Source organism: Macrococcus epidermidis, assembly GCF_003259695.1.
Classification (GTDB): domain Bacteria; phylum Bacillota; class Bacilli; order Staphylococcales; family Staphylococcaceae; genus Macrococcoides; species Macrococcoides epidermidis.
In genome coordinates this window covers 169253-214089 of sequence record NZ_PZJH01000002.1, presented here as the reverse complement: position 1 = coordinate 214089, position 44837 = coordinate 169253, and the positions used below count along the sequence as shown (strand labels likewise).

Annotated in this window: 50 protein-coding genes and 1 pseudogene (1 of these 51 cut by a window edge); 16 read left to right on the top strand and 35 right to left on the bottom strand. The window is 34.8% G+C overall.

The genetic code is table 11. From position 1 onward, the window contains the following. The first annotated feature begins 549 nt into the window (after positions 1 to 549). Positions 550 to 984, top strand: coding sequence for a YgzB family protein (locus tag BHU61_RS07745; RefSeq protein WP_111715901.1), 435 nt, complete (start codon positions 550 to 552; stop codon positions 982 to 984). A gap of 27 nt (positions 985 to 1011) precedes the next feature. On the opposite strand, the gene perR is transcribed toward BHU61_RS07745, so the two are convergent. The 3 genes from perR to BHU61_RS07730 all read right to left on the bottom strand — a co-directional run bounded on the left by perR (position 1012) and on the right by BHU61_RS07730 (position 3019). Continuing rightward, positions 1012 to 1470 carry a peroxide-responsive transcriptional repressor PerR gene (gene perR / locus BHU61_RS07740; protein WP_096075961.1) on the bottom strand — a complete coding sequence of 153 codons (459 nt, stop codon included), beginning with the start codon at positions 1468 to 1470 and terminating at the stop codon, positions 1012 to 1014. 130 nt (positions 1471 to 1600) lie between these two features. Beyond that, positions 1601 to 2551, bottom strand: a complete 951-nt coding sequence (locus tag BHU61_RS07735) for a phosphoglycerate dehydrogenase (RefSeq protein WP_111715900.1) — start codon at positions 2549 to 2551, stop codon at positions 1601 to 1603. 12 nt (positions 2552 to 2563) lie between these two features. Further along, positions 2564 to 3019, bottom strand: a complete 456-nt coding sequence (locus BHU61_RS07730; RefSeq protein ID WP_099581126.1) for a peroxiredoxin — start codon at positions 3017 to 3019, stop codon at positions 2564 to 2566. 80 nt (positions 3020 to 3099) lie between these two features. On the opposite strand from BHU61_RS07730, the gene BHU61_RS07725 reads away from it, so the two are divergent. Further along, positions 3100 to 4398 carry a glutamate-1-semialdehyde 2,1-aminomutase gene (locus BHU61_RS07725; RefSeq protein ID WP_111715898.1) on the top strand — a complete coding sequence of 433 codons (1299 nt, stop codon included), beginning with the start codon at positions 3100 to 3102 and terminating at the stop codon, positions 4396 to 4398. 54 nt (positions 4399 to 4452) lie between these two features. Continuing rightward, positions 4453 to 5538 (top strand): FUSC family protein, encoded by a 1086-nt coding sequence (locus tag BHU61_RS07720; protein WP_111715896.1) that lies wholly within the window; start codon positions 4453 to 4455, stop codon positions 5536 to 5538. A 38-nt stretch (positions 5539 to 5576) separates the two neighbouring features. Here BHU61_RS07720 and BHU61_RS07715 read toward each other — a convergent pair whose 3' ends face one another. From BHU61_RS07715 to mutY, 5 genes and pseudogenes are all read right to left on the bottom strand, one after another. Next, positions 5577 to 6182, bottom strand: a complete 606-nt coding sequence (locus BHU61_RS07715) for a DNA-3-methyladenine glycosylase (RefSeq protein ID WP_111715894.1) — start codon at positions 6180 to 6182, stop codon at positions 5577 to 5579. A gap of 131 nt (positions 6183 to 6313) precedes the next feature. Beyond that, a pseudogene (locus BHU61_RS07710) lies at positions 6314 to 6586 on the bottom strand (glutamate synthase-related protein); the annotation flags it as partial. Positions 6587 to 6709: 123 nt separating this feature from the next. Next, the gene (locus tag BHU61_RS07705) at positions 6710 to 8455 is read right to left on the bottom strand and encodes an ABC transporter ATP-binding protein (RefSeq protein ID WP_111715891.1); all 1746 of its coding nucleotides are present in this window, start codon (positions 8453 to 8455) and stop codon (positions 6710 to 6712) included. Between the two features lie 47 nt (positions 8456 to 8502). Further along, positions 8503 to 9051: a nucleoside tri-diphosphate phosphatase gene (gene ntdP, locus BHU61_RS07700; RefSeq protein ID WP_096075953.1), complete on the bottom strand. Its 549-nt coding sequence runs from the start codon at positions 9049 to 9051 to the stop codon at positions 8503 to 8505. A 72-nt stretch (positions 9052 to 9123) separates the two neighbouring features. Continuing rightward, on the bottom strand, positions 9124 to 10167 hold the full coding sequence (gene mutY / locus BHU61_RS07695; RefSeq protein ID WP_111715889.1) for an A/G-specific adenine glycosylase: 1044 nt from the start codon (positions 10165 to 10167) through the stop codon (positions 9124 to 9126). A 96-nt stretch (positions 10168 to 10263) separates the two neighbouring features. Here mutY and BHU61_RS07690 point away from each other — a divergent pair, with 96 nt between their 5' ends. Next, positions 10264 to 11256, top strand: coding sequence for a metal-dependent hydrolase (locus BHU61_RS07690; RefSeq protein ID WP_111715888.1), 993 nt, complete (start codon positions 10264 to 10266; stop codon positions 11254 to 11256). A gap of 25 nt (positions 11257 to 11281) precedes the next feature. Here the strand turns inward: BHU61_RS07690 and BHU61_RS07685 are convergent, their stop codons facing one another. The 8 genes from BHU61_RS07685 to BHU61_RS13415 form a co-directional block, all read right to left on the bottom strand. Then, entirely contained in the window at positions 11282 to 12145 is an 864-nt protein-coding gene (locus tag BHU61_RS07685; protein WP_111715886.1) for a hypothetical protein, read from the bottom strand. Between the two features lie 9 nt (positions 12146 to 12154). Further along, positions 12155 to 13687 carry an ATP-binding cassette domain-containing protein gene (locus BHU61_RS07680; RefSeq protein WP_111715884.1) on the bottom strand — a complete coding sequence of 511 codons (1533 nt, stop codon included), beginning with the start codon at positions 13685 to 13687 and terminating at the stop codon, positions 12155 to 12157. Positions 13688 to 13698: 11 nt separating this feature from the next. After that, positions 13699 to 14019: a YfhH family protein gene (locus BHU61_RS07675; RefSeq protein WP_165983397.1), complete on the bottom strand. Its 321-nt coding sequence runs from the start codon at positions 14017 to 14019 to the stop codon at positions 13699 to 13701. Beyond that, positions 14016 to 14810: a recombination regulator RecX gene (recX, locus tag BHU61_RS07670; protein WP_111715883.1), complete on the bottom strand. Its 795-nt coding sequence runs from the start codon at positions 14808 to 14810 to the stop codon at positions 14016 to 14018. The genes BHU61_RS07675 and recX overlap by 4 nt, the downstream gene beginning before the upstream one ends. Positions 14811 to 14867: 57 nt before the next feature. Then, a complete protein-coding gene (locus BHU61_RS07665; RefSeq protein ID WP_111715881.1) occupies positions 14868 to 15581 on the bottom strand; it encodes a glycosyltransferase in 714 nt (237 codons plus the stop codon). Positions 15582 to 16077: 496 nt separating this feature from the next. Then, positions 16078 to 16596, bottom strand: coding sequence for a type 1 glutamine amidotransferase domain-containing protein (locus BHU61_RS07660; RefSeq protein WP_111715879.1), 519 nt, complete (start codon positions 16594 to 16596; stop codon positions 16078 to 16080). A gap of 90 nt (positions 16597 to 16686) precedes the next feature. Continuing rightward, complete coding sequence (gene rlmD / locus BHU61_RS07655) at positions 16687 to 18066, bottom strand: 23S rRNA (uracil(1939)-C(5))-methyltransferase RlmD (protein WP_111715878.1); 1380 nt, start codon at positions 18064 to 18066, stop codon at positions 16687 to 16689. A gap of 11 nt (positions 18067 to 18077) precedes the next feature. Then, entirely contained in the window at positions 18078 to 18236 is a 159-nt protein-coding gene (locus BHU61_RS13415; RefSeq protein WP_096075943.1) for an SE1561 family protein, read from the bottom strand. Between the two features lie 134 nt (positions 18237 to 18370). Between BHU61_RS13415 and yfkAB the strand changes: the two genes are divergently transcribed. Both yfkAB and BHU61_RS07645 read left to right on the top strand, forming a co-directional pair. Further along, the gene (yfkAB, locus tag BHU61_RS07650) at positions 18371 to 19495 is read left to right on the top strand and encodes a radical SAM/CxCxxxxC motif protein YfkAB (protein WP_111715876.1); all 1125 of its coding nucleotides are present in this window, start codon (positions 18371 to 18373) and stop codon (positions 19493 to 19495) included. A gap of 129 nt (positions 19496 to 19624) precedes the next feature. Further along, positions 19625 to 20143: a helix-turn-helix domain-containing protein gene (locus BHU61_RS07645; protein WP_158554295.1), complete on the top strand. Its 519-nt coding sequence runs from the start codon at positions 19625 to 19627 to the stop codon at positions 20141 to 20143. A 33-nt stretch (positions 20144 to 20176) separates the two neighbouring features. Here the strand turns inward: BHU61_RS07645 and BHU61_RS07640 are convergent, their stop codons facing one another. The 4 genes from BHU61_RS07640 to BHU61_RS07630 all read right to left on the bottom strand — a co-directional run bounded on the left by BHU61_RS07640 (position 20177) and on the right by BHU61_RS07630 (position 22533). Beyond that, a complete protein-coding gene (locus BHU61_RS07640; protein ID WP_111715874.1) occupies positions 20177 to 20695 on the bottom strand; it encodes an acyl-CoA thioesterase in 519 nt (172 codons plus the stop codon). 149 nt (positions 20696 to 20844) lie between these two features. Next, positions 20845 to 21018, bottom strand: a complete 174-nt coding sequence (locus tag BHU61_RS13410; protein WP_165983398.1) for a hypothetical protein — start codon at positions 21016 to 21018, stop codon at positions 20845 to 20847. 55 nt (positions 21019 to 21073) lie between these two features. Continuing rightward, complete coding sequence (locus tag BHU61_RS07635) at positions 21074 to 22309, bottom strand: aminopeptidase (RefSeq protein WP_111715873.1); 1236 nt, start codon at positions 22307 to 22309, stop codon at positions 21074 to 21076. A 26-nt stretch (positions 22310 to 22335) separates the two neighbouring features. Continuing rightward, positions 22336 to 22533, bottom strand: coding sequence for a DUF1128 domain-containing protein (locus BHU61_RS07630; RefSeq protein WP_133447018.1), 198 nt, complete (start codon positions 22531 to 22533; stop codon positions 22336 to 22338). 181 nt (positions 22534 to 22714) lie between these two features. On the opposite strand from BHU61_RS07630, the gene BHU61_RS07625 reads away from it, so the two are divergent. The 3 genes from BHU61_RS07625 to BHU61_RS07615 are packed head-to-tail and all read left to right on the top strand — an operon-like array spanning position 22715 to position 24674. Beyond that, positions 22715 to 23020 carry a YtxH domain-containing protein gene (locus BHU61_RS07625; RefSeq protein ID WP_111715869.1) on the top strand — a complete coding sequence of 102 codons (306 nt, stop codon included), beginning with the start codon at positions 22715 to 22717 and terminating at the stop codon, positions 23018 to 23020. 33 nt (positions 23021 to 23053) lie between these two features. Beyond that, positions 23054 to 24082 (top strand): YihY/virulence factor BrkB family protein, encoded by a 1029-nt coding sequence (locus BHU61_RS07620; protein WP_111715867.1) that lies wholly within the window; start codon positions 23054 to 23056, stop codon positions 24080 to 24082. Positions 24083 to 24101: 19 nt separating this feature from the next. Then, on the top strand, positions 24102 to 24674 hold the full coding sequence (locus BHU61_RS07615; RefSeq protein WP_111715866.1) for a beta-class carbonic anhydrase: 573 nt from the start codon (positions 24102 to 24104) through the stop codon (positions 24672 to 24674). Between the two features lie 47 nt (positions 24675 to 24721). Here the strand turns inward: BHU61_RS07615 and BHU61_RS07610 are convergent, their stop codons facing one another. The 5 genes from BHU61_RS07610 to map all read right to left on the bottom strand — a co-directional run bounded on the left by BHU61_RS07610 (position 24722) and on the right by map (position 28285). Continuing rightward, the gene (locus tag BHU61_RS07610) at positions 24722 to 25345 is read right to left on the bottom strand and encodes a response regulator transcription factor (RefSeq protein ID WP_111715864.1); all 624 of its coding nucleotides are present in this window, start codon (positions 25343 to 25345) and stop codon (positions 24722 to 24724) included. Between the two features lies 1 nt (position 25346). Then, entirely contained in the window at positions 25347 to 26369 is a 1023-nt protein-coding gene (locus BHU61_RS07605) for a sensor histidine kinase (RefSeq protein ID WP_111715862.1), read from the bottom strand. Then, complete coding sequence (gene liaF, locus BHU61_RS07600) at positions 26366 to 27061, bottom strand: cell wall-active antibiotics response protein LiaF (RefSeq protein WP_111715861.1); 696 nt, start codon at positions 27059 to 27061, stop codon at positions 26366 to 26368. The genes BHU61_RS07605 and liaF overlap by 4 nt, the downstream gene beginning before the upstream one ends. A 15-nt stretch (positions 27062 to 27076) precedes the next feature. Then, positions 27077 to 27427, bottom strand: coding sequence for a hypothetical protein (locus tag BHU61_RS07595; RefSeq protein ID WP_111715859.1), 351 nt, complete (start codon positions 27425 to 27427; stop codon positions 27077 to 27079). 102 nt (positions 27428 to 27529) lie between these two features. Next, on the bottom strand, positions 27530 to 28285 hold the full coding sequence (map, locus tag BHU61_RS07590; RefSeq protein ID WP_111715858.1) for a type I methionyl aminopeptidase: 756 nt from the start codon (positions 28283 to 28285) through the stop codon (positions 27530 to 27532). Positions 28286 to 28452: 167 nt separating this feature from the next. Here map and BHU61_RS07585 point away from each other — a divergent pair, with 167 nt between their 5' ends. Continuing rightward, positions 28453 to 29448 carry an FUSC family protein gene (locus tag BHU61_RS07585; protein ID WP_111715856.1) on the top strand — a complete coding sequence of 332 codons (996 nt, stop codon included), beginning with the start codon at positions 28453 to 28455 and terminating at the stop codon, positions 29446 to 29448. A 29-nt stretch (positions 29449 to 29477) separates the two neighbouring features. On the opposite strand, the gene scdA is transcribed toward BHU61_RS07585, so the two are convergent. The 4 genes from scdA to murT form a co-directional block, all read right to left on the bottom strand. After that, positions 29478 to 30155: an iron-sulfur cluster repair di-iron protein ScdA gene (gene scdA, locus BHU61_RS07580; protein WP_111715854.1), complete on the bottom strand. Its 678-nt coding sequence runs from the start codon at positions 30153 to 30155 to the stop codon at positions 29478 to 29480. Positions 30156 to 30222: 67 nt separating this feature from the next. Continuing rightward, positions 30223 to 31362, bottom strand: a complete 1140-nt coding sequence (locus tag BHU61_RS07575) for a TIGR04053 family radical SAM/SPASM domain-containing protein (RefSeq protein WP_111715853.1) — start codon at positions 31360 to 31362, stop codon at positions 30223 to 30225. 173 nt (positions 31363 to 31535) lie between these two features. Next, positions 31536 to 32264: a lipid II isoglutaminyl synthase subunit GatD gene (gene gatD / locus BHU61_RS07570; protein WP_111715851.1), complete on the bottom strand. Its 729-nt coding sequence runs from the start codon at positions 32262 to 32264 to the stop codon at positions 31536 to 31538. Further along, positions 32257 to 33576 (bottom strand): lipid II isoglutaminyl synthase subunit MurT, encoded by a 1320-nt coding sequence (gene murT, locus BHU61_RS07565; RefSeq protein WP_111715849.1) that lies wholly within the window; start codon positions 33574 to 33576, stop codon positions 32257 to 32259. Before murT ends, gatD begins: the two co-directional genes overlap by 8 nt. 174 nt (positions 33577 to 33750) lie before the next feature. Here murT and BHU61_RS07560 point away from each other — a divergent pair, with 174 nt between their 5' ends. The 5 genes from BHU61_RS07560 to BHU61_RS13680 all read left to right on the top strand — a co-directional run bounded on the left by BHU61_RS07560 (position 33751) and on the right by BHU61_RS13680 (position 37786). Beyond that, a complete protein-coding gene (locus BHU61_RS07560) occupies positions 33751 to 34254 on the top strand; it encodes a ferritin (RefSeq protein WP_111715848.1) in 504 nt (167 codons plus the stop codon). A gap of 64 nt (positions 34255 to 34318) precedes the next feature. Then, the gene (locus tag BHU61_RS07555) at positions 34319 to 34630 is read left to right on the top strand and encodes a FeoA family protein (RefSeq protein ID WP_338066927.1); all 312 of its coding nucleotides are present in this window, start codon (positions 34319 to 34321) and stop codon (positions 34628 to 34630) included. After that, positions 34623 to 36617 (top strand): ferrous iron transport protein B, encoded by a 1995-nt coding sequence (gene feoB, locus BHU61_RS07550; protein ID WP_111715846.1) that lies wholly within the window; start codon positions 34623 to 34625, stop codon positions 36615 to 36617. The genes BHU61_RS07555 and feoB overlap by 8 nt, the downstream gene beginning before the upstream one ends. Positions 36618 to 36628: 11 nt before the next feature. Then, on the top strand, positions 36629 to 36802 hold the full coding sequence (locus tag BHU61_RS07545; protein ID WP_111715845.1) for a FeoB-associated Cys-rich membrane protein: 174 nt from the start codon (positions 36629 to 36631) through the stop codon (positions 36800 to 36802). An 84-nt stretch (positions 36803 to 36886) separates the two neighbouring features. Then, positions 36887 to 37786 (top strand): exonuclease domain-containing protein, encoded by a 900-nt coding sequence (locus tag BHU61_RS13680; RefSeq protein WP_111715843.1) that lies wholly within the window; start codon positions 36887 to 36889, stop codon positions 37784 to 37786. An 8-nt stretch (positions 37787 to 37794) separates the two neighbouring features. Here BHU61_RS13680 and BHU61_RS07535 read toward each other — a convergent pair whose 3' ends face one another. From BHU61_RS07535 to BHU61_RS07510, 6 genes are all read right to left on the bottom strand, one after another. Beyond that, a complete protein-coding gene (locus tag BHU61_RS07535; protein ID WP_099581060.1) occupies positions 37795 to 38010 on the bottom strand; it encodes a hypothetical protein in 216 nt (71 codons plus the stop codon). A 15-nt stretch (positions 38011 to 38025) separates the two neighbouring features. Then, a complete protein-coding gene (dinB, locus tag BHU61_RS07530) occupies positions 38026 to 39093 on the bottom strand; it encodes a DNA polymerase IV (RefSeq protein ID WP_111715841.1) in 1068 nt (355 codons plus the stop codon). Between the two features lie 173 nt (positions 39094 to 39266). Beyond that, on the bottom strand, positions 39267 to 40598 hold the full coding sequence (locus BHU61_RS07525; protein ID WP_111715840.1) for an NtaA/DmoA family FMN-dependent monooxygenase: 1332 nt from the start codon (positions 40596 to 40598) through the stop codon (positions 39267 to 39269). A gap of 184 nt (positions 40599 to 40782) precedes the next feature. Next, positions 40783 to 41280, bottom strand: a complete 498-nt coding sequence (locus BHU61_RS07520) for a hypothetical protein (protein ID WP_111715838.1) — start codon at positions 41278 to 41280, stop codon at positions 40783 to 40785. 133 nt (positions 41281 to 41413) lie between these two features. Further along, positions 41414 to 42778, bottom strand: a complete 1365-nt coding sequence (gene rlmD / locus BHU61_RS07515) for a 23S rRNA (uracil(1939)-C(5))-methyltransferase RlmD (RefSeq protein ID WP_111715837.1) — start codon at positions 42776 to 42778, stop codon at positions 41414 to 41416. Positions 42779 to 42857: 79 nt separating this feature from the next. Next, on the bottom strand, positions 42858 to 44669 hold the full coding sequence (locus BHU61_RS07510) for a 5'-nucleotidase C-terminal domain-containing protein (RefSeq protein WP_111715835.1): 1812 nt from the start codon (positions 44667 to 44669) through the stop codon (positions 42858 to 42860). 113 nt (positions 44670 to 44782) lie between these two features. On the opposite strand from BHU61_RS07510, the gene BHU61_RS07505 reads away from it, so the two are divergent. Next, positions 44783 to 44837, top strand: the 5' portion of a protein-coding gene (locus BHU61_RS07505) for a glucose 1-dehydrogenase (RefSeq protein ID WP_111715833.1). It continues 764 nt past the right edge of the window; 55 of the gene's 819 nt are visible here — the first part of the coding sequence; it begins with the start codon at positions 44783 to 44785; the stop codon falls past the right edge of the window.

Here is a 44837-nt window from a genome sequence, read left to right as displayed (position 1 = left end):
CTTTGATTGCTTATGGCAATCACTCTTGGGAGTGAACTTAGTTCACTCAAATTATTGGAATTAACGTTGACATATTGTCATTCAGTTTTCAATGTTCATTTTTTCGCGTTACAAGAATTAATGTTACCATAACTCTCAACTCTTTGCAACACTTATTTTTGAGAAGTTTTACACTTGATTGTTTATTTCGTTTCAAGCAGTAATCTTTCTTGCTTTATTATATTACATCGTTATGAACATAGTTTCAAGTGCAAGTTTTACACTTTTTCACTTTGTTATTTTCGATGTCTTAAAGCTGTGCATCGCTTGTTTTCAGCGACTTTTATATCTTATCAAGATGGATTACTTTCGTCAATACCTTTTATTAATTTTTTTATCTTTATTTAGTCTTTTAAAGTAAACTATAGTAATTTCTTTGAAGATACTATCTTATCTTAGTACTTATTCCATCAGTTTCTTTCGTTCTTTTATAAAGAAGATATAGTTAAATGAGATAATCATGTATTAATATGATATAATGCTTTTCAGTATTATATAGGAGATGATGGTTTGAAATTATTCAATAAAAAACCTACAAGCAAGATTAATCGCATCCGTTCATGGGCACTCGGCTTAATCTTCCTGGCAATGATCGTTATGTATATCGGTTCTGCAATCTTTTACTTTTACCATAGTCAACTGATCTTTTCTCTGTTCTTATTATTAGGAACGATTCTTTTCTTAATTAGTTTCGTTGTTTATTTCTGGATTGGAATGCTTTCAACAAAGACCATTCAGGTGCGATGTCCAAACTGTGAGCACTATACTAAAATGTTAGGTCGTGCTGATATTTGTGCAAACTGCAACCAGCCACTTACGTTAGATCCTACATTAGAAGGAAAAGAATTTAACGAAGATTATAACAACGCAAGAAAGAGTAAAGTATTAGAAGAAAAAGAAAAAGAAAAAGAAAAACAAGAAACTAATAACGATAGTAACTTGTAGAACATTTAATATCAAAAAAGGAAATCGCTATTTGCGATTTCCTTTTTTGTTCATACATTCTGGACATACACCATAAATCTCCATACGATGATGTGTCACTGCAAAGCTTGTAATATGTTGAGCGATATTCTCTACTTCATCAAGTCTAGGATAGTGGAAATCAGTAATCTTACCACATTCACTACATATAACATGATAGTGGTTATCTGTTTCAAAATCAAAACGACTTGCTGCATCTCCATATGTGAGCTCTTTAACTAAACCGCTGTCTTTAAAAACTTTTAAATTGTTATAGACAGTTGCTACACTCATGTTCGAAAACTGTGGCGATAACGCTTTATATATTTCATCGGCAGTAGGATGACTATTAGATTCGATTAAAAATCTAAGTACTGCCTGTCTTTGCGGTGTTATTCTCACGCCAGTTTTTCGTAAACTTTGAATCGCATCGTCAAGCATATGTTCCATATTCAATTCAGCTGACATCATAACACCCCTTTCCTACTTTATATTAATTCTATTTTACATTCTTTTTTTCAAAAATGTCAAATAGACAATTTCGGGATGTAATGATAGTCCTATGCATCTCGCTTATTTATTGCTGTTATCGATGACCTTAATATCCCTTTGAAACATCGACTTTATTTACAAAATCCGCTTTGTTTTCTATACCAACAGACAAATTCTTCTTAAAGATTTCTGTTGCTCGTCGATTATAATGAACACTGTTCCCAGTGATATGCGGTGTCATAATAACATTGTCTAATGCATAAAGAGGATTTGTCGGTTCAAGTGGTTCATTGTAATACACATCTAAACATGCTTTTCTTATTACTTTATCCTGCAAAGCTTTTATAAGCACTTCTTCTTTTGTTATCGTCCCTCTTCCGACATTTATAAATAAAGCATCCTCACCCATCGCCTGAAAATCTTCTATTGCTAGTAAATCTATTGTTTTCTCTGTCTCAGGCAATACATTGACGATAATATCTGACTGAGCAAACGCTTTTTCTCTGTCATTTATTGCATATACTTCATTAAATCCTGCGATACCTCTACCATCTGTATTAAGACCAATCACTTTCATACCGAAAGCTTTTGCGATATGTGCTGCATATTGCGGTATTTCACCCGTTCCGATAAAGGTAATCGTCTGTTCAAATAACTCTTTATGACGAATCTTTGTTTTATATCCTTTTTCTTGCTGTAGTTCATAGTAAGGAATTACATTTTTATAATCAGTCATAATATAGCTGAATATATACTCAGAAATTTGGATTTTATGCACCCCACGCGCGTTAGTTAATGTGATTCCTTTGTCATTGATAAGGGGTAGTGGCAATTTATTAACACCTGCTGCATACCATGCAATCCATTTTAAGTTTTTCGCTTTATTAATGATTGTTTCATTCAACTTAGAATCATAAGTAATGATGACTTCCATCGTTTGAATATCCTCATCTGTTAAACGATCAAATCCTTCACGCTGGATAAATTGGTGTTCTGGATATTGTTCTCTTAATTCGTCTATCAATTCTTTTAGATCAATCGTAGAAATCACTTTCATTGCTTTCTCTCCTTATCGTAAAACTGACTGAATATCATCCATTTGTTGTTTCACCTTAACACCATCAAAATATGCAATAACTTTGTTATCTTCATCCAGAATAATCGTAGTTCTTACAATACCCATTGCTTCTTTGCCAAATGATTTTTTCAAACGATAAATACCAAGTGCCTCTGAATACTGATAGTTATCATCAACAAGTAAATCAAATTTCAAATTGTGCTTTTTAATAAAATTTGTATGTTTCGTTTTACTGTCCCCACTCACTCCGTAAATTTTTGCACCCAGTTCATTCAAATCTTCCAGATGATCATTAAAATCACAAGCCTGTGTTGTACATGTCGGTGTATTATCTCTCGGATAAAAATATAATACCGTCTTTTGTCCAAGTAACGATTCATTCGTTACAACTTCTCCATTTTGATTTTCCATTGCAAATGCAGGTAAATTATCTCCAATTTTCAACATTTTAATCCTCCTAATCAAATTTTTATTAACTCTATGATAGACTAGTAGACGAAAATACTAAACAAAAAGAGGTTGATAAAATGAATTTTACAAATTCTGAAAAAATACAGCAACGCGCAAATGAAGCAATCTTAGGTGGCGTCAACTCACCATCTCGTTCTTATAAAGCAGTTGGCGGCGGTGCGCCAGTAGTGATGGCACGTGGTGAAGGTGCATACTTCTACGATGTTGATGGTAATAAATATATTGATTATTTAGCAGCATATGGACCTATCATTACAGGACATGCACATCCCCATATTACTGAAGCGATTAAGCGTGCAGCTGAAAATGGTGTATTATATGGTACGCCGACTGAACACGAAGTTGTGTTTGCTGAAATGCTGAAAGAAGCGATTCCTTCTTTAGAAAAGGTCCGTTTCGTAAACTCTGGAACCGAAGCTGTAATGACAACAATCCGAGTAGCACGAGCTTTTACGAAGCGTGATAAGATTATTAAATTCGCCGGTTGTTATCATGGACATTCTGATTTGGTACTTGTTGCTGCAGGTAGTGGTCCATCACAACTCGGTACGCCTGATTCTGCAGGTGTACCAAAAAGTGTGGCACAAGAAGTGATCACTGTTCCATTTAATGATATTGAACAATTTAAAGAAGCCTTCCACCATTTCGGTGATCAGATTGCCGGAGTATTAGTTGAACCGATTGTCGGTAACTTTGGTATCGTTGAACCGAAAGAAGGATTTCTTCAAGCAGTAAATGATATCGCCCATGAACATGGTGCTTTAGTAATCTATGATGAAGTAATTACCGCTTTCCGCTTCATGTATGGTGGTGCTCAGGATCTTCTAGGCGTAAAACCCGACTTAACAGCTTTTGGTAAAGTCATCGGTGGCGGATTACCTATCGGTGCATATGGTGGTCGTCAAGACATTATGGAACATGTGGCACCACTCGGTCCAACATATCAGGCAGGTACGATGGCAGGTAATCCATTAAGTATGCAGGCAGGTATTGCGTTACTTGAAGTCATTAAACAAGATGGTGTCTATGAAGAGCTAGATCGTCTCGGTAAAATATTAGAGGACGGTATGTCAGCGCTTATCGAAAAATATAATATTCGTGCAACAATCAACCGTTTAATGGGAGCAATGACCATTTATTTTACAGATGAAAAAGTTATCAACTATGAACAAGCAGAAAACACTGACGGTGAAGCATTTGCGAAGTTCTTTAAATTGATGCTGAACCAAGGTATTAATTTAGCACCTTCGAAGTATGAAGCATGGTTTATCACAACTGAACATACAGAACAAGATATTCAGGACACATTAAAGGCTGTAGAAAATGCTTTTATGTCAATGACGGTTGAAAAATAATTGAAATTCATGTATAAGTGTACTATCAATCAAATAATGAGGTAGAACTAACAAATGAAATTAGGCGCACGTATTTTTAAAACCGGCATCGCTATCATCATTTCTTTATTTATCGCCCATGCAATTAATGCACCTGGTGCAATCGTAGCTGGTATCTCAGCATTATTTGCTATGCAGCCAAACGTCTATCGATCTTTTAAGACTATCATCGAACAGTTTCAAGGAAATCTAATCGGCGCAGTATTAGCTGTTATTATGGCACATTTATTCGGATTTCATATCGTTATTATCGGTATCACATCAATTATTCTAATTTCTGTATTACAAAAACTAAACTTATCCCATGTAACGGGTCTTGCCGTCGTAACACAGCTCATCATAATGGATCATCAGGATGGTGATTTCTTTGTATCTGCTATTTATCGATTCACTTTTGTTATGATTGGCGTAGTAAGTGCATTTGTCGTGAATACATTGTTCCTGCCACCTAAGTTTGAAACGAAGATGTATTATAACTGTTTGAATATCAGTAGCGATATTTTTAAATGGATTCGACTTGAAATTAACGGGTCGACAGAATTTCATGCAGTAAAACATGACATCGATGATATTCGAAGCAGAATCGAAAAAGTGGAAGAGCAATATAACTTATATAAAGAAGAACGTGCATATTCAAAAAAAGGAAGTATTCGTAACATCAGGAAAAAAATTATTTTTAAAGAAATTATTTTAGCGACACGACGTGCACATGATGTTTTACGAAAATTGCATCGCTATGAAAATGATATTATCCATTTACCAGAGGAATTAAAAGTCCAGATTAAATTTGAACTTGATGAATTAATGACGATACACGAGGAAATTTTAATGCGCGTAACTCAAAAAGTTCCAGCCACTAAAATTGATGATAACTACATGATTAACGAAGCATTTAAAGAAAATATTCTTGATGCATTCCTAAAAGAAATCGAACAACAGCAATCACCTGAATATAGTAAAGAACATGTTTTAATTGTTATCGGTACTATTTTCGATTATCGAGACCGATTAGAACATCTCGACCGCATTACACATAGTTTCTATAAATATCATAAAGAAGATAAAAAGATCACGATAGCAAACGAAAATATCGATTATTAAAAAGCAGTCAAAAGCAGTCTTTCGACTGCTTTTTTAATTTATGCTTTCCAGCCATTTTTCTCTTCAGGTTTAACGCTGTCTTTTGAAACGTAAGGATTGCCCTTTACAGTAAATCGATATAAATATTCTACTGCTTCTTCTTTATTATCGATACCGATGCGTTTGCTTTCTATTATTTGCGCTGGCACCTTACCTTCAGATAACTGAATAGGTCCTTCATTTAACCGTGTCCCATTATGTAAATCGCGCTTAACACCTAAACTTTGTGTTAATTTTCCTGGACCATCAGTAATATTTACTGCTCTTCCTCGACGCTCAATCATTGTATCAATCCCTTCATCAGGTTCAATCGCTCTTATCAATACCCCTTCTGGTCTTGTAGCATCACGTGTTATAAAATTCATGCAGTGATGTCCATGCATCGTATAGACATATACACCACCGTATTCTCGATACATCATTTCATTTTTCTTCGTACGACGTAACTGGTAAGCATGTGCTGCTTTATCCGCTTCTCCTAAATAGGCTTCTACTTCAGTTATATAGCCGCTTGTAAGCTTGCCGTCTATTTTTGTAGTAATTTTTTTACCGAGTAAATTTTTTGCAGCTAAAAGCGTGTCATCCTTAAGAAATGTTAAATCCATTAATATCACCTCATTCTTCATTTACCCTCACAATATCTTGATATGCAAATTTAATTTAGACTCAATTAAGAAATCATTCTAAAAAATAAAGTAAAAAGCGATAAACCCAAATTGAGTTTATCGCTTTATAATTAAACAGCTTCTTTTAAAGCTTTATACATTCTATTTTCGTACTGTTCACCAGTAATAATCTCACCATTTTCAGTACGATATAATAAGTGTTTCGCTGTAATTTGTGTCGGACTTTCTACAACTAAACCTTTCTCTTTATCCGGATCAGTTGTTGCTACTCCTACAGGACAGTCATTCGTATGACATTGTTTGGGCATAATACATCCGACACGCATCATCATCGCACGTGCAACTTGAACTAAGTCTGCGCCAAGACCAAGTGCAATAACAACAATCAGTATCAGTATCAAAAGAATTGTATCCACAATCTATTGAATCGTTTGTAACAAGTCCACAAAAAATACCCCCCATGTATGATAGATCTATCATACAATAGAGGGCTCAAACACTCCACACTATTCTGCTTCTAAATGCTGAATTGAATATAAATTATAATAGCGTGAGCGGTTGTTCATTAATTCCTGGTGCGTACCAATTTCAACTATCTCACCGTTCTGAATCACAACAATTTTATCTGCATGTGTAATCGTAGATAGTCTATGTGCAACAATCACGGTTGTTCTATCTTTCGATAATGTTTCCAGCGCTTCCTGTATAACCGCTTCACTTTCAAGATCAAGTGCACTTGTCGCTTCATCCAGGATTAATATCGGTGGATTCTTTAGGAATACACGCGAAATAGCAACACGTTGTTTTTGACCACCAGATAATTTAACACCACGTTCACCAACTTCTGTGTCGTAACCATCCGGTAAACTCATGATAAAGTCATGCGCATTCGCAAGTTTTGCTGCATAGATCATTTCTTCTTCTGTCGCATTTGGTTTACCGAGTAATATATTTTCTCTGATTGATTCAGAGAACAGTATATTATCCTGCATGACCATTCCAATCTGTGTTCTTAAGCTTTCTATTGAATAATCTTTTAATGGAGTATGATCAATTTCAATTTCACCGCTAGTCACATCATAGAATCTTGGTATTAAACTGATCATCGTCGACTTTCCGCCACCACTCATACCAACAAACGCTACAGTTTCACCGCTATTGATATCCAGATTGACATGATGCAACACTTCTTCATCATTTTCATTATATTTAAATCCTACATTTTTAAATGTAATGTCACCGTGCTGAACTTTGATATCACGTGCATGCGGTTCATCTTTTATATCATATGGTTCATCAAATAGCTGGAACATACGGTCCATTGAAGCTAAACTTTGTGTCAGCGTCGTTGATGAAGATACTAATCGACGTAGCGGTCCGTATAAACGGTCGAGATAGGCGATAAACGCTGCTAAACTACCTACTGTTAAGTTTCCTTCAATCACGAGATAAGCACCAAACCCTACAACAAGCAGTGGACCGATATCCGTAATCGTATTAATGACCGCGAAACTTTTCGCATTCCATTTCGTATGGTCAGTTGCTTTCTTCAGGAAATTTTTATTGCGTTTATTAAAGCGTTCATTCTCTTCCTCTTCAATTGCAAATGTCTTGATCACAGTCATCCCCTGCACACGTTCATGCAAGAAACCTTGTACTTCTGCTAGAGATTGACTTCGTGCACGCGTTAATTTGCGGAGATTACCAAAGAAGTAATAGATACTAAACATGTAGAATGGGAAGACAATCAATGAAATTAATGTTAATTTCACATCCATCGTAAACATGATTGCAAGTGCGATGATGATTGTAACCAGATCCAGCCAGACATTCATCAATCCCGTAACGATGAAGTCTTTCGTTGACTCTACATCATTAATTACACGTGAAATAACTTCTCCAACTTTATTGTTAGCATAAAATCTGACACTTAGTGCCTGTAAATGTTTATATAGTTTCTTTCTGATATCATACAATATTTTGTTACTTGTCCACTGTGCTAAATATTGTCTATAATATTCTACCGGTGGACGGATGACGACGAAGATAAATCCAAAGATTAATATTGCATTCATCAATGCTGACTTTTTCTCTTCAATTGTCAGGGCACCATTACTGATGACATCATCAATCACATATTTAATCAGTAATGGAATCAGTAAAGGTATACCAAACTTCAGAATTCCGATGGCAATGGTTAAAATAATCAACATCCAGTATGGTTTAACAAACTGCATATACCGTTTTATCATATAAAAACTCCCTTAACAAAATTAAATCAACCTAATGATAGGTTGATTTAATCTTTCATTCTTTTCTGGAAATGAAAACGCTCTTGCCAGACCTTTATGAAATCCGGCGCAAATGGTCCCTTTTTCCTCTCAATCCATTGCTGCAAAATATCAACGTTTCGCCTTAGGATTTCATCAATCTCTTTTGGATAGTTCATCTGTTTCATATGCTGTTCATATTCATCTTCATCCAATAAGTGATACTTACCATTAGGATAGACTTTAATATCTAAATCATAATCAATGTATTTAATGGCTTCTGTATCGTAAATAAATGGTGATGATAAGTTACAGTAATAATACACACCATCTTCTCTAAACATACAAATGACATTAAACCAATACTCTGAATGAAAATACACGATAGCTGGTTCTCTCGTAACCCATGTTCTACCGTCACTTTCAGTTACAAGTGTGCGATTATTACCCCCAATGATAACATGATTTGTCCCTTTTAAAATCGTTGTTTCAGACCAGACTCTGTGGATTTTCCCATTATGTTTATAACTTTGTATCTGCACATTCTGGCCTTCATTTGGTATGGATTCTTTGACCATATTCCACACCACCTATAATTTATAATATTTGCATTTTAAATTATAACACAATAAAGGACTCAATAAACGAAATTAAACTTGATGATTGTTATCAATATAATAATTAAAGATTTTAGTCATCGATACCGGAAAATTATATAAATTTTTATCTTCAACTGAAATGAGTTGATAGTTTTCAGGTATGATATCTTTTGTATGTGCAATATATACTTCCAGCTGCCATTCCAGATGTGTAAATTGATGCTTCGTCTTAACGATTGGTGTGTCTTCAATAAACAATGACATATCCATTTTTTCTTCAATATCACTGACATGTGTATCTATTTCAAACATCGGAAACTGCCACATCGAAGCAAGTAATCCTGTTTCAGGTCGCTGTTCAATAATGATTTGTCCATCCTTTTGGATGATCAGAACTTTATATTGCTGAACAGTTTTCTTAACTTTTTTCAACTTAACTGGTAAATTCAATACACTTCCTTCTTCAAAAGCCTCGCAGTGACTTTGAACGGGACAAAGCATACATAAAGGGGCTTTCGGAGTGCACACCGTTGCTCCCAGTTCCATCAATGCTTCATTGAAGTCACCTGCTGCTTCCGGCATCACTTCCATTACTTTCGATTCAAAATGACGTCGTGCTTTTGAATTAGATATATCAAAATGATCATTATCGAGTCTTGCAAATACACGATATACATTGCCATCCACTGCCGGTAGTGGATGATTAAATGCAATACTCATCACTGCGCCCTGTGTATATGGACCAACACCTTTTAATGAGAGGAATGTAGTCGGGTCATTTGGTACTTCACTATTGTAATGTTCTTTTACATCACGAATTGCCTGATGGAAATTTCTAATGCGTGAATAATAGCCCAAACCTTCCCAATATTTCGCGACATCTTCAATCGGTGTTTCAGCGAGTATATCAATATTCGGGAATCGCTCGATAAATCTTGTGTAATAGGCACGAACAGTATTAACTTGTGTTTGTTGCAGCATGACTTCAGACACCCATATTTTATATGGGTCTTTCGTCTCACGCCACGGCATCTGTCTTTTATTCTGTTCAAACCAGTTTAATAAATCTTTACTAAACGTTGTTTTATGTTTCATAACAACCAACTTTCTAAATTTATTGTTAATTCGATTATTTTCGTTCATGCTTCTATGAAATTTCGCTTATAATAGTATATGAAAGGGATGATTCATATGGATACAGCTACTCATGTCGTTATGGGCGTTGCACTTGCAGGATTATCAACGATTGATCCGGCAGTTACAACAATGTACCCTGCAATCGTAACAACAGTAATGGTCGGAAGTCAGATTCCTGACATTGATACAGTGTTAAAATTTAAAAATAATGCCGTCTATATCAATAACCATAGAGGTATTACACATTCAATTCCATTTACATTGATGTGGCCAATCCTCATCACAATATTAGTGAGTTTTATCTTTAAAGAAAATCAATATTTCCATATATGGTTATGGGCACAAATTGCTGTCTTTCTGCACGTATTTGTCGATATTTTTAATTCTTATGGGACACAGGCACTTAGACCGCTGACGAAGAAATGGATTCAAATTGGCATTATCAATACGTTTGATCCTATCATTTTCTTATTGCATATTGGTGCAATCACTTTGTGGTACTTTGGTGGCAATCCCGTTTATATCTTTACAAGCTTAATTATTATACTAGTAATCTACTATATCATTAGACGTATACTTCAACAATCGATTAAACGTGCAGCCATCAAATTGATACCGAAAGACGAAAGCATTATCAAAACTTTCGTTGCACCTACGATACGTTTCTTTGAATGGCGTGTCGCCATTCAGACAAACACACATGATTATATTGGTCGTAGCTATAAGCGTTCGGTTAACTTTAATGATCGCTTTAAACGCGTACCTTTTCCTGAAGCAAAATATATGCAGGATGCAAAGAATGACCCTAATTTTAAAGCTTTCATTAATTTCAGCTCAATTTACCGCTGGACAGTTACAAAAACAGAAACTGGCTATGAACTGCGTTTTATTGATTTACGTTATTTAAAGAAAGGACACTATTCATTTGTAGCCATATTAGGACTAGATAAAGATTACAAGGTAACTCATAGTTATACCGGATGGGTGTTCTCTGAAGATAAATTACAACAAAAATTATTACGTGGCCGCGTAAAAATAATAGAGTAAAAGATACAGGACTGCATCTTTTACTCTATTTTTTATTTTTTATTTTGCTGAAGTTAATATTTTTTACATTCAGTTTATTGTCTTTATGCTTAAAGTTATCCTCATTAACGGACATCACAGATTTATTGACATTGATTTCATCCTTTAGAATTTTGTAAAGATAGCTAAACCACATGTAGATTAATATTAGTTCGAAAAGGAAGATCATCTGGCTCGGTAAATTAAGAAAAGGTGTTGTTCCTAATACAACAGACTCTTCAATACCATTCACTACAAAGTAAAATGGATTAAGCTTTAATATGTTTACAACAAATTCAGGTAAATCTGATGGAATCCATAAAATAGGCACACTAATAAAAATAACTGCTAAAATGCCTATGATAATCCAGCGCATATTACGAATTAAATGTGATGTTAAAGCAAGTAACGTACATATTGGCATCAATAATAAAAATGTTAATAATGAAAAGTACAATATACACAGAAAGCTTGTATCCATCTCTACTTTGTTTGTCGCTGAAATAAGCAACAACATCAATAAAGATAATATAAACAACAAGAAAAAATTAATAATCTGAACCGTCGTTAATACGTATGTCGGTGTATTTGTAATATTTAACATAAATCCTCTTGTCTGTAACATCTTCATAGAAAAATATACGGAACATGCAATCCAGAAGAATACTAAATAACCAGAAAGCGACCATACTTTGGATAATTTTTCAATCGGCAGACTTTCGGTAATATTAAGCAACAAGAAAGTCGCAGCGATTAATAGTAAGTTAATCAATAACCAGATAGAATAAAGCTTTTGGTTATAGTAAATCTCAATTAAAGCATTTTTAATTGTATGTGGAATATATTTGATTGTGTTTAATAATTCATTCATGATTCACACCTACATTTGAATATATAGCCATTCATTCTTCGAAAAGTCTGCAATGCCATATCCCTCTCCAATTTTTACGATCCATTCATCTGTTTGAATGCCAAATTTCTTTTTTAAACCCGCTGCATTTTCTATCGGAAAACTTATGCCGTTCATATGATTCGTATCGTTAAAATGCAGATTAATTTTATTCTTTGTTAATTTAACTTTATATCTATCTTTTGTTTCCGGATACAACTCTTTATTGATTGTTGCATGACTTTTGCCTAAGTACCCATTAAAGAATTCTCTAAAGTTAACATAATTGCCATACATATAATCTTCAAGCTCACTATACGTATGCTCATCATACAATGCAGCTGGATTGATATAAGTAATATCTTTTTTATTCACATCCATTGCGCTGCCTGCAAAATCTACTCTATAAACCTTTTCGTTCAAGCCGGAGATCGTTAGTACTGTATTGCCTGGTAACTTAACATCTTTAGATTTATTTGTAAGCTTCGTTTCCTTATTTGTTACACCGAATGCATATTTATCGATATATTCTTTCTTCGGTTTTTCGACGATACTATTTTCTTCAGTAGCAGTAATTTTACTTGGTACACCGATATTATTCAGTAATAATACGAACATTAGGGCAATACCAAACAATATTAGTGCACTCGTTGTAAGCAGCTTTTGCAGGCTTTCATCTACAATAAACCCACCATAACGTTTGATACGACTTAATTTATCTCCTTCATCATGATCAAGAGATCTGCCCATCTTATAATTCAAATCAAACAGTTCTCTTTCACTCTCATTACGACAACTATTATATTCTTTAATATATGTATGATATAGTGGAATAATTTCAGCTGGCGTACCAGACTTCCTCACCTGTCCATGACTCATCCAGGTAATATAATTTGCTTTGGAATTAATAAAGTCAATATCTGACTCAATTAATACGATTGATTTGCCTTCCTTAACAAGTAAATCAATCACCATGCCAAATTTCTCTTTAAAAACATCATCAAGATGTTGATATAAATCATCAAATATAATAACTTCCGGTTTTAAAAAATATGCTAATGCTATCATTAACTTAGAGCGGTCAGATGTCGTTAAATCATTCGTTGATTTTTTCTCCTGATCTTTTAAACCACTAAATTCCAGTACATGTTTACGTTTTTCATTAAATGAATTTAATGGAAGATTATACGATAAGAAGATAGATTCAATCAGTTGCTTAACTGATGATTCCCCATCAAGAATATGGTTATGACTCGCTAAAAAAGTCGGATGATCGTTTTTTACACGTCCTTCATTTGGTTCAACAACTTTCGATATTAATTTACCAATGACGGATTTCCCAGAGTTGGGTAGTCCGATTAAACCTAAAATTTCTCCTTTGTATAGATGAATCGTAACATCTTTTACTTCAACATGATGATTTTTAGATTCCGGCATAATAATATCTCTAAACTTTGAGAATCCGCTGACATGACGGAAGTATTTTGTTACATTTACCAGTCTTACTAAAATATTATTTGACATTTTTATTCTCCTTAAGCATCAAGCTGTAACAGTGCCAAAGGTATCCCTTCTTCATCTAATTGGGAACCTAATCTGAATCCCCACGCAAATACGCCTTTAATGCGCTCAACTTTAAAGTATTCTTTTTGATTTCCAATCAGTTGATATACTTTACCGATTTCAACCTTTTTTGTATCAACCATATAGCTCTCTGCAATCAAAGCTTTACGCATCCAGACTTCATATTCATTTACAATCCCCATCGTTTCAGCTTTTCTTGCTTTTTCACGATAAGTACCGACAATCTCACGTAGTTCATGTTCATTCATTTCGATTAATTTTTTCTCATTCACTCGAGTCCACTATCCTTTAAACGTTCTATTATTATATCGTATTCAAAACCTTTTCTCATCATGCTTTGAATGATTTTTTGCTTCAGTTCAAAACCTTCATGTTTACGCGCTAAACGATTAACTTCTTTTTCAAGATTTTTTTGTAGTGCGTCTTCGTTTGTTTCTATTTTAACATTTTTTAAAGCATCATTTGCAATATCCAAATTATAACCTTTTTGAATCAGAGTTTGCATTATTTTTTGCTGAATCATACGTGCAGATTGCTTTTTTTCGTACTTTCTTGTTATTTTAGCGGCAATTTTATCTATTCTTTCTTTGGTAACTTCAGTTTCGAATTGATATGAATAGTTATCGATTAAATTTTGCTCTACACCAAGTTCCTTTAATTTCTGAGCAAAGATAACCGGACCTTTATCAGTCGTATTTAGCATTGTATTCATAAAGCTAATACAATAATCTTCGTGATTGATATAACCATTTACCTTACAATACTCGATTGCTTTATCAATTGCCTGTGGATTTACTTCTAACTTCATCAAGTAATCTCGTACTTCTTTTTCTGTGCGCTTCTTATATGATAAATATTGAATGGCTTTATTGATCGCTACACGATATCCATCATATTCACCTATTTTAATCAGCATTTCGTCTGTAAGTATTAAATCTTTCTTCAGATTAAAATGAACGTAAGTAGCAGCATCAATACCTGCGAAAAATTCACCATTGATATATAAGTTAAAGCGTTCTTTATTATTTTTCTGTACTTCTATTTTGGTGATTTTTTTCTCCATCATAAAACCTCCATAAAAATAACGCTAAATGAATATTTAGCGTTAACCTTATAAATATTATAACCCACTTACAGCTTCATTATATTGCGTTTGATCAATAAATTTCTGATCCAGCATCTTTTGTAGCGTTTCTTTTGTACGTGTCTTTAAAGCAGTGTCTGATTGATAAGCTTCTGGATGGTATACAGATGGTGCGTTAATACTGCTTGCCAGTAAGGCACTTTGGAGTACTGTTATTTGAGGGTAATATTGATTTTCTTTATGTGTACTGACATTAAAATCTGCGTTCGCAGCACTTTCAATATTATAATGATTATTTCCAAAATAGATGGAATTCAAATAATAACTCATAATCTGATCTTTTGTGAAGTTATTCTCTATACGTTTAGCGACTACAACTTCCTTAATCTTTCGTGAAATAGACTTTTCATTATTAAAGAAGTACGTCTTCGCAAGTTGCTGGGTGATAGAACTCCCACCTTGTGAAGCTTCTCCGTTTTTGATAGAGACGATAATGGCACGTGCAGTTCCAAACCAATCGACACCATCATGTGAATTGAAGCGTTTATCTTCAACAGCGATGAATGCATTTTTCACATAAGGCTGCATATCTTGTGTGGCAACATAAGTTTCCTGTTGCTCAATTGTACGAAGTTCACCGATATCGACTTGAAAGCCTTTATATACATTAAAACCGACATATAACATAATTAATAGTAATGGGATTAGTAAAATAGAAAAACAACCGCATCCACGTTTTTTTCTTCTCAACTGTAAGCACCTCTTTTCTTAATTTCATCTTACCACCACGGTTAAATGTTTGGAATTAAAAGAAGCAGGATGTGTATAAAATCAGTCCTGGGATGTATGAGGTGATGTTAGTGTTTATGCTAGCGATATTTTACGTTTGTCGCTAGTATCTTTTTGTTTTCGGTTCTTTTTCGTTAGTTGCTAGCGATATTTTACGTTTGTCGCTAGCATCTCTTTGTTTTCGGTTCTTTTTTGTTAGTTGCTAGCGATATTTTACGTTTGTCGCTAGCATCTCTTTGATTTCGATTCTTTTTCGGTACTTGCTAGCGATATTTTACGTTTGTCGCTAGCATCTTTTTGTTTTCGATTCTTTTTCGGTACTTGCTAGCGATATTTTACGTTTGTCGCTAGCATCTTTATAATTACAATCCTATTCCGCCACTTGCTAGCGATATTCTAGGTTTGTCGCTAACTGAAAAAACCAGCTGACATTTGTCAGCTGGTTAAGTAAACTAATTTATTTTAATAATGCTAATGATTCACGGTTAAAGTCTTCTAAGTCATCAGGTGTACGTGATGTTACGATATTGCTATCTACAACAACTGATTCGTCTACTACTGTTGCACCAGCATTTTCTAAATCTTTACGTACAGATAAATAACTTGTTAACTTTTTACCTTTTAATAAATCTGTATCGATTAATAATTGCGGTCCATGACAGATAGCAAATACAGGTTTTTCCTCTTGCACGAAATGTTTCGTAAATTCACCGAAACGACCTTGTTCATCTCCACGTAACATATCAGGTGAGAAGCCACCAGGGATAAGTAACGCATCGAAGTCTTCAGGTTTTACATCGCTGATTGCTTTGTCGACTTGAACTTTTGTATCTTCAGATTTACCTTTTACTGTGCTACCCGCTTCTTTACCGATAACAGTAATTTCATGTCCTTCATTCTTAAAGGCCTCAACCGGGCTCGTATATTCTACATCTTCAAATAAATTGTCTAATACTACTGCGATTTTCTTAGTCATAATATAAATTCCTCCTAAAATCGTTATAGTATTATTTACCCGTCTTAAAAATGATAAAACATCCATAGCAAATTACTATGGATGTAACTGTTATTTCCCTAACTTTCTTTTTCGTACAAGTCTCACAACTGCTTCTACTTGCGCTGTTTGTGGGAACATATCCACCGGCTGAATGTACTCAACCTGGAACGCTTTCGTTAAATGTGCTAAATCTTTCGCAAGTGTTGATGGATTACAACTTGTATAGACGAATGTCTTCGGTTTGATTTCATTGATTAATTTAATGGTTTCTTCAGATAATCCTGTTCTTGGCGGATCCACTGTTATTACATCTGGATAGAAGCCTTCTTCAATCCATTCATTTAATTTCTCTGATGCATCACCAATTTCAAACTTACAGTTATCTTTATTGTTTGCTGTAGCATTATAGATAGCATTAACGATTCCATCTTCATTCGTATCCATTCCACGCACTTCTTTCGCGTTATCTGCTAACCATATACCAATCGTACCTGTTCCACAGAATGCATCAACAACATTTTCTTTGCCTGTCAATCCTGCCGCACGTTCTACTTCTTTGTAAAGTACAACGGTTTGTTTCGGATTTAACTGGAAGAAGCTTTCTGCTGATAAGTCATACACGTGATCTTGTAACGTTTCACGAATCGTCTCATCACCAGCAATAACGATTGTCTCATTTCCCATTACAATCGATGTCTTCTCTTTATTGATGTTTATTGCAACACCTTTAACACCAGGTAAACGCATCACACGTTCTGCTAACAAGTCCTGCTTCTTTAAATCACGCGTATTGGTTACGAAGACTACTTGTAAGTCCCCAGTCGCAAGTGCTACACGGGTAATAATATGTCGAACTCCAACATCACGCGACGGATTTTTACAAACTTCTATATTCAGCTCACTCATTATCTTCTTGATTTCATTAGTCGTCTTCATCGTACGATCATCTTGTACGATACATTCATGTAAATCAATCAAAGTATTAGAATGTTCTTTATATAGTCCTGCACGAATTTTTCGTCCTGATTTCTCCACTGGGAATTGATTTTTATTTCGATAACCAAATGGATTAGCCATGCCTAAAGTGTCTCTAATTGAATCAAGCTTAACGTGAGGTGCGTATTTAGTAATAGCATCTTCAACGATTTGTTTCTTATATTTCAATTGTCCATTATATGACAGATGCTGTAATTGACATCCACCACATAAATCAAATACATTACACGGAGGTTTCACGCGCTCTCTTGATTTTTCACGAATCTTTACCATCTTCGCTTCTAAATATTTATGATTTATATCTGTAACTTGTGCCACGATTACTTCGCCCGGTAATGCCCCTTTAACAAATGTAATCTTCCTTTTAAAATAACCTATTCCCTCGCCGTTTATACCGAGTCTTTTAATTGTTAAAGGAAACTGCTGACCGATCTTTACTTGTATATCTGCCATAACTTATCTCCTTATTGTTGAATAGATTTTACTTTCTGTTCTAACTGATCAAGTAACGCTAACCATTCATCGATATCATGAATATCTGTTGTCTCAGGGTCTACTGAATCAATCGTCTCCATAAAATCATTTAATTTTACTTTAATTTCTTCTAAAGAATCTTTAGTCATAATGTGCTCCTTTTTTATTCTATGAATGTATTCATTATGTAACAGATTCCTTAAACTTTCAATGTATTTATTATTGACAAACATTCTCACACGTTCATAATAGAAAAAGACGATTACTGGAAAGAAGGCTAAAAATGATACATTTGAAAGACAAAATTTCAATTCACAATGATCCTTGGGAAGCATATAACGACGTTGAAAAATATGGTGAAACGAAACTTTCAAACATTGAATTTACAACGACCACTTTATGCAATATGCGTTGTGCACATTGCGCTGTCGGTTATACATTGCAATTAAAAGATCCGGATACGATTGATATGAAGACCATTTTCAAACGTCTGGATGAAGTTGAACATCTCTCTACTTTAAGTGTTACAGGCGGAGAGCCGATGTTCTCAAAGAAATCAATCAAAGAGACTGTTATTCCAATATTAAAATATGCTCAGGACCGTGGTATCTATACACAGATGAATTCGAATTTAACGATTAATTACGATCGATATGAACCAATTATTGACTTGGTTGATGTCATGCATATTTCTCATAACTGGGGTACAATCGATGAATTTGCAGAAGTTGGTTTCCACGTAATGGATAAGAAACCCCCACTTGCTGCACGTTATAAGCTCTATGAACAGATGATTGAGAATTCGCGCAAATTATCTGAAGCAGGCATGTTCGTCTCAGCTGAGACGATGCTGAATAAAAGCACGCTACCTTATCTTGAAAAGATTCATCATGAAATCGTAAATGATATGAAATGTGCACGTCATGAAGTACATCCGATGTACCCATCTGACTTTGCAAGTGACTTAAATGTATTAACAACTGAAGAATCGAAAGCTGCAATCAGAAAGCTTCTTTCATTTAGAGATCAGGAAACCTGGATGTTATTTGGAACGTTACCTATTCTTCCTTGTTCATTTGATAAAGATGATTTATTATTCCTGGAAGAAGTAAATAAAGCTAAAAATGTTACGGTTCGTAACGATCCGGATGGTCGATCTAGATTAAATGTCAACGTATTTACAGGTGACGTAATTGTAACCGACTTTGGCGATGAGACGGGCACAATTGAAAATATTATTACGACGCCACTTCAAGATATCTATGATAAGTGGAAGGTAAGTGCACTCAATCAATCCCTAAACTGCCACTGTCCAAAAGTGAAATGTTTAGGACCGAATCTACTCGTTAAAAATATGTATTATCCGAATGTTGATTTTAAAGCAAATGAAATTAGGATGAATCAATAATGATATCCCATCAAGACCCACTCTGGGTCTTTTTTTAATAATAATTAGTTTTTTTGAAATATTCTTATTATTCGATGCTAATTTTCATGTATAATGATATATAAAGTATATTTTAGGGGTGTTATTCATATGACAATCGGGGAAAAGATAAGAGAAATTCGAAAGAAGCAGAATAAAACTTTAAAATACATATCGGATGAAACTGGCGTTTCTATCGCTTTTCTTTCACAGTTGGAAACGAATAAATGTAGCGCAACGATGGCATCACTTAGAAAGATTGCAGATGCATTAGAGATTCATCCAAGTTATTTCTTCCATACAACAACTGTTGAAAAGACAGAAGTTGATGCTTCAGAACTTACTAAGTCATTTACATATCAAAACTTATCAAACGGCGTACCTGGCGCATTTACACCGATTCGCGTTGTATTACAGCCTGGTGCAAGTCAGGATGATTCAAGTCAACATGCTGGTGTTGAATTTATTTACTGTATCAAAGGAACTTTGACACTTACGGTTGGTACGAAACGTTTAGAATTACAGCCTGGCGCATCTTATATGTTTGATGCGCACGAACCTCATTACTGGTACAACTTTACTGATGAAGCTGTTGAATTTCTTGTAGTGAATGAGATACACAAACAATAAAACGAATTCGGAAATCAATCCGGATTCGTTTTTTTATACTTCAATATTTTTCTCAAAGAAATTTAATAGTTCTTTACTTTTATCTCTTCTGCTTTTACGAAATTCTGCACGTTCTTTCCCTGTTTCATTCAGCCAAACTTGATCTTCTGTCTCTGCAATGACTTCAGGTACAATAACCGGTTTATTATCTTCATCCAGTGCTACAAAAGTCAGGAAACTAATCGCAGCTAACTGTTTTGTCTGCTGAATTACATTTTCTGAAATGACTTGCACACATACTTCCAGAGATGATGTACCTGTATAGGTTACGACCGCTTCGAGTGTCACTACTTCACCAGGACGTATCGGCTTTAAAAAGTCAACTGAATCTGTACTTGCCGTTACTACTGAACGCGCACAATGCCGTGTTGCCGCAATGCTTGCCACATCATCAATTAAAGCCATGAGTTTTCCGCCGAATAATGTATTATGATGGTTCGTATCAGTCGGAAAGATTTGTTTCGTCTTAACTGTCTTTGATGCATTCATCGTCTTTTTTAATCGTTCTGTCATCGTCATACCTCTATTCTATTACTTTATGTAATGATTAAAGTTTAATTTAGTATATGCATGATTTGATTCTGTTATGCGCTAGCAGTATTCTTTCTTTGTCGCTAGCACAAAAAATAAAAAGAGATAGAAATCTATCTCTTTAAAAGTTATTAATGTAAATCGTCTGCAAAAACTTTCTTTTCTAAAGCTTCTTCAGGTGTATCAATAATATCTGATTCTCTAGAATCAAATGCATTGATTAACGTCATCATAATAAATCCACCGAAAGTAAAGATCACAAATAAGAATGCGATAACTACTAACCACATCATAGGAACTGACATGACCATCCTCCTCTTATATCAATAATAATATAATCATATCACTTTATTTTGAAAATTAAAACGCCCAATTTCCATTTACAAAGATTGCTTCTTCTTGTCCGTCTGCTGTAATACCTGAAATATTCATTTCAGCAGAACCAATCATAAAGTCTTCATGTGTAATGGAATTGTTTAAACCGTGTGCTGCCAGCTCTTCATCGTTCATTTCCTTACCACCTTCGATACAGAAAGGATAGGCAGAACCTAATGCTAAGTGACAAGATGCATTTTCATCAAATAAAGTATTATAGTAAAGAATCTTTGAATTTGAAATTGGTGAATCATGTGGAACTAATGCGACTTCACCTAATCTTTTTGCATTTTCATCTGAGTTTAATAATCCTTCTAAAATGTCTTTACCAACTTTCGCATCAAAGTCAACTACGACACCGTCTTTAAATGTTAAAGTAAATTCATCGATAATATTGCCACCGTAGCTTAACGGTAATGTGCTGGATACTGTACCATTAACTTCATCTTTATGAGGTACCGTAAATACTTCTTCAGTCGGCATATTGGCCATGAATGACGTTCCATCTTTATTGATACTAGAAGCACCACTCCAAATATGTCCTTTCGGAAGTCCAACTTTTAAGTCAGTTCCTGGTGCTGTATAATGCAATGCCACATAAGCTTTTTGGTTTAAGTAGTCTGCTTTCGCATGCAGATTATCATTATGTTCAACCCACGCCTGAACAGGATCTGCTTCATTCATACGTACAGATTCTAATATAGCATCTAATAATTTATCGAACGCTTCAGCTTCCTCTAATTCAGGGAATACTAATTGCGCCCATGCTGGTGATGGATATGCTGCAACTGTCCAAGAGAACTGGTCTGACTGCATCATCTTCATATATTCTTTAAATCCAGCGCCATAAGCTTTCATATTAGCTGCTACTTTCGCAGGATCTGCATCTTTTAAATTTTCAGGACTTGAAGAAATTAATGCTAATTGTGCTGCATAGTCTCTCGCGTAATCCATACGCTCATCGATTAAATATTGTGGTACTTTTTCAAATGCAGACTGATCACGATACTGGAAGTTTAATTGTGCCAGACGGTCATCACCATAAGATACTTTAACATCACTTGATCCTGCTTTATAAGCTTCTTCTACGATTAAATGAATAAAATCTTTTGCGTCAACTGTTGCACGAATAAATACACGTTGGTCCTTTTGAACGTTCATTCCGACTTTGACAAGTAATTCAGCGTATTTTTGTAATTTTTCTTCTTTGTTGTAGCTCATGTGTTATCCCCTTTTCTGTATAAATATTATTTTCTTAGTTGCCCTAATGCATCTGTTAACGCACTCATCTCACTTGGAGAAAAGCTGTCTCTTTTTGTTACCATCTCATGTATCTCTCTTAATTCATCAATTTTGTTATCGTCAATAGATTCAGGCTTTATTACACCGACATTTACTAATTTTAACTTTTGAATGATTTCATTTACCATTTGTTCTTTATTCATCATTAGCACCTTCTCTTTCAAATTTCATACAAATTCTATTTTATCAAACTATTCAAAAAATGAATAATATAAAATTTTTGTATTTTTGATATTTCTTTGTTTATCAATCTCTGCAAATGGCTATATAATAATTAATAGGTGTGAAACACACCATTTCTTACAATATAGGAGGAGAACAATTATGAATAACAAATTAATCCCTGCAACAATTGCTGGTGCTATTATCGGTGCCGCAGTATCAATGATTGATAAAAAGACACGTAGTTCGGTTAAAACTCAAGTACAATCAACAAAACAAAACGGTATCACACCAGCTCCATCTACAAAAGCGAAAGCTAAAAATTTAAAAGATGAGTTATTATACTGGAAAGAAACAATCGATGAAATCCGTCGTAATAACCCAGAATTAGAACGTGCTATTTTAGATGCAAAAGATACATTTATTCAAAAGCGTAACCAAAAGAAAATCTCTGGACCAAACGGATAATTGCTTAAATCAATTTAATAATGAGGTGGAAATATGTCGAAAGCTAAAAAAAGCACCTCTAAATTTCTGACTCAGGCCGCTAAAGGTCCTGAGTCTAATAATTTGGAGGCTGAAGAGAAAAACAAATTGTCGAACAAAGATGAGTATTATGTAAACAGTCAACGTTTTAAATCAAAACAAGCAAAAAAAGAAAATGAGACATTGTATGTTTCTAAAATCAACAAGCCTGCAAAGTATAAGCATGACGGTAATTTCTTAAACAAATTATTATTTAGAATTGGTAAAGATGACGCTGCTGGTTTATCAGCACAACTTGCTTACTATTTCTTACTGTCTTTATTCCCAATGTTAATCTTCTTATTAACATTAATACCGTTATTTAATGTATCTCCTGATACTATCACTAATATGATTGCAAAGAACGCACCAGGAGAAACTTCAAAGATGATTACAGAAGTTGTTACTGATGTCATGAAAAATGCAAACGGCGGCTTACTATCATTCGGTTTAATCGCTGCACTATGGTCAGCATCTAACGGAATGACTGCGTTAATGAATGCTTTCAATGTATCATATGAAGTTGAAGATGCGCGTAATCCAATCGTTGCTAAATTATTAAGTGTATTATTTACTCTAGTTATGGTTGTTGTATTTGGTATTGCGCTTGCATTACCAGTATTCGGTGAACAAATCGGTAACTATTTATTCGGTCAGTTCGGTTTAGAATCGCAATTTAAATGGGTTTTCTCTTTAATTAAAGTAGTACTTCCATTAATCATTACATTTATCGTGTTTGTAACACTTTATGCAATTGCACCAAATGTAAAATTAAAGTTTAAATCTGTAATTCCAGGTGCATTATTTGCGACAATTGCATGGATTGGCGCAAGTTTCTTATTCGGTTATTATGTAAGTAACTTTGGTAACTACTCTAAAACATACGGTAGTATCGGAGGGGTTATCGTCTTAATGTTATGGTTATATTTAACTGGATTTATCATTATTATCGGAGCTCAAATTAATGCTATAATACATGAGAAGAAATTATCATCTCAGCAATAATAGTGAAAGAGGGATTACATTGACTTTATTATCTAGTATGCTTGAATACAACAAAAATTTTGTAGAGAACAAAGATTATGAGCAGTATGTGACTTCTAAAGTCCCTGCTATGAAAGCTGTATTGTTAACGTGTATGGATACAAGATTACAGGAGTTATCTACTAAAGCACTTGGCTTAAAAAATGGTGATGTTAAGACTGTTAAAAATGCCGGTGCTACAATTACTCATCCTTATGGATCTACAATGCGTAGCTTACTTGTCGGTATCTATGCATTAGGTGCTGAAGAAATCATTATTATGGGTCATAAAGATTGTGGTATGGGCGCCCTTGACGTTGAAAAAGTAAAATCAACGATGAAAGATCGCGGTATCAAACAAGAAGTGATGGATACTATCATTCATTCTGGTATTGATGTCGATCACTTCCTTGGTGGATTTAACGATGTTTATGAAAACGTCCAAGAAAACGTTAAACTCGTATACAACCACCCACTATTCGATCGCTCAGTACCTGTGCACGGCCTCGTAATCGAACCGCATACAGGTGAAGTAGAATTACTTGTTAATGGATATGATCATGTAGAAAAATAACCTTTTAAAAAAGAGTGAAATGCTAATTACAGCATTTCACTCTTCTTTTATTCAATTAAATCATGCTGAAATGCATAGATGACTGCCTGTGTTCTATCCTGTACTTCTAATTTACTCAAAATATTACTCACATGCGTCTTAACTGTTTTAATTGTAATATGGCTTGCATCAGCAATTTCCTGATTAGAATAACCTTTTGCAATGAGTAAAAGAATCTCTTTTTCTCGTTCAGTAAGCATTTCATGCAGTTCAGCTTTTTGATTCAGACGATATCTCATCTTCGCCATTACTTCTTTTTCAAATACAGATTCACCGGCATAAGTTTTATATATCGCATCACGAATTTCTTCAGCGCTGCTTGTTTTAAGAATATAACTGTCTACACCAGCATCTAAAGCGCGATAAACTTCCTTGTCTTCGATAAAACTTGTCAACATAATCACTTTTACTTCAGGCATCCTGGCTTTAATTTGCATGGTTGCTTCAATGCCATCCATTTCATCCATTACCATGTCCATCAATACAATATCGGGAGACAGCGTTAAGGTCTTTTCAATCCCTTCTTTGCCGTTACTCGCTTCTCCAACAATTTCGATATGCTCCTGCATTGATAAATAACTTGAAATACCGATTCTAACCATTTCATGGTCATCTACAAATAAAATGCGCATGTTATTCCTCCTTGATTGGGACTTTTACTTCTATGCGAGTGCCTGACTGTGGTGCTGAAATAACATGACAAGTACCACCAATCTCTAAGGCTCTTTCTTTCATCGTATGTAAACCGTATCTTGTATCATCTATTTGATTAATATCAAAGCCTAGACCATCATCTGTCACTCTCAATATAACACGGTTACCCGTTTTAAATAATTCAATCGTAATATGCTCTGCTTTAGCATGTCGTAACGTATTGGATATTGATTCCTGAGCAATTCGAAAAAGATGATCTTCTACACCTTTTTCAAGTTTAATCTCTTCAATATCCGCGTTGATATTTAATGGTATCTTTTGTTTCAATTCTTTAATAAGCTGTATTAATCCTTGTTCTAACGTTTTGTTTTTTAAACCGACGGGTCTTAAATGTAATAGCAACGCTCTCATTTCTAATTGTGACTCATGGAGCATTTTCTCTAATAGATTAAGTTGTTTGCTTACCTGTTCAGCATGATTTGCTGATTTTAAAGCAGATAGCATCATGCTTGCCGCAAAAAGCTGCTGACTTACCGAGTCATGTAATTCTCTTGCAAGTCGCTGACGCTCCTCTTCTACAATTTGCTTCACCGTCTCTTCGTTTAATGTATGAACATCATTGATTACAAGCTGATTTTGACGTTTAACGTCTTCGATGATTGTACTTACATGTTCTAAAGTTTTCATGATTTCAATAACTTCTAAATCTTGATTTAAATTATCCAGTGTAATCTTCTCTCCGTCACCAAGCCGCGATATCATTTCCTGAATATCTGAGTACTGCTCATTTTGGCGATATGCAAGTATCGAACCCATAATAATACAGGCGAGTATTACGATCACATTTAAAAAAAGTATAGCCGGAACGCCAACGATCTGTGTGTAAAACATACCTTGAAAATAGATGATATTTACAAAAATACGGTCAAGCACGAAAAATATTACGGCAAGACTATAAGTAAGTATCAATAAAGAACCAATCATTCTCGTATAGTTATTCATCGGTACTGCACCTCTAAATCTCCGACGATTGATGATACAAAAAGTTTGATCACTACTTTATTAGGATATGCATCTGATTCGTAAGTCAAACGTTCATTTCGTGCCTTCTTAGTATACGCATCCTGAATATTAAGTTGGCCATACATCGTTGTATAATCCACTTTTACCTGGTAGTGATAAGGTACAGTAATAGTCGTTTTACCAATCATATTGCGCACAACTACAATATTAATCTCTTTTAGATTTGCTGCCTGACTTAAATCAATATTTAAATCACCAATCGCATGTTGCAGATTGATATCTTCAAATTTATACACTCTGTCTGGTGTTGACTGAAAGCTAAACAAAGATTGTTTATTGATGATCATCTTATTATTTTCTGTCTGGATGACTTTCATCGGTTGACGTTTATAGATAATATATCTGATTGCAACGATAATAATGAAACTAAACAAGACGATTAAAGTATATGGATTAGATAGTAAACCAAACATCAACATGATTAATCCAATCCACAAAATGATAAGCCCGCGCAGATTTTCTTTCATGTTCTGGCTTAAGTAAATCAGTGCAATTGCTACAACAATAACAAGCAGCATCCCAATTTTAACAAAGAATATGTAATACAGGTTCGATAACAGTATCAATGTAAAAAAGATGATTAATAACTCTGAACTAACAATTTGTTTCACATATACACTTCCTCTTTATTTTACATTGGATAATAATAATATTTCATATTGTATATTTCTTTTTTCTTCTTCTAAGTTTAACAGTAATGATTCAATTTCATCAATATCATTATCAATCGTATTAAGTTTATTGATCAAAGGTTGACGATTGTTCTTTAAATGTTCTGTCGGTTTAATTTCATATGTTTCAAGTACAGATTGTAATTGTTCCTTTTCAGATGTTAACTGCATCATTTCATTTTGTTTTATATTTTTTAATCCATTGATATCAGCTAGACGTTTATAAGCTGAAGCTGTCCTAAAATACATAAAGTTCTGAACGCAGGCTTTGACAGTATTGTTTAAGTAATGTTTTATCTTTTGCATATTCATACCCCATTCGTTCCGTAGTATCACCATTATAAAAAAAATTCCACAAACATATAAGCGTCTGTGGAATGATTATTGACTACAACTAAAGTAGTATGATTAATCTTCTAATTTTGTAAGTAGCAATGGACCATCTTTTGTAACGACTAGTGTATGCTCGATTTGTGCGACAAAACTTCTATCTTTCGTCTCAAATGCCCACTCATCTTTACCGTCAGAAACAATTGTTGCTTTAGATGAGATGAAAGGTTCAACAGCTAATACCATACCTTCTTTTAACAAAGTTTTATCCATTGGATCATAGTAATTCATAATATGCTTTGGTTCTTCATGTAAACTTTTACCGATACCATGTCCAGTTAGGTTTTTAATAACTGTTAAGCCATTTTTACGTGCTGTCGCGTTTACTGCACGTCCGATATTACTGAGTTTCGCACCAGGTTTAATCTTCGTCATCGCTTCATTAAATGCCATTTCAGCACAATCCACTACTTTTTGTTTCATAGGGTCATTTACTTCACCTACAACAAATGAAATACCTGTATCTGCATAATAGCCATCTTTACATGCAGATACATCGACATTTACTAAATCTCCATCATTGATAACACGTGGCCCCGGAATACCATGTGCTACCTCTTCATTTACACTAATACATGTGTATCCTGGGAAGTCATATTCAGTGATTGGCGCTGATTGAGCACCGTGCACCTCAAATAATTCTTTGGCAATATTATCAAGCTGTTTAGTTGTCATACCAGGTTTCGCCTGTTTCTTAAGTTCATCACGTATAAGTGCTACAATACGTCCAATTTCTTTAAGTCCTTGTAAATCTTTTTCTGATGTTACGATCATGTTTATCTCTTCTTTCAATTAAATTTATGCATATGATATGCGTAAATATCGATTAATTTCATACGAAGGTATTGATTAATTTGATTAATAACCATATCATATATTCGTCACTGTTTATTATAACAAAGATTATGCAGTATACTACTTTTAAAAATTGGAATGATGAAATGAAAATAAAATGGACGAAAAAATTAATCGGTGCCCGCACGATTAAAACCGGGCTTGCAACCTTTTTAACTGCAGTAATATGTCAATTTTTTAATTTACCACCGATATTTGCTGTAATTACTTCAATCGTATCGATAGAACCGACAGCACGCGCTTCTTTGAAGAAAGCTTTTATCAGATTTCCTGCTTCTATACTCGGGGCATTTATCGCTGTAATGAGTACATACTTTTTAGGAGATAGTGCGTTAAGTTATAGTATTGCGGCAACACTGACTTTGTTTGTTTGCTATAAACTTAAGTTATATGATGGCATGCTTGTTGCCAGTCTTACTGCAGTAGCTATGGTGCCTAATATTCATCAGGATTTTGCATTTAACTTCTTTTCAAGACTAGCAACGACAACTATCGGTTTAACAACAGCTACTGTCGTCAATTTCTTTGTATTACCACCAAAGTATCATACGCAGATCGCGAGTCTTATGGATATATTGGAATCAAAGTTAATGGCGATGCTTGTAAGGCGTTCGACTGAAATCAATGCTAACCTTGCTGATTTAAGCGGCACTTTGCCGATGATGGAGCAAACAAATAAATTAATCGCAAAGATTGATACTTTACTGGCATATGAAAAAGAGGAATTGCATTTTCATAAAAATTTAGAAATTGAGTACGAATTGACTAAGTTACGTCATCGACTTGATGTTAACCGTCTCATTCAGCTGCATATTAATCATATGATACTCATTCCAAATGGGACGACCTTTGAAATGACAATAGAAGAAAAGAAAGCACTCAATGAACTTATGAAAGCATTTGAATCATTCGGTAAAGATCGCACTTACCATCCAGACAAATCATCGCTGAGTTTACTTAAAAATAGCGTGAAGCATTTAACTGAATTTGATGATAATCAAATGAAAAGTCATTACATTTATGAACTGCTGATGATCAATAGATTACTTGCTGATCATCCAAATAAAAAGAAACAAGTCTAATTACGACTTGTTTCTTTTTATTTGATTATCTATTTAATTCTTTCAAACAATACGTTATTTTCCAGATGTACATGTTGGAAAGTATCACGTTCAAGCATTGCTAAACGTTGGTATACAACTCTAAATGTACCACAAGCATCCATCGGTGGTGTAAAGTCGGACGTCATTTCACGCATGCGTTTTAAAATATTACCTGCACCGTCATGTTCTGTTTCAAGTTCAGCAATATGAGGTGCAAGTTTAGTCTTTAAATCTTCTGTCGGATTGTTTGTATATTCGATGACAAGTGGAAATACATTCTCATCTTCATCTTTAGTGTGATCTAATAATTCATCACGTAGCTTCAGTGTGAGTTCTTTTAGTTCTATTAGATGTGGATGACGTTCACCATGCACTTTTGCTACTTTCGTTACATAAGGCATTAAGTTCTTAAATTCTTCTGCAAGTGGTTTATGATATTTATTTTGAATGTAATTGATAAGCGCTGCATTATCTAAATACTGTACATCAATCGTTCCATCACTACCATTATCTAAAGCGTTAATTTCTTCTAACAATGCATCAAGTGGCTTACTTTTTTCGTTGATAGCCTCTGATAACGGAATATTACCCCCACAGCAGAAATCGATACGGTTACTTCTAAAAATATCTGCTGATTTAGGCGATTGTTTTACGATATCTGAAACGAGCATTTCTTTAGTGATCATGTTTTTTTCCTCCGATTAATTTTAAATTTTTTTATTGATTCATTTTATATAAGCATTTTTACTTCTTTTAATTAACTGCTTTCAGCTTTCTTTGATGTTGTATCCAGGCTTTAGGTTGATATACACAGAAAGGCTCCGATTCCATTAAATCTCCTGTTACGGCGTATGCACGACTTCTTGAACCCCCACATACATATCTGAATTCACACATGCCACATTTACCTTTGAATAGATCAGGGTTACGTAAGTTTTGTAATATTGGTGCGTTTACGTATATATCACTGAGTGGTTTTTGTCGAATGTTTCCACATGAAACAGGAAGCAGGCCACTCGGATAAACGTGTCCTAAATGTGATACAAATACAAAGCCATTACCATCATTGACACCTTTAGGGGCACGACCTAATCCATCAATTGTATTGATATCCATCGTTGTTAAACTGTCTTCATATTTAATTGCATCAAACGTCCCAGATTTTTTCATTTCACGAATCTGTTCCTGAAGCACGACGCGTCGATAATGTTGTGCAGAAGTTGTCTTAATGCCAAATGAAGCTGTCTTACGTAATTTATTTAAGAAACGAAATACTTCTTCATGTTGTGCTGGGGTGACCATATCACTTTCTTTTCCTCGACCCGTAGGAACTAAGAAAAAAACTGACCAAAGTACACAACCTAAATCTTCAACCATCTGAGCCATCTCTTCTAAATAATCAATATTATAGCGACTAATCACCGTATTAATTTGTAATGGCATCTTTAATTCTTTTAAATATTGAATTGCGTTCATCGTTAAATCAAAGCTACCTTCTGTACCTCGGAAATGATCGTGGATTTGTTTATTCGGTCCATCTATACTGAATGCCCAACGAGATAAACCGACATCTTTTGCACGCTGCATATTTTCTTTTGTGACATTTGGAGTGGCACTCGGTGTCATAGAAACGCGAACACCTTTTTCAACTGCATAAGCTGACAATTCGAAAATATCTTCTCTCATCAAAGGATCGCCACCGGTAAATACAAGCATCGGTCCGTTCATCTGTGCAATATCATCAATCAATGCTTTACCCTCATCCGTCGTTAGCTCATATGGATTGCGATTAATTTGTGCTTCAGCTCTGCAATGTAGGCAATGTAGCTCACAAGCACGTGTTACTTCCCAGATGACGATAAATGGTTTCTCGTTATAATCTATCAAACAAATCCCTCCCCGAACTTATAAGTCGATTATACACCTAAAAGATATATTTTAAATACATCTTTAAAAGAGTTTGATAATTTGTCACAAGATTGTTGGGCGGTTCTCTCTATGAATCGGCCCAAATCAATATAAACGGGGCGATTCCCCAACAGAATCGCCCCATAACAATTTCATATTTATTTCTTGTCTTCCACTAATCGCTTTACAATAACTTGTTTCGCCGCTTCTTCCACACTATTATCGAGGCGCATTTCAGGAAATGCCATACCGATACGTTCACAAGCTTGTTTCAGAAGATAATCAGTAATCTCATGGTTTTTCGGTAAGATCGGTCCGTGTAAATACGTTCCTAATAAATTCTTGTAATGAATGCCTTCTTTTTTATCTGTGTCGTTATTACCATAACCACTGACAACATGACCTAACGTATTGTAATCATGATATGTTCTCCCACCATGATTTTCAAATCCAACGATTTGACCGAATGTTTCAGATTCAATCACGATATTTCCTGTTAAACGGTCTTTCTTAGATTCAGTATAGAAATCTAAAATATGCAGCCCTTTTAATTCCTGGCCATCTGGCGTAATATATTTTTCACCTAAAAATTGATAACCACCACAGATGGTTAGTGCTGGCATACCGTCTTCAATTGCTGCTTTAAAATCATCTTTAACACGGAACAAATCATCAGTTGCAATCTTTTGTTCACGGTCACTCCCTCCACCGATAAACAATATATCTGCATCGCTGATCTTAATGCCTTGTGTCGTATTAATATCTGTAACATTCACTTTCAGTCCGCGCCATTTGGCACGTTGTTTCAAAGCAATAATATTTCCGATATCACCATATAAATTTAACTTATCCGGCATAAAGTGAAATACTTCGATAGCTCTATTCATTTCCTTTACCTCCTTCAAAGAATTGATTTAATGCCTGATGCATCGGTTCTAAAGATGTATAGTTTGGAATACATACTGTGTACTCAGGTCGTTTTAGTATTGTATGTGTCGCTTCCTTTATATTTTGATTCACATAAATTTCAGCACCAATTTCAGCATACTTCAATCGCAATGCAATCTCTTCAGCTCTATTTCCTGTACACATAATATAAGGTATATTTTGACGTGCTAACTTTTCAAAATCAGCATCCCAAATCCACGAAATGTCTCGTCCATCTGCACCATTATCATTTAATGCGATTAGATAGGATTTCTCACCTTCAATTTTTTCACCGACGGATAAGCTTGCATTCAATCCAGCTGGGTTCTTCGCTAAATTGATAATGGCTTGTTTGTTTCCTTTTTCGAAGTTTTGCATACGCCCATTATCGCTTGTGTAGGTTAAAAATCCTTTTTCAATCGATTTGTCATTTAATCCGAGTTCACGTAAAACTGCGTATGCTGCAATGATATTGAAGACATTAAAGTCGCCTGCAATCTTCATATTAAATGTATGTCCGTTAATCGTTGGATTTAAGAATGGTGTCTCAGTTAATGCTTCTACTTCATATTTCGGTGTATTTCTATTAAAGCCACACGTACAAGAATAATGTCCAATCTGATTATAATGAATCCAATCATAATGGAGCATTTTACCGCAATTTGGACAGTATTTACTTTCAATCATTGAACTTTCTTCAAAGTTATGAATATGATTTTTCATACCATAATATGTCACTTTATTACTCGCAATCTTTAAACGTGAAACAAACGGATCATCTGCATTTAAGATGAGTTCTATCCCTCGTCCTTTTATGTTTTCAGCGATTCTATCGACTAATATATCTATTTCACCAAAACGATCCATCTGATCACGGAAGAAATTCGTAAACACCATCTTTGTCGGAGTCATTTCTTTTAGTACACGTGGAATAGAGCCTTCATCGATCTCAATAATCGCTAATTTTGTATCTTTTGAAGATTGTACGATGAAACTTGATGTAATACCAGCAGCCATATTGGCACCTTCTGTATTATGAATAATGCTAATATTATTTTGTTTCAATGTATGTCCGATTAAATTACTTGTCGTCGTCTTCCCGTTTGTTCCTGAAATAAAGACCACTTCATCAACTTCGGCACTTAGTTTCTTTAATATTTGCGGATCAATTTTACGCGCAACCTGACCTGGCAAATCTGTTCCGCGTTTACCTGCCATAATGCTTAAACGTCGTGCAGCTTTCGCTAAATTTTTTGCAGCAAATTTTTTCATAGTAACCTCCTAATTTCAACAATTTATTATATCACTTCATAAATAATTAGTATAAATATTTGTTGCGAATAAAAAAATGTATGGATGATAATCTATTAATTACCAATGATATTATTATCTAATCTTTTTACATTATATTATAATGAATTTATCTTAAAATTGGAGGGAATATCTATGTTATCAACAGAATTGACTGCCGCATTAAATAAACAGATGAACGAGGAATTCGCAGCAGCACATGCATACATGGCAATGGCTGCATATTGTGCTAAAGAAAGTTATGACGGGTTTGCTAACTTTTATGAACAGCAAGCTGCTGAGGAAAGATTCCATGGTACAAAAATCTATAATTATTTAAATGACCGCGATCAACATGCCAAGTTCTCAGAAATCCCTGCACCAAAGACAGAATTTTCAAGTGTTTTAGATACCTTTGAAGCAGGACTTGCACAAGAACAACAAGTGACTGCAAACTTTTACAATTTAGCGGAACTTGCTAAGAATGATAAGGAATTCTCAACGATCTCGTTCTTAAACTGGTTCTTAGACGAACAGGTTGAGGAAGAAGCGATGTTTAAAAAGCACATTGATTACATCAGACGCATTAAAGACGATGCAAATGCATTATATTTATATGAGAAAGAACTCGGTAAACGTAACTTTAGTGAAGAAGAATAATCAGTTATGCTCTACACCTCTTATGAGGTGTTTTTATTTTGTCAAAATTAGGGTAATCCCCTACTTGTATTATATAAAATGGCGTGATAAGCTATTCGTAAATGATAATCAATATCAATCAATTAAAGAAGGTGTCATAATGATTCATGTCGCAAACGCTACACTCGGCACAACATATAAAATAAAATCGATGCTATTTGACAATGCGATGGTGATGCATCGATTACATGCATTAGGTTTCACTGAAGGTAGTGAAATTAAAGTGCGACAAAAAAGTTTATTTAAAGGTCCCTGCACTTTAGATATCAATGGTCAACATGTTTGTATCCGCAATTGTGATGCTTGTAAAATCATGCTGGAGCAAGTTCATGAATAGTAGAGCATTCTGTATACTAGGTAATCCAAATGTAGGGAAAACTTCACTGTTTAATGCACTGACAGGCAGTTATGAGTATGTCGGTAACTGGAGCGGAGTCACTGTTGAGAAAAAGATGGGTACTTTAAAGAATAAAACAGGTAATCTTATTGATTTACCCGGCATCTATGATTTGTTACCTCTTTCTAAAGATGAAACAGTGGTAACAAATTTTTTATTGAATGAACATTTTGAAGGTATGATTAATATAATCGATGCCGCACAACTGAAACGTAATCTACTGTTAACTGTCCAGCTTATGGAATACGGTGCACCGATGATGATTGGATTAAATATGGTCGATGTTGCAACAAAACGTGGTATCCATATTAACATTGATTTATTAATGAGAAAGTTGAAGACACCGATTATTCCAGTTGTCGCACGAACAGGCAGAGGTTCAACAGATGTGTTACATGCACTGGATGATACATTATCTGCTAACCGTCCGCTTAAAATAACGTATGATGCACCGATTGAATCTGCAATAGCAACAGTTATTCAAATATTACCTGATAATTTATCAATTGAGCGAAAACGTTATCGTTTCCTTGCTATTCAATTTTTATTGGGTAATCCGGTTGTTGAATCTTATCTGGATCAGGATACGCTTAAACAACTGATACCGATTAGAAACCAATTGGAAAATGAACTCACTACAAGTGTTAAATCACGTATCCATCACGCACGTATACAGTTCATTGAGCAAGTACTAACTGATGTTATCACATATCCTGATGAAGATAAGCAATTTCTTACAGAACGTCTAGATCGTATTGTGACGCATCGCATATTTGGTATACCGATATTTTTATTTTTAATGTGGCTCATCTTCCAGACGACGTTTACATGGATTGGTACCCCACTTTCAGATCAACTTGACAGTTTCTTTGCCGGTCCATTAACGGATACTGTAAAAAATGTAATGCAATCACTTGGTGTTATGCCTTTCCTACAAGATTTAGTGACGGATGGTATTATTGCTGGGGTTGGTGGTGTATTAGTATTTGTACCGCAAATCCTTGTCTTATTCTTCTTTATTTCTTTGCTTGAAGACTCAGGATATATGGCGCGTATCGCTGTCATTATGGACCGAGTGATGGAGATGTTTGGACTAAACGGTAAATCATTTATTCCTATGATTATTGGTTTCGGCTGTAATGTTCCTGGGATTATGGCCGCTAGAAGCATTGAAGAAGAAAAAGAAAGACTTACAACCATACTTATTGCACCGTTTATGTCATGTTCCGCAAGATTACCGGTATACGCATTATTTGCTGGTGTATTCTTTAAAGAACATCAGGCACTTGTGGTACTCAGTCTTTATTTAATCGGTATCATCGTAGCGTTAATGGTAAGCTTTATTTTATCGAAGACAGTGCTCAAAAACGATACTTCCATCTTTATTGTAGAGCTGCCGCCTTATCGTCTCCCTTCACTTAAAACACTGTGGAGAAGTACATGGGAAAAAGGAAAAGGATTTGTTAAGAAAGCAGGTACATTTATCTTTGGTGGGTCTGTGCTTATCTGGCTACTTAATTATGCAGGACCAGGAGGATTAAATGTAGATGTTGATGACAGTTTCCTAGCGATGATTGGAGGATTTATTGCACCACTGCTAATTCCACTTGGATTCAGTTCATGGCAGGCAGGCGCAACACTTATTCCGGGATTTCTAGCAAAAGAAGTTATCGTAAGTGCGATGGCCATTATCTATGCAGTAAAAGACGATGCCCTCGTCTCTATGATCCACGCACAGTTTACACCGCTTACTGCGTATGCATTTATGCTTTTTATATTACTTTATATACCATGTCTATCAACAGTTGCTGCAATACGTAAAGAAACGTCATCATGGAAATGGACTTTTATAGCGATGCTATATCCTATCGCGACTGCGTATTTATTAACGATGGCTGTATATCAAATCGGCAGATTATTTCTTTAGGAGGAAAGCTTATGTCAATACTTATCAACGTATTACTGTTCATTCTAATATTTGGATATGCAACTTATACGCTTTATAAGTTCTTTAAGAAATCTAAAGCCGGTAAGTGCAACAGTTGTGATCTAAACGACAGCTGTGGTTGTGATAATCTGCATCAAATTAATTTTGATAATGTAAAGAAGTAACTAGATTGCCTATTAGGCAGTCTAGTTATTTTTTTGCGTAATACATGTTAAAATACATCATAATTATTAATCGAGGTAAACGATATGAATTCATTTATAGCATTAGATTTTGAAACAGCTAATGGGAATCCCGCTTCAATTTGTAGCGTCGGTATGGTAAAAGTCATCGATAATATGATGACTGAAACTTTTTATACATTAGTAAATCCTGAAACTTATTTTAGCGCATCTAACATTCAGGTCCATGGTATACATGAAGATGACGTTCAGGACGCACCAACCTTTGAACATGTTTATCCATATATGCTCGATTTTATCGGTGATCTTCCGGTCGTAGCACATTTCGCGCAATTTGACATGAAAGTATTACATGCTTCTATAAAAAAATATCATTTCGATATGCCGACACTGCCATATTTCTGTTCGGTCATTATGGCGAGAGATACGATAAAGAATCATAGCTATAGTTTAAAGAATATGATGGCCTATTATAAACTGGATTTCTACGGGCATCATCATGCCTTAAATGATGCTAAGGCATGTGCAATGATTACAGTAAGATTGCTGAAACATTATACAGACCTTGAAGAATACTTTTCAACGAAACGCCGAAAAAAATATATCAAAAGCATTTCGACTACTACGAAAAACCAAAGCATGTCACGCTATCACCGCGAATTAAGCAGTATAAAATCTACTACAGCAGTAATTGACAAAAGTCATCCTTTTTATAATAAACAAATTGCAATTACAGGAACACTTCATAAAACAAGAAAACATATTGTGCAGTATATCGTTGATAACGGTGGTAATTATACAGATGATATCGAGCAGGCAGACATATTAATCAGAGGAAGACAAAAGACCGATAAACCTTCTAAAAAAGAAGGTGTTGTCCGAAATAAGATTGCTTTAGGACACGATATTACTATTATGAGCGACGATAAATTACAGCAGATGATTGCTTTTTATCAATCAATATAAAAACACGACTACTTCTTATGAGTAGTCGTGTTATTTTTGATAGTCTTTTTAATGGTGTGACGGTTCACTGGTCGTTCTAATTTATGATCAATCCAGAATAAAAATCCTGCAACTAAAATAATACCGATAAGCGGCAACACCTTAAAACCGTGTTCTACTGTTTCCATAATATACATCATAATGAGAAGTGCAGTTATACCAATGATTGCAAATTTAAATTTCATAATACTTCCTCATTTCTAAAGAAAATCATATATTGTTAGATTTTCATACACTTTATTTTTTAAATTACCCACAGAGACGCCTACTAAACGTATATTGTTAAACTCCTCTTTTAGGTCAGTATATAATAACACAGCTGTATTATAAATGGTATCCGCTTGATCTGTAAAGTCTATTATTTTTGTTTGCTTTGTATGTGATTCAAAGTCACTAGTTTTTATTTTGACGGTGATCGTATCACTTACTTTGTTTAAGTCCTGAAGTTTTAATGCTACTTTTTCTGAGTGCGTGCGCATTGTCTGTAAAATAAACGCTTCATCCTGAATATCATGAGAAAATGTTGATTCCTTACCAATTGATTTTCTTACTCGGTCCATATTTATTATGTCAGAGCCAATACCTCGTGCTTTTTGGTACAAACTACTGCCTTTCTTACCGAATAATTCAATTAACTCAAGTTCAGATTTATCACGTAAATCTTTGCCGTTCATTATCTTAAGTCTTTGCATCTTCTCCTCTGTCACTTTCCCTACACCAGGAAATTCACCGATTGGAAGGTCAGATAATATCTGTTCAACATTCCCGTAATGGATAACTGTTAAACCATTTGGCTTATTCATACCTGAGGCAATCTTCGCTAAAAATTTATTATAAGAAACACCAGCTGAACACGTTAGATTTGTAGCAGTCATAATATCTCTTTTAATAAAAGCTGCAATTTGACTTGCACCAAGATCTTTACGTACAAGATGTGTTATATCTAAATACGCTTCATCTAGTGATACTGGTTGTACAATATCAGTGTAGCCTTTAAATATCGACATTATTTGACTCGACACTTCTTTATATACATCAAATCTAGGACTTACATAATAGCCGTCTGGACACAACTGATGTGCACGTGCAGTAGGCATGGCACTATGCACACCAAATTTACGCGCTTCGTAACTCGCCGTTGCCACAACACCACGATTGCGACTCTTTCCACCAACGATAACAGGTTTACCTTTAAGCTCAGGATTATCCCGCTGCTCAACTTGTGCATAGAATGCATCCATATCGATGTGAATGATTCTTCTCTCCATATTATCACTTCTTTAATTTTCTAGTACTTTAATTATATATGAAAAGTGCGTGAGAAGATAATTCGGGATACTTCCGTGTGGAAGCGGTTGTATTTCTTTAATACTACCGCTTGTGAAAACAGCCACATAACAAAAAACACAGACTACAAAAGTCTGTGCTTGAATAACTAAATCTATTTCAATCTCTCATCTAAACCATATTGATACGGTACCCCTAAATGTTCTCTCAACGTACTTCCTTCATAATCTTTATGGAAGACACCACGTTCCTGTAAAATTGGAACAACTTCATCTACAAATCGTGCTAAATCTGTTTCAAATACATCTGGTATAATCCAGAAGCCATCTGCTGCACCCGCTTCAAACCACTCTGTTAAATGATCCGCTGTTTCTTTCGCCTCACCTAAAGTTACTGGATGATAATCAATAACAGAATGATAGATAATATCACGCAATGACCAACCTTCTCGTGCAACTTTTAATACATTTTCAATGCGAGGATCTGAGTATGCATCAATCTCTACTCTATCCAGAAGTTCATGAGGAATCGGCTTTTCTAAATCTGTTGGTGATAATCTAATACCTAAAACCATACTAATATGTTGAACACGTTGATAGACTAAACTTTCGTCCATAAATTTGGCATGACGATCTAATGCCTCTCGTTTACTATCTGCAACAACCGGCATTAATCCTGCAATAAATTTAATCTCATCCGGATTTCTACCAGCATCTATTGCTGCCTGGCGTAAAGCATTACGTGTTTCAATGCCCTGTTCAATCGTCCATACTTCACCAATCATCGCATTAGCATAACGTCCTGCAAAAGCAATACTTGCTGGAGAACCACCAGAATGGAAGATTACGGGTTGACCTTGTGGTGATGGTGGCATCGGTAATGCACCATTCGCCTGATGATACCTACCATTTAAATATACTTTTTTAACTTGATTATAATCAGCAAATACACCACGCGTTTTATCCGCTTTCAATGCATCTTTACCCCAAGTCCCCCAGAAATGTTGTACCATGTCAACAAATTCATAATGACTTTCATAACGTGCTTGTCGATCCATTAATGTTACGCCAAAGTTTTCAGCGACTTGAGGACTTGAACCTGTTACTGCATTCCAGGCGATACGACCACCACTCATTAAATCCAGACCTTTAAATTGACGGGCTACAGTATATGGAGTATTCCACTGCGTATGTACAGTATTGGCAACACCAATATGCTTTGTAGCTCTTAATATAGCAGTAGAAGTAATAATTGGCTCTAATGTCATACCTGGTACATCACGGTTATCATTAGGGACTGCGCCAGGAAAATCACCGATAAAGATAAATTGAAATTTACCCTTTTCAGCCATCTGTGCGTAGCGAATATCCGCTTCAATATCAGGATACGTACTTACATTAACATCTTCACTCATCCAGGCCTTTCCGTTCGCACCAAACGTACCGGTAAATCCTAAACCTAACAACATCTGCTTATTATTTGTCATAGCTTCTCCTTTACTTTTCATAAATCATTTAGTAGCTACATGATAAAGCCTGACTACTTTAAAATCAATTCACATTACTTGTACAAATGTCCTATAAAAATTTTCCAATAAAAAAAGCCCATTTGAAGAGCTTTAATCAATAAGTATTTCAGAATTATTTATTAATATCCAAAAATAATTATTTCTATATACCATTTTTATACCATGACTTATCACTAAAGCCGTAATATTTCTCGTCAATTAACCATTTGTTATCAATCAATCTAAAAATAAATTTATGCTTCTTTTTAAGAGCATATTCATAATAAATTACAATAGTAGCCATATCTTTTTTTCGCATTGTAAAGTAGATATCCAGATTATCATCTTGAATATAAAAATATTCGCTTGGTTTGCCGTAACTGCCCCCATAACTGATCGACTTAAGTTTTTCGCTAACATTATCTTTAATTATTTCATGATGCTTTTCATTTAATTCTTTGAATAGTGCTTTCGATTTCGGATGATATTCTTCTTTAAAGTTTCCATAACCATCTTGGTATTCACTTAATTCTATTTTACTTCGCTCATAAATCTCTTTTTCAAGGTTATCAAGACTCAACAAAATTTTTACAAGTTTAGGTACTAGTATCTCTGACATCGATTCATATTTTTTGAAGGTACTTTTTAATATTATATTCATATTTTCTCTCCTTAATAGATTATCAAGTGTATTTTTATAGAATAGAAGAACCGTTTGTTAAGATTTTATATTTAGTTTTTATCTAAAGTTCAATAAAATAAAAAGCCTTGATAACAAGGCTTTAATAAAATGCTTACTTCGTAAGTCTAACGACACACTCTACATGCGGCGTTTGCGAGAATAAGTCGACTGGTTTTACTGTTTCTAACTTGTATCCTGCATCTGCAAATTTACGGCAGTCACGCGCACATGTTGACGGGTTACAGCTGACATAGACGATCTTTTTAGGGTTTTGTGCAATTAATGTCTGAATAAAGTCATCGTCTAATCCTTTTCGTGGTGGGTCGACTACTGCTACATCAAACTTAACGCCTTCCTCGCTCCACTTCGGCAGGATTTCATCTGCTGCACCTGTCTCAAAATGTACATTATCAATGCCATTCATCTTAGCGTTCTGTTTCGCCATCTTAATTGATTCATGCACAATTTCCATCGCATAGACTTGTTTCGCCTGCTGTGCTAATGCTAAAGAAATCGTTCCAATGCCACAATATGCATCCAGTACTGTTTCAGTACCATTTAAATCTGCTGCTTCTAAAGCTAATTGATACAACGCTTCAGCTTGTGGTGTATTGACCTGGAAGAATGAGTTTGGTGATACTCTGAATTCTAGTCCTAACATCTTATCAGTGTAATACGGCGTACCGTGTAGTACTGTATTATTACGTCCTAAAATCACATTACCTTCCTGGTTATTAAAGTTTAATACAACACTTTCAACATTTTCGATTTCGTTCACAATATCATGTGTAATTGATTCGATGTTTTGCAGGCGTTTTTTATTCGTCACTAATATGATCATTAATTGTCCTGTATAATGGCCACGTTTCACTACGATATGACGGATTTCACCGTTATGGTTACGCTCGTTATAAGGTACAATATCATATTTACGTAAGATATCTCTTACTTTCACAATCGCTGCATCGATTGCTTTATGCTGAATATAGAAATTCTCAACAGGCACAAGTTGATGACTGTTCTTTCTAAAGAATCCTGTCTCAAGCAAGCCATTAACAGTTCTTACTGGAATTTGCGCTTTATTACGGTATTCGTAAGGCACTTCCATTCCAACAGTTTCAGCTACTTTTACACCTTTAAACTTGCCCAATCTTTCAAATGCACTTTCTACTAAATGTTGTTTGAACTTTAATTGTGCTGGATATGATAAATGTTGTAATGTCATCGTTCCGATTTGACGGCCAACGATATCTTTCTCTGCGACACGGTCTGGGCTTTCATTTTGAACTGACACAAGACGTGCAAATCCAAATGTCTTACCGACTTTCATCACTTTAATTGTCACGTCTTCTCCTGGTAATGCGCCTTCAACGAAAAATGGATAATCGTCAATCTTAACAACACCAGATCCTTCATGCGTTAAGTCTACTACTGTCCCTTGTAATTCGTCATTTTTGTTAAAGTTAATTTGTTTCATATTTTCTCCTAATGTTTTATTTCAAAATATTGATAAGACACAATGATTTCGAATGTCGTACTAAGGTATCGTCCTATCCTCATGTTAATGCTGTATTAAGTTCGTAAATTAAATAGTCATCGTCGTATGTTTCTGTTGGCGTAATCCCTGGTTGCAAATATGCTGCTCCTTTTGGACTTGATTTAAATTTATATGTTCCATCCTGTAAAAACGTAAATGGTCTTGTTGGTTGAAAATCAACCCCAAATCTTTTGATATAATCAATAATAATCTGTCTAATTTCAATATCTTCTAATTGTATCTTAGTCACTGATGCATCATTTAATATTGGACAAAAATTTGTACGATAATCAGTCGTTAGTACTGTAAATTGCTGATCATCCGTTACAGGTTGATTTAAATAGGTTAAATCTTTAATACGATACGTGTCATTTATTTTCTCACCTACACTACTGTACCGTGCTTCACGTGATAAGTCTATACAATAGTTTAATTCATAGAATATATCCATGTTGTAACTTGGAAATCCAGGTGCTGTTGATTTATTATCTTTAAGCATATATTCACTATCAGTTGTATTGAAGCATGATACGCTCCATTCAACCCACTCTCGTAATACACGACCAGAAACATTTACTGCTGACATCTTATTTGGAAAGCGATAAATATTAATTGCATCTTTAAGTGTTAATTCACCACTGTCAATTTCAATATAATCATTTACGCCATCTCTTCCGGCTTTTATCGGTGCACTTGTTGATATAATATTTGTGCTCGCTAGTTTGAGCTGATGATTATTAATCATTTGTTCAACGGCATATTTACCCGCTTTAGCTATGACTTCTACAACCGTGCTTGTACCAACTTGCGCAAAATAACTATCGTGATGATGCTTAGTCATGCCAATGGGTTGTTTTACGTAATCTAACACACCCTGATGCGCAGTTTGATTCACATCTATAAAATGTGTATTAATCTCCACATCACTTGATTTTAATTCGATGACGCTACTTTTACCGTTCACAATCTTAAAGCCTTGTTCTGTTTTCTCGAGCGTCAGATCTATGCGTCCTAGATGGCTGGCAAAACATACAGGCTGGACACCATAAGCATGAAATACACGTCCACTCTCATTATCGACTTCCGGAATATTTACATAATCAGGTCCAGGGAATTGCTGATGTGTATGACCAAACACAAATGTATCAACTGATTCAATCTGTGCCAGACGATATACCTGATTTTCAATGCCTTTCATATTTTCTAATTGCTCCTGATCTAATCCAGTATGCATCAATGCAATGACAATATCACAACCAAATGCTTTTAACTGATTGCTATATTGATACAATGCATCATACATGTCTTCAACAATTACTCGATCCGTTAAATGGTCTTCGTCCCATTTCATAATTTGTTCAGGTACGACGCCTGTTATACCGATTTTTACCGTCGTACCATCTTTATATGACTTTTCAACGATATGGAAAGGCGCAACAACGAAGTCACCATTGATATATTTCACATTACAATTGACTAATGGAAACAATGCCTGCTGATTGGCTTTATCTAGATACTCTAGTCCATAATTAAATTCATGGTTACCTAAAGTACCGGCATCATAGCCAATCTCATTCATCATATTAATTGCCGGATGAATGTCGGGACGCATTTCTGCGGCGTAATCTGCCATAATATTGCCTTGCAGTATATCACCATTATCTACAACAACCGTTGCAACATCAGCCTTTTCATTAGCTGCTTTTATCGCTTCAATCTTACTGCCGGCAAGTATTAATCCATTAATTTTCAAATCACTTTCTAAAAAATAATCATATAAACTAATATGACTATGCGTATCTGTCGTTGCTAAAATCGATAATCTATACATATGTGCGCCACCTTTCACATTTATTTTATTAAAATTTCAGTTGAATGTCATTTTTTCTATCATAGATTAATCTTGTAATTTACGGGTATTGAATCAAAAAAGGGAGTGACTTCATGTATAACGATTTAACAGGAAAAGTGGCTATTATTACTGGCGGAGCATCAGGTA

What these genes read in the sequence shown, in the direction of transcription:
- BHU61_RS07585 (WP_111715856.1), top strand. Translation starts at nt 28,453, where the DNA reads ATGAAAATAAAATGGACGAAAAAATTAATCGGTGCCCGCACGATTAAA.
- gatD (WP_111715851.1), bottom strand. Translation starts at nt 32,264, where the DNA reads ATGAATAGAGCTATCGAAGTATTTCACTTTATGCCGGATAAGTTAAAT.
- BHU61_RS13415 (WP_096075943.1), bottom strand. Translation starts at nt 18,236, where the DNA reads ATGACTAAAGATTCTTTAGAAGAAATTAAAGTAAAATTAAATGATTTT.
- BHU61_RS07635 (WP_111715873.1), bottom strand. Translation starts at nt 22,309, where the DNA reads ATGAGCTACAACAAAGAAGAAAAATTACAAAAATACGCTGAATTACTT.
- BHU61_RS07605 (WP_111715862.1), bottom strand. Translation starts at nt 26,369, where the DNA reads ATGAATAACTATACGAGAATGATTGGTTCTTTATTGATACTTACTTAT.
- BHU61_RS07725 (WP_111715898.1), top strand. Translation starts at nt 3,100, where the DNA reads ATGAATTTTACAAATTCTGAAAAAATACAGCAACGCGCAAATGAAGCA.
- BHU61_RS07640 (WP_111715874.1), bottom strand. Translation starts at nt 20,695, where the DNA reads ATGACAGAACGATTAAAAAAGACGATGAATGCATCAAAGACAGTTAAG.
- BHU61_RS07525 (WP_111715840.1), bottom strand. Translation starts at nt 40,598, where the DNA reads ATGACAAATAATAAGCAGATGTTGTTAGGTTTAGGATTTACCGGTACG.
- recX (WP_111715883.1), bottom strand. Translation starts at nt 14,810, where the DNA reads ATGGAGAAAAAAATCACCAAAATAGAAGTACAGAAAAATAATAAAGAA.
- rlmD (WP_111715837.1), bottom strand. Translation starts at nt 42,778, where the DNA reads ATGAAACAAATTAACTTTAACAAAAATGACGAATTACAAGGGACAGTA.
- BHU61_RS07545 (WP_111715845.1), top strand. Translation starts at nt 36,629, where the DNA reads ATGTCAATACTTATCAACGTATTACTGTTCATTCTAATATTTGGATAT.
- murT (WP_111715849.1), bottom strand. Translation starts at nt 33,576, where the DNA reads ATGAAAAAATTTGCTGCAAAAAATTTAGCGAAAGCTGCACGACGTTTA.
- map (WP_111715858.1), bottom strand. Translation starts at nt 28,285, where the DNA reads ATGATCGTAACATCAGAAAAAGATTTACAAGGACTTAAAGAAATTGGA.
- BHU61_RS07715 (WP_111715894.1), bottom strand. Translation starts at nt 6,182, where the DNA reads ATGGATTTAACATTTCTTAAGGATGACACGCTTTTAGCTGCAAAAAAT.
- dinB (WP_111715841.1), bottom strand. Translation starts at nt 39,093, where the DNA reads ATGGAGAGAAGAATCATTCACATCGATATGGATGCATTCTATGCACAA.
- BHU61_RS07645 (WP_158554295.1), top strand. Translation starts at nt 19,625, where the DNA reads ATGACAATCGGGGAAAAGATAAGAGAAATTCGAAAGAAGCAGAATAAA.
- BHU61_RS07685 (WP_111715886.1), bottom strand. Translation starts at nt 12,145, where the DNA reads ATGAATGAATTATTAAACACAATCAAATATATTCCACATACAATTAAA.
- yfkAB (WP_111715876.1), top strand. Translation starts at nt 18,371, where the DNA reads ATGATACATTTGAAAGACAAAATTTCAATTCACAATGATCCTTGGGAA.
- BHU61_RS13680 (WP_111715843.1), top strand. Translation starts at nt 36,887, where the DNA reads ATGAATTCATTTATAGCATTAGATTTTGAAACAGCTAATGGGAATCCC.
- rlmD (WP_111715878.1), bottom strand. Translation starts at nt 18,066, where the DNA reads ATGGCAGATATACAAGTAAAGATCGGTCAGCAGTTTCCTTTAACAATT.
- scdA (WP_111715854.1), bottom strand. Translation starts at nt 30,155, where the DNA reads ATGATCACTAAAGAAATGCTCGTTTCAGATATCGTAAAACAATCGCCT.
- ntdP (WP_096075953.1), bottom strand. Translation starts at nt 9,051, where the DNA reads ATGGTCAAAGAATCCATACCAAATGAAGGCCAGAATGTGCAGATACAA.
- BHU61_RS07595 (WP_111715859.1), bottom strand. Translation starts at nt 27,427, where the DNA reads ATGCAAAAGATAAAACATTACTTAAACAATACTGTCAAAGCCTGCGTT.
- BHU61_RS07690 (WP_111715888.1), top strand. Translation starts at nt 10,264, where the DNA reads ATGGATACAGCTACTCATGTCGTTATGGGCGTTGCACTTGCAGGATTA.
- BHU61_RS07730 (WP_099581126.1), bottom strand. Translation starts at nt 3,019, where the DNA reads ATGTTGAAAATTGGAGATAATTTACCTGCATTTGCAATGGAAAATCAA.
- BHU61_RS07705 (WP_111715891.1), bottom strand. Translation starts at nt 8,455, where the DNA reads ATGATAAAACGGTATATGCAGTTTGTTAAACCATACTGGATGTTGATT.
- BHU61_RS07620 (WP_111715867.1), top strand. Translation starts at nt 23,054, where the DNA reads ATGTCGAAAGCTAAAAAAAGCACCTCTAAATTTCTGACTCAGGCCGCT.
- BHU61_RS07520 (WP_111715838.1), bottom strand. Translation starts at nt 41,280, where the DNA reads ATGAATATAATATTAAAAAGTACCTTCAAAAAATATGAATCGATGTCA.
- BHU61_RS07660 (WP_111715879.1), bottom strand. Translation starts at nt 16,596, where the DNA reads ATGACTAAGAAAATCGCAGTAGTATTAGACAATTTATTTGAAGATGTA.
- BHU61_RS07610 (WP_111715864.1), bottom strand. Translation starts at nt 25,345, where the DNA reads ATGCGCATTTTATTTGTAGATGACCATGAAATGGTTAGAATCGGTATT.
- BHU61_RS07625 (WP_111715869.1), top strand. Translation starts at nt 22,715, where the DNA reads ATGAATAACAAATTAATCCCTGCAACAATTGCTGGTGCTATTATCGGT.
- perR (WP_096075961.1), bottom strand. Translation starts at nt 1,470, where the DNA reads ATGTCAGCTGAATTGAATATGGAACATATGCTTGACGATGCGATTCAA.
- BHU61_RS07535 (WP_099581060.1), bottom strand. Translation starts at nt 38,010, where the DNA reads ATGAAATTTAAATTTGCAATCATTGGTATAACTGCACTTCTCATTATG.
- feoB (WP_111715846.1), top strand. Translation starts at nt 34,623, where the DNA reads ATGAATAGTAGAGCATTCTGTATACTAGGTAATCCAAATGTAGGGAAA.
- BHU61_RS07630 (WP_133447018.1), bottom strand. Translation starts at nt 22,533, where the DNA reads ATGAATAAAGAACAAATGGTAAATGAAATCATTCAAAAGTTAAAATTA.
- BHU61_RS07720 (WP_111715896.1), top strand. Translation starts at nt 4,453, where the DNA reads ATGAAATTAGGCGCACGTATTTTTAAAACCGGCATCGCTATCATCATT.
- BHU61_RS13410 (WP_165983398.1), bottom strand. Translation starts at nt 21,018, where the DNA reads ATGTCAGTTCCTATGATGTGGTTAGTAGTTATCGCATTCTTATTTGTG.
- BHU61_RS07735 (WP_111715900.1), bottom strand. Translation starts at nt 2,551, where the DNA reads ATGAAAGTGATTTCTACGATTGATCTAAAAGAATTGATAGACGAATTA.
- BHU61_RS07510 (WP_111715835.1), bottom strand. Translation starts at nt 44,669, where the DNA reads ATGTATAGATTATCGATTTTAGCAACGACAGATACGCATAGTCATATT.
- BHU61_RS07560 (WP_111715848.1), top strand. Translation starts at nt 33,751, where the DNA reads ATGTTATCAACAGAATTGACTGCCGCATTAAATAAACAGATGAACGAG.
- BHU61_RS07680 (WP_111715884.1), bottom strand. Translation starts at nt 13,687, where the DNA reads ATGTCAAATAATATTTTAGTAAGACTGGTAAATGTAACAAAATACTTC.
- mutY (WP_111715889.1), bottom strand. Translation starts at nt 10,167, where the DNA reads ATGAAACATAAAACAACGTTTAGTAAAGATTTATTAAACTGGTTTGAA.